Consider the following 52,401-nt stretch of genomic DNA (forward strand, 5'->3'; position numbering starts at 1 on the left):
GTCTGTGGGGACACAGTCCAATGGGGTGATAAAGTTCCAAACCCCCGAAGGTTTATTTTGGATAAAAGCAATTACCCTTTCTGCCCTCGCCTAAATTTTGATTTGAGACCTTCGTTTATTATCTTGTGTTCAAATAAACCCAAGATTATGGCAGGTGGAACATCAGGATTGAACATGATTCAATCCAGCAAAGACAACAGAAGTATACTGAATGTTAGAAGCAAAATGGCTGATAGCCCTTATGCTAAACAGCATGTTGGGATTGAAAATAGAAATCCCGAGCTGTATTCTGAATTGATAGAAGAGCGCTTTGATAGGAAATCCCAGAGCCACAGAATGTCCGTGATCATCCATATTGTATTGACCTTATTGATCAGTGTTTTCTTTTACTTTTTGATTGTTGGATAAAAAAATACCAATTTATTAAATCCCCCCTATTACAAACACAAGCCACTTTTTTTTTTATCTCTGGAAATATAATCGTAGATTATATATAGAATTTGGGTCTTAAGTCTGAAACGATCCCAGATTCGGAGATCATATCGATATATTCAAAATAAAAGAAAAAATTATTATTCATAGACGCAACGTCTGGACGGTCCAGGTTGTATAGGCTATTACAAGGCTTGATGTAAGTGGATTCAGAACCAAACCCTACCATATTAGATGGCTCTATCCGAAAGGACAGGAGAAGTCAGGAAATGCTCTACAGGCAATTTCACGGCTATGGTATGAGTATAAGCCTACGCTATACCTCAACAAGGGAGGAAGCCGTAGAGGTTCTCAACGACGGTTTTGTAAAGGTCTTTGACAATTTGCAACAATTTGATAGAGAGAAGCCCTTTAAAAGCTGGTTTCGGAGAATTCTTATAAACACAGCCATCAACCACACAAAAAAGTACGGAAAATTCAAAAATGAGACAGATCTAGAACATTTGACTGAATTGACCGAAAACGGAAGCAACGTGTTGGATGATCTTTCATATCAAGACACCATCAAGTTGATACAATCCCTCAGTCCTGCATATCGGACTATATTCAACCTTTATGTAATAGAAGGATACTCGCATGACGAAATCGCCGAGACACTCCAAATTTCTGTAGGGGCATCAAAGTCCGGACTTTCGAGAGCTAGGGAAAACCTCAGGAATCTCATCAAAAAAAACCATGAAGAAGAAGTTGGACAACTTAACAAACAATGAGCTGGATAATATTCTTCGGAACGCTTTGGACAAGTACGATATCCCGTACCAAGAAGATGACTGGAAGAAAATGCAATCCAAACTGGACGCGCCTCCCCCTACCGGGTTAGGCAAATCCGCTGGCTTAGCCAAGTACATGCTCTTTCTGGGAGGTGTAACTGTGCTGTTGCTCTCCATATGGTGGTGGGTCAAAAGCCCCGGGGAGATTTCCAATTCAGACCAATATAATATTGCAACGGTAACCCAGAAACAGAATACTCCAAAGGAAAGTAGTGGAACATCTGCCAGCGATAATACGGATAGACAGCATGACAATGATTCTCCGAATATCGATTATCAGAATACGCTGGAGAAAAACCAAAAACAGCTTCCAAATGGACTCCTTTCTACAATATCTGGCCAAAAGGAACAGCAATCGACAGGTCTTCCGATAACAACTACCTTGACAAAGCCTGACATAAAAGCCTTTATGGATTTGGATACTAAGTTCAACTCCATTATGGAGAAATCAGCAGTCCAAATTCCCGAGAAAGAAGTGGAACTCGCCCAAGATACCAAGGTCAAAAAACCTGTAGATTATGCCAGGTTCTCTACTACGTTGATCCTATCTCCAGATGTCAGTGCCGTGAATATCCTTGATATCCATGGAGTGGGAAGCAACATCGGTGTCAATTTCGAATATTTCGTCCGGGAAAAAATCAGCATCAACGCAGGCTTACTCTATGCCTTCAAAACCTATAAAGCAGACTACCAAACAAATACCGGAGGATACCAGCCCAGCACCAATGCAATAAGGGGAGATTGCTATATCCTTGACATTCCCATCGCTGTCAGATACTACCTTAACAGCCATGAAAGTTTGCAAAGGTGGTATATCAGTTCTGGACTGTCTTCCTATCTAATGCTAACTGAAAAATATCAGATAGAACCGGAAATGAATTCGGGAGTCCCACCCTACAGCAACAGGGTGGACAACAAAAACAACCACTACTTAGGTGTATTGAATCTCAGTGCTGGCTATCAGCGACAACTAACAGAAAAATTGGCCATCCAGATAGAACCTTATGTCAAGCTGCCCATCACTGGAGTGGGTGAATACAATGTAAACCTAAAAAGCACCGGAATCTGGATAGGTATGAAATACAATTGGTAGCAATTTAGGGACAAGTTCCCTTTACGAATCAACTTCTTCAAGCAAAAACCAATATTATCGGCAGGACCAATATCCATGCCTTCGGGAAAACTATTGCCTGATTTAAACGAAATCATCTTTAACCATATAAACTAAAAAAAATGAAAAACTACAGCGTAATCTTCTTGACAATCCTTGCAATAGCCGTGGCTATTGGATGTAGCAGTGATGATCCTGAGCCTGATCCAATCGGAAACGGCGGGTCCAATGAAAGATGTGAAGACAATCCGGCAACATTATCCGGGAGTGTATTAGCTATCATCAATGCAAACTGTGCCATATCCGGCTGTCATGTATCCGGTGGGCAATTTCCCAACTTTACCATCAAAGCCAACATTATCCAAAATGCAAACTCAATAAGAGCGCAAACGGAAAGTGGCAACATGCCAAAAGCATCCTCCGGACTCACACTAAGTGCCAAACAAAAAGACGATATCTTTTGCTGGGTTGCCAACGGGGCTCAAGACAACTAAAACACACAACAATGAAAATCTATCTTATAGCCTTATCCTTGACTTTACTTTCGGCTTCTCCCCTTTTGGCGCAGCAGTACAAAGCAGCACAAAGTAGCACCACTTTCTACTCCAGCACCCCATTGGAAGATATCAAAGCCACAAACAAGCAGGGAACAGCACTCTTCAATGGAGAGACTGGAGCATTGGCATTCCGGATACCCATCAAGGGATTTTCTTTCCGAAAATCCCTTATGCAACAACACTTCAATGAAAATTATATGGAGTCTGACAAGTATCCAAACGCCACTTTCGAAGGGAAATTGACCGGATACGATCTGGGTAGCCAAGGAACACATGATGTGGAAGCCGATGGACATCTGACCATCCACGGTGTAACCCAACGGGTAAAAATCCCCGGGAAACTCATATTAGACAACCAAGGTGTCACCATGACCTCCAAGTTCAAGGTAAAGTTGGAAGATTACGACATTTCCATTCCCAAGGTAGTATTCCTCAATATAGCTGAGGTTATAGATGTTGATTTGAATTACCAATTCAAAGAAATGTGATTTCCAATGAGAGTGCTTCATAATCCCATCAGGGAAATTGCTATTAAATATTGAACATTACCTTGGTCTGTGTCCCCACAGACCAAAATAGGTCAACCTAGAATGAGGAATCTCTTATTCGAAGATTCTTGAAAGCGATTTCCCTGTCCCAACCATTAGTTTCAAATACAAACATAACAACCATATGAAAACAATTCTATTTTGCTTGCTCGCTACCTTTCTATGGTTTCCCATAGAAAGTTTTGGTCAAAATGATCTCTTGGATCAGCTCCTAACCGAAGATGATACTGCTCCCCAAAATGTAACCGGAACATTCAAGGGCACTCGAATCATCAACGGACATGCTGTTGAAACAAGGGAAAAAGGTGTTCTGGACTTTATCATTTCCCATAGATTCGGAAGGATCAATGGCGGAGCATACCAATTCTTCGGCTTAGACCAATCCAGCGTTAGATTAGGATTGGAGTATGGAGTACTTGATCGCCTGAATGTAGGGATAGGGAGGAGTTCTTTCCAAAAAGTATTCGACGGATATATCAAATACCGATTGCTCACACAAAAAGCACCAGGAGGCGCTATGCCTGTCTCTGTCGTTTGGTTTTCAAATATCGCAATCAACAGCCTCAAAATACCCGGAGTTGAAAGGGACTTTAGTGACCGGCTTGCATCTACCAGCCAACTACTCATCGCACGGAAGTTCAACGAAAACCTGTCTCTACAGATCAGTCCAACTTATGTTCGAAGAAATTCCCCACCACTAGCGTCTGAACTCCAGAATACCTTCGCCCTCGGATTTGGAGGAAGACATAAAATCACCCCCAGGACTTCCATCAACATGGAATACTTCCACCGCTTCGACACCCCATCCAACAATATCTATCACAACAGCCTATCATTGGGTGTGGATATAGAAACAGGTGGACATGTATTCCAACTCCACCTGACCAACTCCCAAGCGATGACCGAGACGATGTTTATCCCGGAAACCACCGGCAACTTCTTTGGTGGAGATATCCATTTTGGATTCAATGTTTCCAGAACATTCCAGGTCCGTCGACACTAGTTTACAAGACAGCCTACGTTTATCAGAAAATCCAATGCAAGATCAAAATACTATTGTTAGAAAATCAGAAATGAACTGAGTATCTTGGAAGCCAAACCGACATTCCAATGTTCTTCTATTTATCCCAGTTTCTTTCCATTCTTCTCATGCCATTGAGCATTTGTCTTGTACTTATCTTGTATGGTTTTATCAGGTTGAAAAAGAATAAAGGAAATGGAATCCTGATTTCGGGAATCTTATTTCTTTTACTATTCAGCAACCAATTTCTCAGCAATCTTGCAATGAATACTTGGGAACCAGAATTCAAGGAGCTCACTTCCCTACCCAAGTATGAAATAGGAATCGTGCTTACCGGAGTAACCAACCTGAACAAAACCACCAATGACCGTACCTTCTTCAACAAAGGGGCAGATAGGGCTACGCATGCAGTCCAGCTTTACAAATTGGGGAAAATCAAAAAGATATTGATAACTGGTGGACAGGGTCTAAACCCTACCAATCCGAATACAGAAGCTGCACTTTTGAGGGATTTTATGGTGATGTCAGGAGTAGCAGAAGAAGATGTAATCTTGGAAGACCAAGCCAAAAACACCCATCAAAACGCTGCCTTTACGAAAGAAATACTGAATCAAATAGGCATTCCCGAAAACCAGAAACACCTGTTGATTACCTCTGCATTTCACATGTACAGATCCAAAGGATGTTTTGATAAAGCAGGGCTAAATACGGACACTTTTCCGGTTGACTACTATTCAAATGATAGCAAGTTCGACCTGCCTACCTTATTGTATCCTGACCCCTATTCCATCTATATTTGGCAAAAGCTATTCAAAGAATGGCTGGGCATAGTGATGTATAAGGTTGCTGGGTATGTCTGAATCTATTTTTTCAACAACAACCTAAACTGCAACTTATCCTCATCCAAGTCAGGGTTGTCTGGATGGTCTGTAGAAAACCAGATACCTTCTTTCGTATCAAAAATATAATTTCCATTGGTTTCTTTTTCAGGGAGGTTTAACTCCCCTACTTTCTTGAATTGCTCGTCAAGGAATACAAGTGCCCATTTTGAAGGCATAAAAGTCCCCATAAAATCATCTCCCTCAGGTGCTTCCTCAAACTTGGCTGTTCGAATATAGATATTGTGATGGGGATAGAAGGCAAAATTAAGGTAATTATCTGTATGATTCATCAGCCTCATAATTTCATCCATTTCTTCAAACATATCCTTTTGGGACACTGGAGGGTCTGGAGAAAACCCGGTAAGGGAAGCCTCCACATTTATGACCTCTCCTTTGTGATATACAAAAATATCTTTGTAATTGTGGTTGATGATCATTTCACCATTTTTCCCTATCCCCAAGGTTGGCATGATAAATTTATTCAGGTTATTGCCTAAATAGGTCCTGTCAAAAAAACTCAATTTTTCATAAGAATGATCTTCAAGATTGTAGACAATCAGATTGGGTAAGGCTGCAAGTTCATCTACAGAAAGGTCTGTCCATTTGAAGATCATTGGAAATGCAGGAAAATAGAGTAGATTTTCTATTTTTTGAAAATTGTTTGGCAAAATGGCAATGTTGTTATCGACCAACTCTGATGTTTGTAAAGAAACCTTTTCCACCAATTCGCCATGTGGGTTCATTTTGTACAACTTGTCATTAGATGCATAAAACAAAATATTCCCTTCATCGTCGATCTGAAAATCAATCACCTGACCATCTACCCCATTCGGACCTTCTTTTTCAAATTCCGTAAGAAAAATCATCTCTTGGGATTCTTTATCAAAGGCTGCCACAGAAAATTTTCTGTGATTGAAAAAATAAATTCTATCCTTGACATTTTGGAAACCCAAATAGAAATGTCCCCAACCTTCCGGCATATCAAAAGCCTTTACCCTCGAATCAAGTTCAAAACTTAGATCTGATAGTTCTTCTTTCTGGATTTTTGGTGAACTACAGGAGAATATTGTCAATATTAAAAATCCTAAGTATAAGCAAGTTTTCATAATTGGTAAGTTTTTTGATTTGAAAGAATCACCAATTTATAAAAACTTATTCTTAAGTTAATATAATCAACTAATTTTTATTTCTTCCTTTGATGCTCCGTTTTCTATTTCCTCTACCAATTCACCATACCAATCTTCGCCGAATTTTCTGATCAGCGCATCTTTGAGAAACTTATAGATTGGTACACCGAGTTTTGAACCCAATACACAGGCAGCACTGCAAATGTCCCAACGGTCGTAATTCAAAGCTTCAAAATCATCATATTTCTTCACCCTGATTGGGTATAGATGACATGAAATAGGTTTTTTATAAGCAATTTTCCCATCCAGATAAGCTTGCTCGATGCCACATTTCAAGATGCCTTTTTCATCATACAGTGCGTAGGCGCATTCTCTATTGTCACCGATTGTTGGTGTACCTTTGTCCCCATCTTTATCTATCACCCAAGTCCCCTGTTTTGAGATGGCCTCTCTTCCTTCTTGGGTGATGTAATCTTTGACAACGGGGTAAATATCTTCTATGATCTGGATCTCTTCATCTTCCAATGGAGCTCCTGCATCACCTTCTACACAACAAGCTCCCTTGCATTTTTCAAGATCACAAACAAAAAACTGTTCTTTGATATCATCACTGATAACCGCATTGCCTACTAATATCATCTTTTATCCTTATTAGGGTGCAAAGCTACAAAAAAGAACCGTTCCGAAAAATCGGAACGGTTCAACCCAGCACTATGAAGAAAAGCTATTTAAAGCCTTACATGTTATGAAACAGTACTGATCAGAGATTGTTTGAAAGAGTTTTAAAAAAACCTTATTTTCCTTAGAATTTAAACTCATAGCCCGCAGTGATAAATCTCGGCAATCCAACCCTTATCCCCTGTGGTCTTCTATTGGCAATATATCTTGCGTCAGTTATATTTTTGACACTTACATTGAATCTTGAGTTCCATTTTTTTACGTCATAGCTAATCATTGCATCGGCTACTGTATAAGCATCAATCTTACCATTCCTGCCATCTAATGTCGGCAACTCTCTATTGAGTTCATCTGTGTATTGTTCTCCGACATAATTCAGGGAAACCCTTGCACCCAATCCAGAGTTGGTCTCCAATGTCAGCGCAGAATTGACAAACCAATTGGGAGCATAAGGAGTTCTGTTTCCATTGACATTGACATCATCAATAAACCTATCGGCAGCGTATGTGGACATCGCATAAGTAGCATTGACATCATAAGTCAATCTTGTTTTGGAAAAACCAAACAGATTGCTCAAATCAAAAACCAATGCAGATTCCACACCTCGGTGCTTGGTAGCGCCTGCATTCACCACACCGAACCCCTCACCACCAGACGATTCAGACACATCGATAATCTGATTGCTGAAATCCATATAAAACCCTGTCATTTCCATGAAAACCCAATTGGAAAGCTCTGTCCTAAAACCAAATTCATAATTCCAACTTTCTTCTGCATCCAAATCAAGGACATCACCGACTGCAGTAATCGCATCTTTTGTTCGAGGTGGGGCGTAGCCTTTATGAACCCCTCCAAAGAAATTCAATGCCTGGACAGGTCTATAGTTGAAACCCATCCCTGGAATGATTTCATGGATTACATTATTTGCTACCAAAACCGTGTCCCTTACAACATTGGCAAATCTCCTTCTTCTGATATCCCTTTCATAATTGAAATTCTCATACCTCACGCCCACATTGAAATCCACTTTTTCGGAAAGCGCAATTTTATTTTGTACATAAGCCGCAAATGCCTTGCCTGTCCTAATTTCATCTTCTACCAAGTTTCCACTTTTTACTCCCGCTTTGGTTCCATTGATTCTTTGTTCGTTGGCTTGCTCCCAAAGCAATCTCGTCCCTACTGTCAATTCATTTTTCAAATTGAAAAGCTGATGATCTACTTCTAATCTAGGCTCAATGCCTCCTACAGCAAACTGTCTATTTCTGTTGCCTGTACCATTACTCATAAAAATCGCCCCACCGGGGATATCTCTATCTCCCCACACCACACCAGTCCAGTTTGAAGGAGCTGTATTGGTATTATTAATGGTGAAATCCTGTCTGTTCCAGTTTCTCGTGGTAGTATAGCCATAAGCTATTGTATTCAACCTCACATTTTCACTGAATCTATACTTATGGCTAAAACTGATGGAGTATCTTGACACATCAAGTTGATCATCGGGCGCAAGTCTTGTAAAATCTTGTCCTCCTTGGTCATACATCACTTGGTTCAAGCCAATATATGTTGAATTCGAAACCTCATTATATACACCCAATTTCAATCCCAACTCAGATTTCTCATTGATATTGAACAAGAATTTCGTATTGAAATCAGTGATATCAAAACTGGTAGGACCTACATTATCAGCTCTTTTCTTCAACAGATTGACTTGCATACCTGTGTTTCCAAAAGTATTCCCGTAATTCACAAGCCCAGAAAAATAACCACCCTGGCCACCTTGGATTCTAACTGATCCTTCCTGCTCCTTTGGTGGATTTCGGGAAATATAATTCACGACTCCCCCTATAGTCTGTGGACCATACAGAATCTGCCCTGATCCTTTTAGTATTTCTACCCCTGCCATTCTGTCTATCGCTGGAGAATAATACAACTCAGGTTCCCCATATGGAGAAAGTGCTACAGGAACCCCATCTTCAAGGACAAGGACTGATTTGCTCCTATCAGGATCCAAGCCCCTGATACCAATGTTGACTCTCATCCCAACACCTTCTTCGTCCACTACATGGACCCCTGGGGATCTTCTCAAGACTTCATTTCCACTGATTGGAGAAATTGCATCAATTTCACGCTGATCGATATATGTCACAGAACCCGGCACTTTACTGAAAACCCGGTCTTTTGAAGCAATGACAGTCATTTGGGGCATTTCAACATCACTTTCAAGAAACACCAAATCCAATTCACTGATCTGTCCACCCTTTACTGTCACTCCCCTGGTGAATGTTTTATAGCCTACCGCGGAAACTTTGATGATATAATCACCATCTTCCAAATCATATATCTGAAATGATCCATCCATTTTGGTGTGTGTACCTTTCACTGTCCCCAACACCAGGATATTGGCATAAGGAACTACTTCTCCATTGCCAGACTTGATCTTACCTGCTATCACCAAAGACTTTTCATCATTCGGATTTTTGGCTTCCAAATGACCTATACTGGCTATAAATAAGCCGATGACACATATTAAAGCGGTAAATCTTGCAAACATATCCTGATAATTAAATTATTCTTATTTAGATTTAGTATAATTAATGTCGCAAAAGTATATTCTATTTAAACTTAATCCAAATAAGAAGACAAATGTTTTTTGGCAAAACATCAACAAATTTGGAAGACCGTGATTTGCCTTTTACAGTTGAAATACGTGGAAAAGAAAGTCATCAGATTGATTATGGGAAAGAGAAGGGATTTCAAATACATATAGAATGAAATAAAATCCTTTTCTTTGTGTCGTACAAGCTGACTTGTCGCCGTCCCGGTCTACGGGAGGGAGGAAAGTCCGGGCAACATAGAGCGCCATACTTCCTAACGGGAAGGGGCCAAGTTGGTGACGACTTGGTCACAGACAGTGCCACAGAAAATATACCGCCCCGATCTTGATCGGGGTAAGGGTGAAATGGTGGGGTAAGAGCCCACCGTCCCGATGGTGACATCGGGAGCAGGGTAAACCTTATGGGTTGAAAGACCAAATAGGCTCCGATCTAAGGGCTGCTCGTCCAAATTTCTCTTCTCGGAGAGAAATCATCGGAGTGGGTAGGTTGATTGAGTCTGTCCGTGAGGGCAGATCTAGATAAATGACAAGTACTCCTACTGCCTGGCAGGAAGAGAACAGAACCCGGCTTACAGGCTTGTACATTTTTTTCCAATGTAAAAAACAAACAAAACCATATGCCAAAAATTCTAATTATCGATGATGAAAGGGTTATCAGAGCCACTTTGAAAGAAATTTTAGAATATGAAAAGTACGATATTTCCGAGGCACAAGACGGTGAAGAAGGTTGGAAAAAAATCCAGGAAGAGGATTTTGACTTAGTCCTATGTGACATCAAAATGCCCAAAATGGACGGGATTGAAGTCTTGGACAAAGTAGCTACTTTGGAAAAACAACCTCAGTTCATCATGATTTCGGCACATGGCAGCATCGAGACTGCTGTCGAGGCTACCAAAAAAGGTGCTTTTGACTTTGTACCCAAGCCACCTGACCTCAACAGACTCCTCCTGACTGTCCGCAATGCCTTGGACAAAAAGGTACTAGTCACTGAGACCAAGGTTTTGAAAAAGAAATTGTCCAAAAAACTAGATATGGTCGGTGAATCAGAACCTATCAAGCTTGTCAAGGATACCATTGAAAAAGTAGCTCCAACCGATGCTCGGGTACTTATCACCGGACCAAACGGGACTGGGAAAGAGTTGGTGGCACATTGGTTGCATGAAAAGAGCAACCGTTCTGCAGCTCCATTCATTGCTGTAAACTGTGCCGCAATTCCAGCTGAATTGATCGAAAGTGAGCTGTTTGGACATGAAAAAGGGGCTTTTACCTCTGCCAACAAGCAGAGACAAGGAAAGTTTGAGCAGGCTGATGGCGGCACTTTATTCCTGGATGAGATTGGCGACATGAGTCTTTCAGCGCAAGCTAAAGTACTGCGGGCGCTTCAGGAACATAAAGTGACACGGGTAGGTGGTGACAAAGATATCCGGGTGGATGTTCGCGTACTAGCAGCCACCAACAAGGATCTCAAAAAAGAAATTGAAGAAGGTAAATTCAGGGAAGATCTATACCATAGACTGAGTGTAATCCTGATCCAAGTACCAGCATTGAAAGAGAGAAAAGAAGACATCCCATTGTTGGTAGAGAAGTTCTTGGAGGATATTTCCAAAGAGTACGGTACTGCTAAAAAAGACATTGAAAAGTCGGCATTATCAAAACTTCAAGAATTTCCTTGGACAGGAAACATCAGGGAATTGAGGAATGTCGTGGAAAGATTGGTGATATTGGGCGAAAAATCCATTTGCCTAAATGACATAAAAAAATATGCTGACTATTGATAGTCAGCATATTTTTTTATCCTTTAATCTCTTTTGCGTCCAAAGCTTTTGCATAAGCAGGACAGGGTCTATTTGATGCACATGAGCTCAATGCCAATATACCCACGGTGACAAGCGCTATCAATATCCTTTTCATAATTCTACTTTTTAATAAAGACCAAATATGTTTAATTCCCGGAGGAATACAAAATTAATTCACCATTAAGTTACAGCCCCTCACTTCACTGTTGTCAAATCTGCCTAAAATCTCCAAATTTCCCTCAGTATCATAACGTCCCAAATCTTGGGTTTCTATAAAGGCACAAGAATGGAAATTTGCCAAATCTATGATATTAATCCCACCTTGACTTCTCTGCGACTGTGAAAATGGATCATTGACATCCCTTATCAAAACGTGCATGGTACTTGGTAAAGTATATTTCCCTTCACCTTTCGAATAAGCTTGGGACATCAATTCGGTCATGCCATATTCTGAATGAATAGCATCCTGATGAAATGCCTCTTTCAAAATATCATGTACTTCCTCCCTGATCATCTCCTTTCTCCTACCCTTCATCCCCCCAGTCTCCATGACGATCAAATTCCCCATTTCGGGAAATTCCATCCCCCCCTCTGCCAAATCCAACAAAGCAAATGTCACCCCCAGCAAAAGTACTTTCTTTGCACTGCTTTTTAGATCATGAAGCTTCTCAATTAGCTCTCCATGGTTGTAGAGGTAAGTTCCTGAGTGGGGTGATCCGGATTTTTGGATAAAAAACTGAGCCATACTGACCAACGAACTCCCCGGTCTCTCCATATAGGCAGGCAAGAGCGCCAACACATGAAAATCTGTTATTTTTCCATATTCCCTCTCAAACTGACTGAGTGCATGGGCCAAATAAAATGCTTCGGACCATATATAATGCTTACTGGTGATCATACCAGTGGTTCCACTACTGGAATAATACCTTTCATAATCAGCAATTTCTCCAGTAACTACCTGATGATCCTTAAAAAAACGAATGGGTAGAAATGGAATCCTATCAATGCTCTCTACTGTTTCGGGATTAATCCTTCTTGCTGCTAGATAAGTTTGATAAATTTTATTGTTTTGAGACTGGAATCTAAAAAGTTCCAAAGCCTTTTCTTCAAAATTTGTGATTTTGGAATAAAGGATATCTTCAGAAAAACTTTTGAAATAATTCATCGTTTTATAATTTGTCTTGTCAAAATTAAGCAATTTTACCTCAAAGACTTTACTGAAATTAATCTTGGAACATGAATCGTGTTAAAAACTTCCTCCACACATTATTGTTTGCGGCACTTTTGGGTGCATGTATAAGTCCTCCAGACAATTTCCCCTCAGTTCCTGAAATCTCCTTTGAGGGCTTGTCATTCATCAATACATCAGAAGCTGATTCCTTGAAGGTGAAGATCAGGTTTAAAGATGCAGAAGGAGACTTGGGCTTGAATGCTACAGATCTCAATCCTCCATTCAACGAATTGAATTTTATCCGAGATAATGCTGGAGCTTTGATAACATATGGTACCCGACCTTCCAACGCACCAACCTATAACCCAATAGATTGGGCCATCAATCCCCGTGTAAACAATACAGTAGTCAACGATACGATTTGGGTCGAGCAAAACCCAAACCACTATAATATTTTTGTGAAATTTTTTATCAAGAGGAATGGGGTGTTCAATGAATACAGATGGGAAGACCCTCCATTCTATACCACTTTCAATGGAAGGTTCCCGAGAGTTCTTACCGACAATCAAAGTAAAGCCGTAGAAGGTACAATAGAATATGCCATGTTATCTTTTGGTTGGGAATCAGTATTCAGGACAGACACATTGAGGATAGATGTCCAGATACAGGACAGGGCTCTGAACCGAAGCAATACTGTATCCAGCCCCGAGTCAACCCTTGCCCAAATCATGGGGAATTGACAGTCTTGTCTTAGTTTAGCACAACATTTTCTAAAGAATTATTCTTTTTGGAAAGGTTTTTGTGAAATATATTTAATAATATTATTTCTTACAATTTTATTATTTGAAAATAAAATCTAACCCAAATCAAATTAACAACCACATGAAAAAATCACTGTATCTTACACTCGTTATAGTTTTGGTAGGTTTCACAGAAACTTACGCCCAAGGCTTGAATTTTGGCCTAAAAGGTGGTGCAAACTTCTCCAATTTTGAAGGAACCAGCGCTAATTTTGATTCAGAAAGTATTACCAGCTATCATGCAGGTGCATTTGTAGAACTTGGACTGTCCAGCAGATTGTCTATCCAGCCTGAGCTATTGTACTCCACCATGGGAGCAAATGTATCTTCTTTTAACTCAGCTGCTGATGATTTCAAAAATGAATTGGGATATATTTCCGTGCCTTTATTAGCTAGGATATACCTTATACCCAACAGATTGAGTATAGACTTAGGCCCCCAAGTTTCATTTTTGATGAGTGAAAAAGAGCATGTAGACCTAGATAAATCAAACACCTTTGATTTTGCCCTGGCAGGAGGTGTTACCCTTCAGGTATTTGGCCCTTTGTTTATCCAAGGGAGATACAATTTGGGTCTGACTGATGTTAAACCCGACGCTGATGTGACGAATAGGGTTTTACAACTTTCGGCGGGTATTAGATTCTAAACCAACCACTATCCAAACCAAAAAAAGTTCCCAAGGGAACTTTTTTTGGTTTAAGTGAAAGTAGAATTCTTGAAATCATTTTCAACGAATATCAGTTCTATATTCAATCATGAAGTTTTTTTCTAACCACAAACCATATTATGAAAGCATCAGACCTTTTTGTCAAAGCATTGGAAAATGAAGGAGTCGAATATATCTTCGCAGTACCTGGAGAAGAGAATTTGGACTTGTTACAATCACTCAAAAAATCCTCTATCAAACTCATTCTCAATCGTCACGAACAGGGAGCGGGTTTTATGGCAGCAACTTACGGACGGCTCACAGGCAAACCCGGCGTTTGCATGGCTACCCTGGGACCTGGAGCCACCAATTTGGTCACTCCAGCGGCATATGCCCAGCTTGGTGGCATGCCCATGATGATGATTACCGGCCAAAAACCGATCAAAAAAAGCAAACAAGCGAGATTTCAGATCATTGATGTGGTGGACATGATGCGTCCCATTACCAAATACACCAAGCAAATCGTCAACAGTAACAATATTGCTTCCCAAATCAGGGAAGTCTTCCGTATTGCCATTGAAGAAAAACCCGGTGCGGTACATTTGGAATTCCCGGAAGACATTGCACAGGAAGACTGTGAAGACATGGTTTTCGAAGTAACCGGCCACATCATTCCCAACCCTGATGAACAAGCCATTGACCAAGCTGTAAAATTGGTCCAAGATGCAAAAATGCCATTACTTCTCATTGGTGCAGGAGCCAACAGAAAAGTGACATGTGATGCCTTGAAGGCTTTTGTAGACCATACAGGCATTTTCTTTTTCAATACCCAAATGGGTAAAGGGGTCATTGACGAAAGACACCCCCAATATTTGGGAACAGCAGCCCTTTCAAGCAACGATTTTTTGCACGCAGCAATCGACGCTTCAGATTTGATCATCAATGTAGGACATGATGTGATCGAAAAACCTCCTTTCTTTATGAAACAAGGAGGAAAAAAAGTGATCCATATCAACTTCTCCCCTGCTGAAGTAGACCCAGTATATTTTCCGCAACTCAATGTGGTCGGTGACATCACCAATGCGGTAAGAAAGATCACTTCGAAAATACAAAAGCAAGGTCATTGGGAATTCAGTTTCTTTGAAAAAGTCAAAAATGAAGTTGCGAGCCATTTGGGCAAATATTTTGAAGATGAAAGGTTCCCCACCCTCCCGCAAAGATTGGTAAATCTTCTCCGCAAAAAATTGGCTTCCGAAGACATCATCACCCTTGACAATGGTGTATACAAGATATGGTTTGCCAGAAATTACACCTGTCATCAGCCCAATACCCTATTGCTTGACAATGCCTTGGCATCCATGGGAGCAGGTTTGCCATCCGCTATGATGGTCAAAATGCTTAATCCCAACAAAAGAGTAGTCTCCGTCTGTGGAGATGGGGGCTTTATGATGAATTCCCAAGAGATGGAGACAGCTGTCAGGTTAAATCTCAACCTCACTGTGATCATTTTGAATGATTCTGCCTATGGGATGATCAAGTGGAAACAGGAAGACATGGGCTTTGAAGATTTTGGATTAGATTATAAAAATCCTGATTTTGTAAAATATGCCGAGAGCTATGGAGCCAATGGTTACAGACCAAGCAGTGACGGGGATTTCCAAAAAATCCTAGACCATTGTCTCAACACCGATGGGGTTCATTTGATAGATCTTCCTGTAGACTACTCTCTGAACCACCCAATTTTGAATGTCATGTTAAAAGAAAAAGTAGATAAGCTATGAGTGATCAAAAAACATTGAAAATATACAATCCATTTAACCAAGAACTGATCAAGGAAATCCCAATGATGGGTAAAAAAGAGGTGATGGATTCTCTGGAAACCGCCTACAGTCTTTTTCAAGATCGGAACAATTGGCTTCCTGCTTTCAAAAGAATAGCGATTTTGGAAAAAGTGCAGGAAATCATGAAGGGCAAAATTGAAGAGTTGACCAAAACCGCTGCCGAAGAGGGTGGCAAACCTTATCAAGATTCCAAAGTGGAAGTAACACGTGCCATCAATGGTGTAAAAATAGCCTCTGAGGAAATTGGAAGATTGACAGGTGAGCAGATTCCTATGGGACTGACGGAAGCTTCTGTGGGAAGGATTGCCTTTACCACCAGGGAACCTATAGGTGTGGTTGCCTCCATTTCGGCTTTCAACCACCCTTTGAACCTAATCATCCATCAGACTGTCACGGCATTTGCAGCAGGATGCCCAGTGATCGTAAAACCCGCCTCTACTACCCCCCTATCATGTTTTGCATTTTTGGAAATACTCAAAGAAGCAGGAGTTCCAGAAGGCTGGGTACAAATCATCATCACTGACAATGATATTGCAGAGTCTTTGGTAACAGATCAAAGGGTAAATTACCTTTCTTTTATCGGCTCTGCCAAGGTAGGTTGGTATCTGAAATCTAAGCTTGCTCCCGGAACACGCTGTGCCTTGGAGCATGGCGGTGCTGCTCCGGTCATTGTAGAGAAAGATGCAAATATTGAGGAAATGATCCCTGCATTAGCCAAAGGTGGATTTTATCATGCAGGCCAAGTCTGTGTATCTGTCCAAAAGGTATTTGTCCATGAATCTATAGCCCGTAAGGTAGCTGGGAAGATTGCAGCAGCTGGAGAAAAAATGATCGTCGGTGATCCATTGGATAAGAAAACAGAGGTAGGACCATTGATCACGCCGAAAGAAGTCGATCGGGTAGAGGAATGGGTGGACGAAGCTGTAAAAAATGGTGCAGAGGCAATCTGTGGTGGAAAAAGAATTTCCGATACCTGCTATGAACCTACTGTCCTGTGGAATCCATCTCAGGACATGAAAGTTTCCAAAGAGGAAATTTTCGGACCGGTAGTCTGTGTCTATCCTTTCACAGACAGAGAAAAAGCGGTAGAAATTGCAAACTCCCTTCAATACCACTTCCAGGCGGCTGTATTTACCCAGAATTTAGACATTGCGCTAGATACTGTTCAGAAATTGAATGCTACAGCTGTCATGGTCAATGACCATACTGCATTTAGGGTCGATTGGATGCCATTTGGAGGCAGGGATGCTTCTGGAGAAGGTTTGGGAGGGATTCCATATTCCATGCATGAAATGACCCGGGAAAAATTGATGGTAATCAAAAGTAAACTTCTATAAATATGATCTCTGTAACACAGCAAAATTCGGAAAACAAAGGCCAATTCACCTTGCTTGATGACGGCAAGCAGATTGGTCTAATGACTTACTCCAAGGCGGGAAAAGACAAAATAATCATTGACCATACAGAAGTAGACCCTGCCTATAAAGGTCAGGGGATGGGTGAAAAACTGGTCTATGCTGGGGTCGAATACGCAAGAAATGAAAATCTTAAAATTCTACCTCTTTGCCCATTTGCAAAAATTATTTTTGCAAAAAACAAGGAAATCCAAGATGTAAGAGTTTAATTAAAGGTATGAAATCAAGACTGCCTGAAGCAGGCAGACATGGCGAGCACCTCACACACTGGGATGATTGTAAGACTTGCGAAGATTCCATAGCCTGTCCCGGTCAACCGGGGTGACCATTAAAAGACAAATTATAAACACATGAAAGAATATAGCAATGGTGAGGTTACCATCACTTGGGAACCAGAAAAATGCATCCATTCCGGAGCCTGTGTCAAGGGGCTTGGGGAAGTTTTCCAACCCAAAGAAAAGCCATGGATCAAAATCGATGCAGCTTCAAGTGGACAAATGATAGACCAAGTGAAAAAATGTCCTTCCGCAGCTTTGGGTTATTACATGACCGATAAAGGCAAGGAAGTTGAGTCCAGTTCAGAAGAGCAAATTGTGGAAGTTGTTGCCAATGGCCCTCTGATGGTCTATGGGAATATTGCAGTCAAGTTCAAAGATGGCCACACAGAGAGAAAAAGCAAAGTTTCGGCATTCTGTAGATGTGGTTCATCCCAAAACAAACCCTTTTGTGATGGTGCCCATAAAAAAATAGGTTTCGAAGGATAAATGAAGAGAACTTTACTTTTTCCTTTTACAATTTCTATAAACGCCATGCTAGTTTGCGGATAATGCAATAAACCTGAAATTGGCAGAAAAACAAACACCCAATCACATGAATAGCAATGAAACATGGACACAGGAGCTGAACCTACTCAAGGAAATCATCCATAAAACAGAGTTGGAACATGCCATCAAATGGGGAATTGATGTCTATACTTATGAAGGCCACAATGTGATTGGAATCTGTGGATTCAAGTCATATTTTGGGATTTGGTTTTATAACGGGGTATTTATCAATGACCACATGAATGTTTTTGTCAATGCACAAGAAGGAAAAACCAAGGCAATGAGACAGTGGAGGATGAACTCCATTGAAGATATAGACGAAAGCACATTGATTTCATACATCCAAGAAGCGATCGCAAACGAGAAAACAGGAAAGCGCTGGGTTGCCGAAAAATCCGGGAAACTTGAAATCACAGGATTATTGGCGGAAGCTCTCGAACAAGACCAACAATTCAAATTGAGTTTTGAAGCCCTAAGCCCTGGCAAACAAAAAGAGTACTTCGAGCATATACAATCTGCAAAACGAGCAGAAACACAACAGGCTAGGTTAGAAAAAATCAAGCCAATGGTCTTGGAAGGAAAAGGGCTCAATGATAAATATAAAAAGTAGAACCTAACGATGGTTTTCACAGTTTAACTGCTAATGAAATCCAAATACCTTTTTGTACTCCTTGTCCCAGCCTTGCTGATCTATATGATAACTGATCCCGCAAAAAACACCTCCCCTAGTTACCTTTCAAATCCCGAACTCGATACCACCCCACCAAATCCCGATTGGAAAGGATCTCCATTGGACGAAAATGGGAAATTTACAAATCTTTACCATCCGTTTGAATCATCCCTGAAAGATGTTCTGAAATGGAAATTGAGCAAAAATCCCCAAAAAAAGGAAAAGAAGGAGGATAAACGGGAATTACCGAAAACAGACCAAACATTTGACTTCAGTACCCAAGAAGATTATTTGATTTGGCTAGGCCATGCCACTTATCTCATCAGGATAGATGGCATCACATTCATTACAGATCCATTGTTGATTGATAATTTTTTCCTGAAAAGAAAAAGTGAACTGCCTTTTCCCATTGAATCATTTCCGAAAATTGATTATCTCTTGCTTTCCCATAACCACAGGGATCATTGTGACGAAACGAGTATCAAGTGGATCGTAGAACAAAACCCAAACATAAAAATATTGACTGGGTTGGAAATGGGGAAAGTGATTTCATCTTGGATAGGCGAACAGGAAGTCCAAGAAGCGGGATGGTACCAATCATATAAGCTGAATCAAGAAAATCTATCTATCCATTATGTTCCAAGCCGTCATTGGGCAAAAAGATCGCTAAACGATGATAACGAAAGCCTTTGGGGTGGTTTTTATATCCAAAACCAAAAAAAATCCATCTATTTCATGGGAGATAGTGGCCGGGGAATGCACTTTGAGGATATCAAAAACACATTTGGGTCTCCTGAATATTGCTTGATGGGAATCGGTGCCTACAAACCAGAGTGGTTTATGCACCAAGCCCATATCAGCCCTACCGACGCCATTGATGCCTTCAATACACTGGGGGGAAAATATTTCATCCCAATGCACTACGGCACATTTGACCTATCGGACGAACCAATCATGGAACCTTGGGATATCATCGAAGCCAAACAAGATTTAATTGATGGAAAATTGATAGAACCATTTCTCGGTAAAAACCTCTTCATCAATTAAACAAATCAAGGTACTATTTGATTTTGTTTTGGAAGGTGAGGGCACAGTCCGGGGGTGATTATTTTAGATATAGCTAACTTTTTACATCAAAAAACCATTTTCTACAGGATAAGGAGCAGGAGTGTTTTTTTCCTCCAACATTTCGAGCAAGTCAATCTCCACCGCCCTTGCAATGGAAGAAATGGGTACATCATTGTAGGCTGCTTCAAAAGGATTCTCTGAATAATCACCGATTTTGTCCATCAAAAAGAAAACCCAAATGATCAACCCAGAAAATGGGATGGTCAACCAAACATCCAACACGTCAGACCGTTCGAAAATATTGAGCAATCCAAATGGAATAAGTGCGCAAAAAACATAATTGATCCAAAGCGCCGTTGAAGCATATTGTCTGGGCAGGGGAAAATTTTTGATCCTTTCGCACATCCCTTGGTTATCGTACAGGTTACTGATGATCTGATGAAGCCAAACTTGCTTATAGTCAGAAATGAGCCCCTCATTCTTCATCTTCTCTATTTCCTCACTTTGTTTTTTGAGGATATGGGAAGGAATGTTTCCCTTGGTTTTAAGATACGTGAATTCAGTTTCGGAAAGGTATTTGCTTACTTCGGCATCTAGCCCTCCAATATATTCTTCACAGAATCCCGGTGCAAATTTCAATTTCATAGGATCTTCATTGTGTTCCCATGATTTTTTGACCCGCAAAACATGCTTTAAGGAGAGCATCCAAGCGAGATGTCTATAGATCATTTCTTTCTTTAAATCCTGATGGGCTTGCCCTTCTTTGGATTCCAGCAGGGTCAAAATTGCAGTTGCGAATTTGCGGCTATCATTGACGATCGCTCCCCATATCTTCCGCGCCTCCCATGTCCTGTCATAAGAGCTGTTGTTTTTGAACCCAAGATAAAATGCCACTGCTATACCTATCACACTGATAGGCTCCCAGGCCAAAGTGAAAGGGACTTCGGACATCCTATAAAAAACTATAATAATGGCAGAGTAGAGTATCCCATAGATCAAGGGTTTACTAGACCACCGTAGCGTCATCCATAAACTGTAATGCCTTTTTACATACATGTTGTTCTTTTTAAAAATTCCAAAAGTCAAATTAAGGAACTTTATTGAAAAACCTGCCTATCACTGTTCTAAATTAATTTATCTTATCTTTGTATCACTTTGTAAAAAGACCGGCAAGTTGTAAGCCGCTTTTAATTAATATTTCTGCTGATTCAGATCATACAACGTCTTTTCCAGCCCAAATTTCATTCAGCCACATGGCATTCAAAAACCTAGCATTAATTGACCCCATCCTCAAGGCACTGGCCGAGGAAGGTTACACCACTCCAACACCTATACAGCAAAAAGCCATTCCTTTGGTTTTGGAACAAAGAGACCTTTTGGGCTGCGCCCAGACAGGCACAGGGAAAACAGCTGCCTTTTCCATACCAATCATCCAGCTATTGGCTTTGCAAAAACAAAGAAGGCCAGGAATAAAAGCATTGATCCTCACCCCTACCAGGGAATTGGCTATACAGATCGACGAAAGCATTGCCGCCTATGGTAGGTTTACAGACATCAAACACACCGTGATCTTTGGTGGGGTTTCCCAACTGCACCAAACCAACGCACTCAAAAGAGGCATCGATATCCTTGTCGCTACACCGGGAAGATTACTGGATCTCATCAACCAAAAGTTTATCGATCTCAAGCAATTGCAATTCTTTGTTTTGGATGAAGCAGACAGAATGCTTGACATGGGTTTTATCCATGATGTAAGGAAAATAATCGCCCTGCTTCCAGCAAAAAGACAAACCTTGTTTTTCTCGGCAACCATGCCACCTGAAATCCAGAAGTTGGCAGATGTATTGTTGAAAAACCCTTCAAAAGTAGAGGTTACGCCTCCATCATCTACGGTTGACAAAATAGACCAAAAGCTCTATTTCACCAACAAGAGTGACAAACCGAAACTACTCCAACACCTATTGGATGAATATAAAATCAGAACTGCATTGGTATTCACAAGAACCAAACATGGTGCTGATAAGGTTGTTAAATTCTTGGCCAGAGATGGTGTAAGGGCTGCTGCAATTCATGGAAACAAAAGCCAGAATGCAAGACAAAATGCCTTGAAAGATTTCAAATCCGGAAAACTGCAGGTTCTTGTGGCAACAGATATCGCTGCAAGAGGTATTGATATCGATGAATTGGCGCACGTTTTCAACTATGATCTACCAAACGTATCGGAAACATATGTACACCGAATCGGGAGAACGGGTAGAGCCGGAAATACAGGAATTGCCATTTCGATTTGTGATGAAGAGCAAAGAAAAGAATTGAAGGATATTGAAAAATTGATTGGAAAAGATATTCCGGTGATCCTAGACCACCCATATCCTTCCAGCATGCCTGCTGGCTCTGGACTCTTACAGAAAGTAAAAGCCAAGTCCCAATCCCAAGGGAGAAGACCTCAGGGCAAACCCCATCATAAAAGAAGGGATTAAAAAAAAAGCTGCCAGGTGATTCCTGGCAGCTTTTGTTATTCATAAAATTGTTGGGTGGAGTCCGGGTTTCAGTAAATAGTTGTCGCTAAATGATTCCCATCTAACCAAATAAATTTTAACCATTTAGGTTACCCAAAAAGTTATGTGATGTAACATTCATCACCAAACCATTGGGAAATTATTTCGATTTTTGTGTCATTGATTGGGTTTGGATGATTCCTAACCTAATTTTTACTAATTTCAAGCATAGAAATCCGCAATGCAGCATAAAATCAAAAACACAGTAATGGGCTATCTTCCCATCTTGGAATGGTTGCCTAATTATAAAAAAAATGACTTACAGGGAGACTTGTCTGCAGGCTTGACCGTGGGAATCATGTTGATTCCACAAGGAATGGCCTACGCCATGCTCGCTGGCTTGGAGCCAATCCATGGATTGTATGCGGTGACTGTTCCTTTATTGCTTTATGCCATATTTGGTACTTCCAGGCAATTGGCCGTTGGTCCAGTGGCAATGGTATCCCTTTTGACAGCTGCAGGTATTGCGGGTTTGAATGCGGAATCCCCAGAACAATACCTCGTCTATGCACTTTCCTTGGCGTTTTTGGTAGGATTGATCCAATTTGGCATGGGACTGTTCAAGCTTGGATTTGTGGTCAACTTCCTTTCCCATCCAGTCATCAATGGTTTCACATCAGCAGCTGCCATCATCATTGGGCTCAGTCAAATCAAACACCTCTTCAGAATAGACCTCCCAAATTCAGAGCATATCCAAGAAATGGCAATCGCCATCTTCCAACACATTGGTGATATCCATTGGATCACCTTTGGGATCGGCGTGATTGGAATCATCATCATCAAGTATGGTAAAATAATCCACAAAAGCTTTCCTGCCCCTCTCGTGGCTGTAGTGTTTGGGATTCTGTTGGTCTGGGGATTTGACCTTACCGAACATGGAGTCAAGATCGTCGGCAGTGTCCCTAGCGGACTTCCTACACTTTCATCTCCCTCTTTCGATTTGGCAACATTAAAGATTCTTTTCCCAATAGCTTTGACCATCTCTTTGGTGGGTTTCGCAGAAAGCTTTGCTGTAGCCAAAACAATACAAACCAAGCACAAAGATTACAGACTCAATGCCAACCAAGAATTGATTGCATTGGGAATGGCTAATTTTGGTGCAGCATTTTTCAAAGGATATCCTGTAACGGGGGGATTTTCAAGGACTGCTGTTAATAATGATGCCGGAGCAAAAACGAACCTATCTTCGATCATCAGTGCCTTATTGATTGTTTTGACATTGCTTTTCTTTACCGATTTGTTTTACAATCTGCCAAGCACCATCTTGGCAGCAGTTGTTTTGGTGGCAGTTTCGGGCTTAATCGACTTCAAGGAGCCTGTACACTTATGGAAAAAAGACAAGGTGGACTTCTCCATGTTGATCGCCACATTTGTCATCACGCTGACTTTGGGTATAGAAACAGGGATTATCTCTGGTATGATTCTCTCTTTGGTCGTAGTTATATACCGAGCTTCCCGTCCCCATATTGCGCAACTGGGGCGTGTGCCTGGCAGCAATGTTTTCCGGAATATCAACAGATTTGACAATCTGGATGTAAAAGACGACCTGATGATCGTCAGAATCGACGGTCCCATCTATTTTGCCAATGTAGAGTTTATCAAAGAAAAGCTGGACAAATGGATCTTGGAACGGCCTACGAAAGTCAACATGATCATTTTCAATATGGAATCCGTAACCAATATCGACAGCACAGGAGCACATGAACTGGACGAATGGATCAACAACTGGAGAAAAATAGGTACAGACATCTGCATGACGAGCATCAAAGGTCCTGTCCGAGATGTATTGAACAGATGGGCAATTTTGGAATGTGTAGGTGCTGACCATGTCTTTTTAGATGACAATACAGCTGTATCCGCCTTTGACCACTCCATAGATACGGCTACACTTGAAAAATACACCCCCTACGCCATACAGTCTAACCTTAAGAAGTAATGTATCTGATTGTCTGTGGGGTTACTCTCAATTCATCAAAAAGTCTATCAATCTTCTATAAAATCTTTTTATGTCTTTCAATATGGATTTAATTAACGATTTTTTCAGCTGAAATTATTACTACTTGATCAAAATTACTTACTGGATTTCCAAAAGGCCAAGTTCCCCAACTACATAAATAAGTTATTATTTCATCTTCGTTGGCCAATTTGTATCTAAACCTAACTTCTAAATCTTGATTATCAATCCCCCCTAACCAACTATCAAAAAAACCATCAGGAAATTCCACAATGTTTTCAGGAAAATTATAAGTGAGTAAAGTATCAGTAGAAGTAGCGATCAAAAGACCTTCCCCAATTTCATATGATTCTATTGTAAGGCATGGATCATAACCCGTTATATAGCCGGTGGTTTCAAGTATTCTTTGGTCCTCCTCTTCATCCCCACATCCAACACCTATCACTATTGTAAGCAAAACCAGTATTTTAACAGCTAACTTCAACATATTATATTCTACATAAAACTAAAATCTCAGGAACTATTATTTACCTCAAGACGCATTATATAGTCTATATGTCTCAATTATACAAAAGATCTTAAAAATCAATTCCAAATTTTAGTCCCAAACAAGACCTTCAACTCAACTCTATTCTGCAAGTAATCACTGAACTTATCAGAATCATTAAAGTCAATTCGGGTGCCGTCACAGTGAAATTGCGTTTGATTGGTAGAACTTCTTATAGCCTCCTGCAATTCAATGACTTCTCTGCCTTCATATTTATACAAGACAATGCCATTGGTTTCAGGGCTGCTATTCATTCTGTCAGCTTCGATATTTAGCCATTCTATCTTTTCTATCATATTGCCATCGACTCCGCAATTCAAGACATCTTCTGCATCCTCCGAACAGCCCAGAAGCGCAAATCCCATCAAAACAAAAATTAGATTTCTCATTTTCATAATAATTTCAAGTGAATAAAAGGAAACATTCACACTACGCACTATTATTAAGTTATTCAACCCTAACCAAATAAGACACAACCTCATTAAGGTGTAATATCAAAGGACTAATTTGGTAATAATAATAATAATAATAATAATAATAATAATAATAATACTCTTGGGTTATTGTATTATTTAAGTAAAAGAACGATATAAATATTTTTCATATTTATTAAGCATTAATTTTTAAATTGAACATCAAATTCCACTGGAAGAGCATTGTGTTTTTTTTCGATCACAGTTGAATAAAATACAGCTATAGGTGCTTGACAAATTTGTTCAAGCATTCTGACCTTATAAACAATTCTATTATTACACAACAGCACTTGCTGACTATCAAATTCCGCACATTGCTGGTGCCTATACATGCCAGCCAGAATGAAATACTCATCAAAGTCGATGGTTAGTTGTTCCGAGCAGGTAAAATATTTTTCAAAATCCGCTTGAGTGGTTATCACAAGATTCGTTTCCTTTTCATTGCCCCCAATATTTTGAAGCCCGCAGGATGCGCTTTCAAATTCATCAATATAAAATGATTCAACCTGGTGTGCATTATCTCCTTCACAGTCTGGATTTATTTCATTCTGACAACTGCCAATTAGCACTGTCAATAAAAACAAACCTGACATGGTTTTAAATATGGTCTTCATAATTTCTACAGTTTTTATGGCTTTCAAACCTGACTCAAGTAATCTAATCCTTGATAAAGTAAAGACGGATCCAAAACCTAATATGCTACAATTTAAAGTAAATCACTTTTAAAAAACCAAAGAACTAGTTGAAAAACCACTAAGAAATCAAGCATAAATGATATGGATATCAGTAGATAGGCAACATACTGTAATACTGTATACTATTCCATTCCCATTCCAAAATGGAACCATAAGCCGTCGGTTTTGGGAATGGGCAGAAGATGTACCTTGTCCAAAACTTCGACCTTAGAAACACATGCTATAGGAATTGGAATTATTGTCCTAAAAAGTGATCTGTGCAGATGTTTGACAGCGGGAATTCCTTGAAGGCAATGCTGTGGGTATGATCCCCCTATTCTTTGATCAATTTCAAATTGGCTTCGATTTGAAGATTTTTTGGGGTTGATTAATTTTGGCTAAAGCCCGAAAAAACAGGGATCTACTGTAACCGTCCAGCTAAAGCAGGACGCAATTCTGTATCACATCTCATGTCTCATTTCCCAAGTTTTGTCTTGTGTCTCAAATCCCACATCCCCTCTCCACCTATCTTTCAACCCTGATCTGTCTGCGTATGACTGCTTCTTTGTACCTGATATGGAGGTAATAAAAACCACTTTTGAGGTTTCGGGTATCCAAGGTTGCCCTTTTCCTCAGTCCGGTAAGATTATACAATACCTTGCCCCAGCTATCATATAGATGCACATCAAATAGAACATCGTCAAATTGTTGTCCCCCATCAAGTGGATCCAGGACCAAATTCACCTCTTCATCAGCAGGATTGGGATACACCATCAGCTCTATGGGTATTCCCCCACAGTTGTTTACATATGCCGAAACTTGCCTTGTGCCTCCCCCACAGTCACCGGTTACCTGTAGATTGAAAGAAATAAAATTATAACCAATGTGCGGGTTGTTGTCCACAAGAACCGTTACTTCGGCTGTACCCTGGCCCGCCACAATAGTCCCTCCCAATACAGTCCAGTCATAGGAGAGATACCCGAATTCCGAACTCAGGTAGATATACCCATTGTCACAGATAATGTCGTTTTGGGAAATCCCATGGATACTGGTAAGGGGCCCCACTTGAATACTGTTAGTACGTGTAATTGTCCTACAGTCTGTACTGATTTGGAAAGTCAGGGCGGCTGTCCCTGAAATAAAACTGCCTGTTGGCCGGCTGAGATTGGCGGTTGTCCCTGAACCCGAAGTAGGTCCGGAGAATAAATAAGCAGGAAAAACAGACCATGAGACCGTACTTCCAGCAGGTGGGTTCTGAATAGAATAGGTTGAGGAGGAGCAGAGGAAGTCGGGGCCGGAGATGGTGGGTAAAGGAGTTGTATTGGTGGCCATTGCATTGGTGTTGTTAGGATCCAACCATGGGGCCAAACTATTTGCCGCATTTCTTCCAGGAAGAAAATCCCCATTATTATCCCTTCCCCACGAAATGTCAAAACGACCATAAAACCCATCTCTGACCATACATCGTCCCTCAAATGGAAAGAAAGGATTTACATTAATCCCATGTAGTTGTCCTATAATCCTTCTGTTTTGGTCAAGTAAAGGTGAGCCTGAAGACCCTCTTTCAACTGTACCAAAATTAAAATCTACTTCCCAGTGAGTATTGGCAGGGGTTCCCAAAAAATTACCGGGGAAAAAATTAGGAGCTTCTTCATCAACACTGATTTTCATCAGATCTCCACGTGGATGATGTATACCCGCGGTATTTGAAATATCTTGAGTATTCCTTGTCCACCCCAAAAAAGAAACATTTTCATGGTTTGGTCTGGTGTCCATCTCCAAAAGCCCAAAGTCTGTATCTTCATTACGAGCTCTAACTTGTGCACCATTGTAGAAAATATTAATAAAAGAATTGCCCCCTCCTCCCAGTCCATCGCATCTTGGGCTAGGGCTGCGATACTGGAACCTGAAGACATATGCACCGGGGTTGCCAGCCAAGCAATGGTCTGCGGTAAGCAAAAAAGGATTTAAATCAGTACAAGTTGTATTTACCAATGCCCCGGAACAGAAACTTGTACCGTTTGCTACCAAGAGTCTGGAAACCGAATAGGATTCAAGTTCAAAAGGCTGACCGATCGGGCAATCGATATCAATATTACACGGTGCCGATTGCCCAAAACCGGAAGAAAAAGTATTGACGAAACCGTGAATGACTTTGGAAATAATCAGATGCGAAACAGGGTTTTCGTTTGGTTCATACAACTCTATCGTAATTGAAGAACCTTTTATCAAATCAGTAATAAAATCGCCCTGTGCTGTATGGACGTTGTTATGGTCAAATGGTCCCATCATCATATCCCGATCATCATTGTAAATATACATACGTGCTCCTTCTGACAAATGTAGCCTGCTGAAAACCAAATTGAGGGAAAAGGCATTTTTGGAAGAAATCCTGAGTTTCCAGATTTTCCCTTCATGAAAGTCATACCATTTACCATCCTCCAATGAAAGATTCAAATCGAATTCCTTTCCGAACTGAAAAGGCTCATTAGGAGACGCTTTCAAACTTTTTTCCCTTAGTTCAGAAAAATCAAATTCCGGCAGATTGATGCGGGGATAATCCAATTTGGAATGATATACACCACTTTCCTCCACTAATTTTCTATCTACACTATACTCTACCCTTATTTGGCTAAAAACTTGGCAGACGATTATAAAATTTAAAACAAATAAAACTAAATGTTTTTTCATAATCATCTTTATTTTACCCTACTTCAAAATCAATTCTGAACTTCCCATAAAATGGATTAAAATTTGCTAAATTAATCTTTTGTTCGAATTCCGTAAAATACTTCCCGGGAGGTAGTGCATTTCTTTCATCATGGTAAAAAATAGACCATTTATCAAACATATACGTATTTTCACTATCTCCGAACCAAGATAATATTACCTTCATTTCACCATTTTCCGGTAAAACTCTACCTAGTCTAGCATCCCTTATCAATTTCCCTGTTTGTGGAGCACCTATTTTGACAACTCCCCCATTGGGCATTTCCGGGTTTGGAGCTACTTCCTTATAAACTGTAAACATCCCTTGGAAATTAAACAGACTGTCAAAATACCAAGTGAGCGTCTCATCCGTCAGGTTTTTTATGGAGTATTCGAATAGGATGTCTTCCCCTTCCTGAAAAACCCAAGTGGGTTCGCCGTCTGTATTTGTGAGCTGAACCTCCACTTCTACTGGAGGATTAGGCATACCATCTTCTGTACAGGACACTAATATCATCAAAATCAAAGTCATTAAGTTAATTAATCGTTTCATAACAGATTTTTTTCTATGGAGTATCACTTTCGATATTAAGACGTATCCAAAAAACAAAATGTCTTCAATTTAATAAATAGTTTTCAATAAACAAGAATTATCTAACAACACAAAACGCAGTACATCAAACAATTACATTAAATTATCCATTTTACTATCGAAATAATCAAAAAACACTTCTTAAAAATCAATTCCAAATTTTAGTCCCAAACAAGACCTTCAGCTCAACTCTATTCTGCAAGTAATCACTGAACTTATCAGAATCAATAAATTCCTCAGCCATGACGTAGTCAAAACAGATTATGCTACAAGTTAAACTCGAATCTTATCCCATATCTCTGTCACTTCCTGAAATTATTTGACACTTTTTCTTATTGTTTTCAATCCTCTTAAATGCCTGTCACGTCCTGAAAATAGTTGACCCTTTTTTCTTTTAAATGAAGAAGTTCAACCCACTTCGGGGTTGTTGTTTCCTATATCATCATTATTCCCCGGGTCGTAACCCGGGGTTAATCAAAGTTTAACCCTGCCTGCAGCAGGCAGGCACTTCGTGGTTTTTATCTCATTACTTGCCTCTTTTTTCTTGTGTCAGGAATCTTCTACCTCTTAAATCTTACTTCTAGTTTCTCGCTTCTCATCTCTTTGTACATTGTACTTGGTACTTCGTACTTGATCCTCTCAAAAAACCTCAGCGTATCTCTGCACCTCTGCGCCCTCTGCGGGAACCTTTCTCCCTCATCCAACCAACTCCTCAAAATCATCCCTTACATAAATCATATTTCTGCCCAACTCTATCCACTTTTTCTTCTCCAACTGCTTGAGCAAGCGGGAGATTACTTCTCTGGAAGTTCCCAGTTCGTTGGCTATCTCTTGATGCGTAATAGCCAATTCATTTGTCTTGAACTGCTTCATTTTGGTGACGATATAGCGCATCAACCTTTCATCCATTCTCTTGAATGCTACCGCATCAAGCGCTACGAGCAACTCCTGAAACCTACTTTGATAAGTACTCGAAACAAAATCCTTCCATTGCTTGAACTTGTCCATCCACTGCTCATGAAGACTCACCGGGACTCCCAGTATTTTTGTATTATCTTCTGCCACAGCCTTGATTTCAGATGGCTTGGACGCTGAGCAACAAGTGAGTGACAAGGCACAGGTTTCTCCCGGATCTAGGTAGTACAAGAACAATTCCTTCCCATCTTCATCGGTGCGGAGGATTTTTATCGCTCCTTCCAAGACAATTGGTACCATTTTGACAAACTGCCCCGCTTCTGTGATGGTTTTTCCCTGATCAAAAGTATGGACAGTCCCATGATCCAATAATTCCTGTAACAAAAATGGATCTGTGATGTTAGTTAATATTTGCCTTAGTGTACTCAATTCCATTCTTATAGTTATTTAACATGACTACTTTTTGCTACATCCACACATTTTTATCGCTAAATATTCTCCCGATAAAAATAAAAACTAAAGCAACTATTAACAATCATTTAAAATAGTGATAAATATCACAAAGAAAAAGGGCTGGAAAACAATCCCAGCCCTTTTGGAGAAATAATAAACCAACACACTCACTTAAACCGTAAACCCACCATCAATCGCATAAGTCGCCCCAGTGATAAACTTACTTTCATCTGAAGCTAAGAACACGACCAAATTGGCTATATCTTCATTGACTGCATACCTTCCAAGTGGGATCATTTGCTCAAAGCCTTTTTTGACTTCAGATCCTGCACCTGGAGCAAATCCCTCTTCTAAAGAACGCATCATCCTATTGTCCACTGGGGAGGGATGGATGGTATTCACCCGGATATTTTGTGGCGCACCTTCCAGTGCAGCAACCCGCATCACACCAATGGTTCCGTGCTTGCTCGCTGTATAAGCCATTACCTTGGCAGTCCCCCGCAATCCTGCTACCGAAGAGGTGATAATCACAGAACCACCTTGCTTCATCAGAGGAAATGCGTACTTCATTCCTAACCAAACACCTTTGACATTGACTGAAAGTACTTTGTCAAACACATCTTCGGGGTATTCTGTCAATGGCATCACAACACCTTCTATCCCTGCATTGAGAAATAGGATATCAACCTTCCCCATGATTTCGAAGGCCTTTCGTGTATAGTTTTCTACATCATAGGATTTGCTTACATCTGCTGCATAAGTAAATACGTACTCGCTATCAAGGGAGTCTTTTGCTTTTTGAAGCTCATCTTCCCTAAGATCCACCAACATAAGACCTGTCACTCCCAACTCCAGAAATCTCTTGGCTGTTGCCAAACCAATCCCACCTGATCCGCCTGTAATTATTGCTGTTTTTCCATGTAGTGTCATCGTTTTTCCTATTTGTTTGAGACTTCAAGGTACATATGCCAATATCATCTTAACCTATAAATAATCAGTACATTAACTGACTTTTGTCATAAAATAGCCAATATATTTTGTCGAATTTTGGGTTAGAAAACAAATAACCTAGCCATGAAAAGAATAATCGTACCGATCGATTTCTCGAGTTATTCAGAAAATGCATTTCTGAGTGCATTGAAAATAGCATCGAAAGGGAACAGCAGTATCACGTGCATCAACGTAGTGGCTACACCCCTCAATTGGGAAAAACTCCCCAAAGCTGAAAAAGAAAAACACCAAGACATATTGGACCTGGAAGCTGAAAGCAAGGATAAACTCCAAGCATTTATCCTAGACCACCGTACACCTGGCATTCCTATCGAAGGGATCATCGAGATCGGAATACCACACGAAGCCATCATCTCCCTGTCCCAAAAGCAAGCTGCAGATTTGATAGTAATCGGTGCTTATGGAAAAGGGCATGATAAGGGAAAATCCATTGGCTCAACCCTTCAGAAAGTCCTACGCCTTGCAAATTGCCCCGTATTGGCTGTCAAAAAAGTCCTTAACGGAAATGACTTGAGAAAAATGGCTTTTGCCTCACTTTTCAATGAAGAGTCCAAGCCGGCTTTTACCAGGATGAAGCCATTGATCAAGCATCTCCGGTGTGCCGTACATTTTCTTTTCATCAATACTCCCGAAAAATTTGTCAGCTCAAAAGAGTCCGAGCATAAGATGCAAAAATATGCGATAGGGCAAGAGGAATTGATTATCCATAAACATATCTACAACCACCTGGAAGCAGAGAATGGCATCATTGAATTTGCTACCAGAAATAATATTGGCTTTGTAGCTTTGGCTTCCAACAACAGAAAATCCGCAAAAACCTACATGATTGGTACTACCGAAACAGTTTTATTCAAGTCTGACATTCCTGTATTGAGTGTGAAATTTGAGTGAAAAACCGGACAGCAATCAACAGAAATAAAACGCATACTCTGAAGTTTTGACTTTTGCCAAAATCCATTCTAAAAAGTAACGTCTTTATGATGGAACGCTGAAAACGCTGATTTGGCTGATGGTCACTGATTTTTGTAACTAAACTACTATCGGAAAGACCGATAGCTTTGGTTTCGCCTAAAGGCGACTAAAGTGCACCCGAGACTTAGTGTCCTTTGTGAAAAACTTTGTGACCTTAGTGGTTATAATTTTTACCACAATAATCACAAAACAAAAACACCAAGTTCACAAACAAAAAAAACACTAAAATCTTCGTCTAAAGGCGATGGATTTTCCCCCAGTGTGAGGCATTAAAGCCATTGAATCAGTTTAAATCCGCTCAATCTGCGTCATCCTGAGACTCGGGACAGGTTCCGTGTTCGATCCTTAGATTTGATGGAACACAGAATAGGCTGATTTGGCTGATGGTCACTGATTTTTGTAATTAAAACCATTAAATCAGTGCAAACCCGTTATATCTGCGTCATCAGTGTTCCATCCTTCATTTGGTTCAATATCAATCACCGACTTTTCCAAATGCTTCCAATGGATGACAGCATTGCCAAAATTATCCAATCCAGACATTACCTGTTTGATCACATTCGTCAAGGTAGACATGGGGAAATCAATTGGCTTTTTTTGTGCGGCATGATATAAATCCCCAATCATGGCATGATATTGCCTATCATGATTTTGGTTCCAGTCTGGAGCCGCAGACACCTCACCCTGTTCACTGTATTTTCTTATTTTATCCAATTCCTCAAATGTATAGCCCCTTAAGGATTTATACAATGCACTGACATATTGATCCTCTGAATCTTCCATCTCAAGAATATTGTGCAACACATCTTTGAAATCTTTGGCTGCATAGACAGATGTCCTCAATGCCAACATCAAAGAAGTGGTTTTGTTGGCGAGAAAAATATCCAAATTCTCTTCCTGCATGGTGAGATGATAAGCCGTCAGTTCATCTTCCAAAATTTTTATTTCTTTGTATTGGGTCATCAAATCATAGGGCTGTCTGATTATTTTCTTCCAAAGGGTATTTTGCTTGTTTTCTTCGACCCTGAGTTCCCAAATCTTCACTATAAAACCTGAAACCAACTCTATTGCCAATTTGATATCCTTTTCCAATGCTGCCACAGCGGCTTCAGGAACGTCGGTATTTACTTTATTTATATAGACAGATATACTTTTTTCATCCTCTCTCTCAAATTTAGTGTTCAGCCAAGCCTCTAGTTTGGATATGAATGGGTAGAAAATCAAAATCCCAAACAAATTAATGATCGTATTGAGTAAAACCAATTCCATCAATGGATCTTGAATCGAGAAAATCGACATGGTGTAGAGAATAATCCAATCAATGAAAACAAATACGATCAAGCCTGTCACGGCATTGAAAAGAAAATGTGCCAAAGCCAAACGCTTCTTATCCGCAGTACCTTTGAGCGAACCAATACCTACGGTCACGGTAGTACCAATGTTGGCACCAATGATAAGGACAGCTCCTTCCGTTAACCCAATCACTCCCGAACTTATGGCAGAAAGAACGATAACGACCATGGCAGAACTTGACTGTATCAATGCCGTGATTACAATCCCCACAACCAAATAGATCCATAACCCATAAGCACTGAAGTCACTCAGGTCTATTTGGTCAGCTACTGCTTCAATGGCAGATTTCATAAAGTCCAAACCCAAAAAAAGCAATCCAAAGCCAACCGCAAATGCACCTACATTTTTCAAAACAGGCCTATTTGCAAAAAAAAGAAACATCAAACTCCCAATACCCAAAAAGGGCATAGAAAAAGCTGCTACGCTCAATTTAAAGCCCAAGGTAGCGACTATCCAAGCAGTCACAGTAGTACCAAGATTGGCACCAAGGATCACACCGATGGCATTTCTCAGACTGATCACGCCTGCACCCAAAAATGCCAAAACCATCAACGTCACCAAAGAGCTACTCTGAAGGACAGCTGTGATTGAAGCACCGATAAGAACCCCCTTCCATGCAGTATCAGTCGACTTTTGGAGAAGATTTCGAAATGACTTCCCAGCCATGTCCTTGATGGACACTTCCAACTGGTTCATTCCCCAAAGAAACAAACCTATGCCGGCCACAAATTTCCAAGTATCGAATATTTCCTGATCCATCTAGTAGCTAATTAGGATAATTAGTCATTTTCAAATTAAGCATAAGAAACTTATCCATTTATGATGGAACGCTGAAATCATTGACTTCGTTGACGACCATTGATTTTCGTAGTAAAACAATTGAATCAGTGAAAATCCGCTCTATTTGTATTATCCAGAGATTCGGACAGGTTCCGTACTCTTCCCTTTTAGACTTTTCTGTATCTAACATCAGGCAAAGACTACATTCGCTATTTTCATTGCCTCGTTGAATTCAGTCTTATTGATTTCAAAGGGTTGGCTACACTTTTCCAGCACTTTGATTAAGGACTCTGTAGCTATATTGCCCACCAAATCATCATTGGCCATGGGACAACCACCATAGCCTTTAAGTGCAGCATCAAATCTTGTACAACCTGCTTTGAGCGCAGCTTTTACCTTGAGTTCCAACTCTGCCGGTTTGCTATGCAAATGAGCACCAAATTCGATATGCGGAAAAGCCTGGATATTGACCTCAAAAAGTTCCTGGATCAATGAAGCATCAGCCGACCCCACTGTATCTGCAAAAGAGATTATTTTGATACCTATTCCATCCAGTTTTTCCACAAACCCAGCCACCAACTCAGGTGAATAAGAGTCCCCATAAGGATTTCCAAACCCCATGCTCAAGTAAGTAACGAGCGTCTTCCCTTTGATTTCAGCCATATTTTGGATTTCCTCCACCGTCTGAAGGGCCTCTTGGATAGACTTGTTGGTATTCCGTTGCTGAAAAGTCTCGGAAAGTGAAAGAGGAAAACCGAGATAATCTATCTGCTCAAAAACCAAGGCATCCTCTGCCCCACGGGTATTCGCTATGATAGCCAAAAGCTTAGACTTACTTTCAAAAAGGTCGAGCAGATCCAATACATCTGCTGTATCTCTCATCTGGGGGATGGCTTTGGGACTCACAAAACTTCCAAAATCAATAGTATCGAAACCCACCTGCAGCAATTGATTGATATAGGCTGCTTTGATGGCTGTATCGATAAAGTCTGGAAGTCCTTGCATGGCATCCCGAGGGCATTCGATCAATTTTATCATACCATGAATATAGACTTGTGACTTTGGAGGCACAAGTTTTTTGTAAAAAATTCTAGCCATTGAGTACGCCGAGACGTACTCAATGGCTTTCCTTTAAAACACTTCTGTTGCTATTTTATACGTAGCATCTGCCTTACTCATGGTGTAGTAGTGGAGACATGGAGTTCCTGCAGCTATCAACTCTTTGCTTTGTTGGATAGCCCATTCGATGCCTACTTGTTTGACATCGGCATTGGTGCTACATTTCTCCAACTCGTCCATCAAGGCATCCGGAAGGTCTAGGAAGAATGTTCTTGGCAACATGGTGATTTGTCCCAAAGTAGTGATTGGCTTGAGTCCCGGAATGATCGGAATGGTAATTCCTGCTTCCCTCACTTTCTTGACAAATTCGAAATACTTCTGGTTATCGAAGAACATTTGGGTAACGATGTACTCTGCACCGGCATCTACCTTGGCTTTGAGATGCTTCAGGTCAAACTTCAAACTTGGAGCTTCGAAATGCTTCTCCGGATAACCGGCTACCCCCACACAGAAATCCGTATGGAATCCAGTCTCAGTCTCCTCATGCAAATACCTCCCTTTGTTCATCCCAACTATCTGGGAAACCAAATCTTTGGTATAGGAATGCCCATCCGGCTCAGGCACAAATTTATTTTCACTTTTGGGCGCATCTCCCCTCAAAGCCAACACATTCTGAACCCCTATAAAATTGAGGTCGATCAAGGCATTCTCAGTTTCCTCTCTTGAAAATCCCCCACACAGCAAGTGTGGCACAGCATCCACCTGGAACCTATTCATGATCGCTGCGCAAATCCCAACCGTCCCCGGTCTTTTTTTGGTACTTACTTTTTCCAGGAGACCGTTTGGATGTTTTTTGTATATAAACTCTTCCCTATGGTAGGTCACATCTACAAAAGGCGGATTGAACTCCATCAAAGGTTCTATTCCTTCACAAAGGTCTTTTAGACTTTGCCCCTTCAATGGAGGGAGTATCTCAAATGAAAAGAGGGTTTTCTCAGCTTGAGAGATAAATTCTGTAATTTTCATGTTTATGACTTTTGAACATTTAATGAAGGTGAATAAGCTAGGTTTGGTGAAAGCCATTTTTCGGCCTGTTCCATACTCACCCCTTTTCTTCTTGCATAATCTTTGACTTGGTCTTCACCTATTTTCCCCAATCCGAAATATTTGCTTTCGGGATGGCCGAAATAGAAACCACTCACTGAAGAGGTAGGATACATCGCATAGCTATCGGTCAGGGTGATCCCTATATTTTTCTCTACCTCCAGTAGGTCAAATAAAGTTCTCTTCTCCGAATGCTCTGGGCAAGCAGGATATCCCGGTGCCGGACGTATCCCCTGATATTCTTCTTTGATCAACGAGTCGTTTTCGAGGCTCTCATTCTCGGCATACCCCCAAAGCTCCTTTCTCACCAGTACATGGAGGTATTCCGCACCTGCCTCCGCCAATCTGTCAGCGAGGGCTTTGAGCATGATATCGTTGTAATCATCACCCGACTGCTTGAATTCATCCAATTTGTCTTCTATCCCCCAGCCTGCAGTCACTGCAAACCCTCCCAAATAGTCAATCTGATCAGGATGAATATAATCTGCCAAGGACCTGTTGGGCACTCCTTTTCCTTTTTTGCCTTGTTGACGCAAAAAATGGAAGCTCAGACCATTTTCAGGCAAGACCAAATCATCCTCAACCCGCTGCACTGGATAAAGTCCAACAACAGCCTTAGCCTTCAACCATTTCTCCTCGATAATCTTATCCAGCATTTGGTTGGCTTCATCAAAGAGCTTTTGGGCCTCATTCCCAACTACTTTGTCTTGTAGGATTTTGGGGTATTTACCGGAAAGCATCCAGGTACTGAAGAAAGGTGTCCAATCAATATATCCCCTCAAAACAGACAAATCCAATTCCTTATAGACTGTAGTGCCAAGTTTTTTTGGAACAAATGGCACATAATGGTCCCAATCAATAAAGGTAGGATTGGCTTTGGCTTCAGAATAGGTCGCCATTTGCTTTACTTGCTGTTTGGCTTCATGCTCTATCCGCAGTTGCCTATAGGTTTCTTTGATTTGCTTATGGTAGGCATCTCTTGTTTCTTCGGAAATAGACTCTCCAGCTATCGGCACTGACTTGGAAGCATCGGTCACATGAATGACAGTTCCGCTGTAGACTGGATCTACCTTGACAGCCGTATGAATCCTGGATGTGGTAGCCCCTCCGATCAACAATGGAATGGTCAATCCCTGTCTTTCCATTTCGGAAGCGACATAGACCATTTCATCAAGTGAAGGGGTAATCAGGCCACTCAAACCAATGATGTCGACTTTGTTTTTAATGGCTTCGTCGATGATTTTCTGGGCATCCACCATCACCCCCAAATCTATGATATGGTAACTGTTGCATGCCAATACAACACCTACAATGTTTTTCCCAATATCGTGTACATCACCCTTTACTGTAGCCAAAAGGATCTTTTTGATACTGCTCTGCTCTTCATTGTAATCCAAATCACCTACTTTCGGCATGAAGGGTTCCAGATAGGCAACCGCCTTTTTCATCACCCTGGCAGACTTCACTACTTGGGGCAAGAACATCTTCCCTTCCCCAAACAAGTCACCTACCACATTCATCCCATCCATCAAAGGTCCTTCTATTACTTTTAGGGGATTCTTCAGGAGCACTCTTGCTTCTTCTGTATCATCAAGGATATGGTCAATAATCCCTTTCACCAAAGCATGTTCAATCCTCTTTTGAACTGGACTTTCCCTCCAAGCTTCAGTGGCTACTTCTTTTTTATCCGAGGCTTTGACCGTCTCAGCAAATTCCAATAAAGTTTCCGTGGCCTCTTCTTTTCTATCAAAGAGCACATCTTCCACTTTTTCCAAAAGATCCTTCGGGATGTCATCATAGATTTCCAACATGGTGGGATTGACTATCCCCATATCCATTCCATGTCGGATGGCATGGTACAGAAAAGAGGCATGCATGGCTTCCCTCACAGGATTGTTTCCCCTAAAAGAGAAACTCACATTACTCACCCCTCCACTTACTTTGGCGCCAGGCAGGTTCTGTTTGATCCATTGGGTTGCGTGGAAGAAGTCGATGGCGTTTTTCCTGTGCTCATCCATCCCTGTAGCCACAGGGAAAATATTGGGGTCAAAAATGATGTCCTGATGGTTGAATTTGACTACATCGACCAAAACATCATAACTCCGCTTACAGATATCGATCCTCCTTTGGTAGGTATCTGCCTGCCCATCCTCATCAAATGCCATAACGACTACTGCCGCCCCAAATTTCTTGATGGTTTTGGCTTGGTGAATAAACTCAGCCTCCCCATTTTTCAAGCTGATGGAATTGACAATTCCTTTCCCTTGGACACACTTAAGTCCTGCCAAGATTATCTCCCAACGGGAGCTGTCAATCATGATCGGTATCCTGCTAATCTCAGGTTCTGATGCTATCAGATGTAGAAATCGCTGCATGGCAGCTACCCCATCCAACATCCCTTCGTCCATACATACATCCAAGACCTGTGCCCCACCTCTCACCTGATCCAAAGCTACTTCAAGCGCTTCATCAAATTGACCGTTGAGAATCAGTCGGGCAAATTTCTTGGACCCCGTCACATTGGTCCTTTCACCAATATTGACAAAATTGATTTCGGGAGTAAATACCAAAGGTTCCAACCCCGAAAGCTTCATCGCGTCTTTGTATTGTCTTTTACTCATCTGATTCGTTTACCAATTCTAATTCCCTTGGACTGTATTTGGCAGCAATCTCTGCCAATGCAGCAATATGCTCAGGAGTTGTGCCACAGCATCCTCCCAATATGTTGATCATTCCATTCTTCAGAAAATCCTCTACCTGATCTGCCATTTCAACCGAATCCTGGTCATATTGCCCAAATTCATTCGGCAGTCCTGCATTCGGATAAGCGCTTACATAGAAAGGTGCCTTATCTGCTAATATTTTAAGGTAAGGCCTAAGCTCTTTTGCCCCCAATGCACAGTTCAGGCCAACGCTGAACAATGGCACATGAGATATCGATATCAAAAATGCTTCTGTAGTCTGTCCGGAAAGTGTCCGTCCGGAAGCATCCGTAATTGTCCCCGAGATCATCACTGGAATACCTCCCTCTTCAGGCTCCAAAGGCAGATTCCTTTCTTCAAACACCTCTTGTATGGCATACAAGGCCGCTTTGGCATTCAGGGTGTCAAAAATTGTCTCAACCAACAGAATATCCGAACCTCCATCCAACAATCCATGGATCTGTTCTTTGTACGCATCTGCCAATTGGTCAAAAGTCACCGCCCTATAACCGGGGTCGTTTACATCTGGAGAAATCGAGGCTGTCCTATTGGTTGGCCCAATGGCTCCAGCGACAAATCTAGGTTTGTCAGGTGTTTTGGCAGAATATTCCATTACTACTTCTTTGGCTATTACTGCCGACTGGTAGTTGATTTCATAAGCCAAATGTTCCAATCCGTAGTCTGCTTGTGCTATTGTGGTCCCACTGAAGGTATTGGTCTCGATGATATCGGCACCTACTTCAAGGTAAGCAGCATGGATTGCCTTGATGATATCAGGCCTGCTCAGAGAAAGTAAATCATTATTCCCCTTGAGTGGCTTCGGGTGATTGCTCAATGCAGGGGTTCTAAAATCCTCTTCGGAGAGTTTATACCGCTGAATCATAGTACCCATAGCACCATCTAGGATCAAAATCTGTTTTTTGGCTTGTGCTAATAATAATTCCGTTCTAATCATGTCGCTCTGATTCAATATAAAAACTTATGCGAGCAAGAACCGGGAGAAAAAAGACTTTTTAATCTACCGCTCATCTTTTTCCGACAAATTTCGGAATGGGAGTTAGCACCTTGTTAAGTCAGGTTGCTAAGACGTCGTAGGGCCCTTCCCTCGGTCTTTCTCGATAAGCAAGTTCAAAGGTAAGCCGTATAATTGAATTATATCGCTTTTTTCAAAAAATGTTTGACCAAAAGTTCAAATCAATAGGAAAACTTATGGTCTGATGCCAATTGAAAAATGCAAATACGGATTGGCCATGTACTTATACATGGACAAATTTTGCAATCTGTATCTGCTCAATGGTGTTTCGTAGCCAGCGTGAACCCCCAATATGAGATTGAATGCATTCTCAGAGGTGAAAGGTATGGCATAGGCGGCATAGATTTCGGGTTTGGCCATAAGTCCGGAGTTTCTTATGTACCCATCGTGATCCGGCTCTTCAAAGAGCAATGGAAAATCAGGTTTGTAATTGCTTGAAAGAGTATATCGAATATTTGCAAATCCCAAGCCCGCAAGCCCACCAAATTCAAGGTTTTTCCTTTCAAAAAACTTAACCCCAGAATTCGCATAAACCCTCACACTGTTGAGGGTGTGGTTTTGACCTGCACGTGCTGATCCTTTCAGTGCCACATTATATACATCTACCCCATAAAGCCAACCTTTACTCTCCCCCAATACTTTTACGCCCCAATTGTTCGGCCTTCCATCAAAGGGTTCATAACCATTTTCCACCAAAATCTTGTTAAATTCAGTCGCCTTTGTCATCTGCAAACCCGTCAGCAAGTGAATCCCCAAGGATGCATCTTTATAGAAAAAATTATGATCAGGCAATGAAATCCCTACACCAGCACGGATAAAAGCCCCACTTTGTGCACCACTAAACTGAATCCCATTCATTTTCCAAGAATTTTCAAATGGGCTAAATGCATACCCGAATTTGGTCATCACTTCCAAGACTTCTTCCCTGCCGGGAATGGGCAGATCATAACTTGCCTGAAACCCTATCTCCGTAAGCAAACCGGAAAAAAAACGACTTCCTTTGTGAATATTGCCATCCCTCAATACAAAACCATGCTCCGGGTTTTGGAGAAATTCATTGATATTCTGATTTGGCCTATCTCTGAGCATTTGGAAATTCAAAAAACCAGACCCGATAGACATGTAGTGGATAAATTGGAAACTCCCCTCTTCGGTGAGTGCATAACCGACATTGAGCAATACCCTGCTGGTCCTATAGTCAATATTGTAACCATTGAAATCAGAGCTCAATCCGGAATTTTGATAAAGTTCAAACCCCAAAATAAAATCATTGTATCTGGTCTGGTATCCTAGCCCAAGGTTGGTATAGCCCTTTCGCATGGGGGAAAGGCCCTTGTTCTCTAGCATCTCATTGAACAAGCGCAAATTGGCACCGGTAGTGCCATAAGTTACATATAGTGTCGATCTATTTTCCTTATTTGATTGGGCATATGAAATGGCTGAAAATAGAAAAAGGAAAAGAATGGAAGTTGCTCTCATTTCTGGTGTTTATGCATCAAAATTAATTGAAATACCTTAAATAAACATTGTTTTGCATATCATACACTGATGTATTTGATGATTTTCGCATATAGATCATCTGGGTTGAATGGTTTTGGGATGTAATCATTCATCCCGACTGCTTCAAGTTGCTCTTTTACCTCAATCAAAGAAGATGCCGTCAATGCTATAATAGGAAGAGAGCTAATCTTCTCGTTTTTATGGCTGCGGATATACTCGCCAACTTCAAACCCATCTTTTTCAGGCATTTGAAGATCCAAAAGTATCAAGTCGAAATTTTGTCTGTCAATCGCCTCTATAGCCTCATTGCCATCATTGGTCATCACCACTTCTTTTACCCCCCATTTGTTCAGGAATTTTTTGATCATGATCTGATTCACCAAATTGTCCTCGGCGACTAAAATGGAGGCGTGTGACAGGTTTTTTTCAATATTTACTTGATCTTCCTTACTTTCTGGTGTATTTCCTTCCTGTTTTGCAAAATCCAATTCAAAACTAAACTTGGTCCCTCCATGAGGCATGCTTGTCACCTTGATATCCCCACCAAACAGCTCAACAAGTTTCTTGACAATTGTAAGCCCTAAGCCAGTACCACCATATTTTCTTGTTGTTTCTGTGCTGGCCTGTGTAAACGCCTCAAATATTGCCTGTATTTTTTCATCCGGTATCCCAATACCACTGTCTTCAAAATCAAACCTTATCTTCAAAGATCGGCGACTTTCAGATACTCTTTTCAGGCTGATTTTCACAAACCCTTTTTCGGTAAACTTGATTGCGTTGGAGATGAGGTTATTGGCAACTTGGGCCAACCTTACAGGATCTCCCATCAATACTTTGGGGATGCTGCCGTCGATTTCAAAACTGACATCCAAACTTTTTTCTCTCGCTTGATAGGTATAAGAGTGGATGATTCTGTTGAATACCACATTGATGTCAAATGCCACATTCTCCAATTCAACCTTTCCTGATTCTATCTTATTGAAATCCAGGATATCGTTAATCAACCCCAAAAGGTTCTCTGCAGAAAACTGCAAAGTTTTCAGATTCTCCAATTGATCGGGCCTAGGGTTGTCTTCGATCAAAAGATGGGCCATTCCGATGACTGCATTCATTGGGGTCCTGATTTCATGGCTCATGATGGACAAAAATTGCGATTTGATATTTGAAGCTTGTTCCGCTTTTTCTTTGGCGTAGAAAAGTTCTCGCTGGGCTTCTTTTAGCTTTGTAATATCCCTGGCAATTCCGGTATAGTGCCGTACATTGCCCCATTCATCTTTAATCAACTTCCCATTGGAGCTAAACACTCTATACTCCCCATTCTTATGCCTCAACCTAAATTCCAGGTATTGGTGGTTTTCGAAAATAGCTGAAATAGAATTATTCAACATCCCCGAAAAAACAGTTAAATCATCCGGGTGTAAATATCCAGTCAATCTTGTCTTTGTCACTTCATGAATCTCATAGCCCAAAAACTGCTTGACGTTAGGCGATACGTAGGTAAGTTCCAAATCAAGGGAGAGTGAAAATATTATCTCGGTGGACTCTTCTACCAAGGTCCTGTACTTCTCTTCACTTGCCTTCAGGTTTTCCTTGGCCACGTATTCTTCATTGATATCCCGTACTATGCCAAGTGCATACTCCACTTCCCCCTGATAGACAATAGGTCTAACAGTCATTTCATATACCCTTTTTCTATATTTCAGGATTTTTTGGACAAACTCCCTGTTTTCCAATGACCTGATTACAGAAGGCTTGATTTCATGGAGATTGCTTTTGTGGATCTCTTCCAAGGTTTTTCCTTCAAAATCCGCCGAAGTCATCCCCCAATTCTGAAAATTAGTCCCCTCGGCAACGATATAGCGTAAGTCTTTGTTAATCAGAAAAACATTTGTCAAAGGGATATTGGCAGCTAAAACCCTGTATCTTTTATTGGATCTAATGATCTCTTCCCTGTCTTTTTTCCTCTCTGTGATATCCTGGATCAACCCTTCATGAAGTTTAATCTCCCCATTTGGTCCCAGTACTTCTTGGGTTTTGTCTTCAACCCAACAATATGTCCCATCACTCTTCCTAAGCCTGTATTCCCCCGAAAAAGAAGGGATTCCATTTTCATTCTTTTTTGAATAATGGAATTTCAGGATATCCTTGGCATCTTCTGGATGTATAATATCCAAAATACTTATTCCCGAATTGATCAGGAAATCAGCTTTGTACCCAAACTGCTTAATATTCTCAGTAATGTAGACTATTCTAAAATTATCTTTTGGGTCAACCGTAAACAAAACCGCGGAGCTGTTTTCAACTATCAACTTGGCTTTTTTTGCCAAAGCTTCCTGCTTAAACTGCTGGGAAAGGTTTCTAACCAAAAATGAATATCCGAGTTTTTCTCCCAAATCATTTGAAAATACCTGAACAGATAACTCATATGGTTCAAAAACACCTTTTGTGGTCTTCACATAGATCTCCTGTCTATATTCGTCCCCTTCTTTCAATTCGCCCAACAACTGATAAAAATCCCTGTTACCCGAAAATTGAAACTCAAACAAATCTGTTATTTTCCGGTTTGACTTCCTTTTCTTTCCAACATTCACTTCTTTTGAGGCGGCCTTGTTCATATAAATCACCTTCAGAAGATTGTCTGTCACAAAAATAGGGTCATTTACTTGGGCCAGGATTTGGGATTGTAACTTCAGGTATTTCTCAGCATCCCTTTTGTCGGTAATATCTGTACAATACCCAAAAATCTCCAGATTCGAAAAGCCAGGCACTTTTCTTATTTCTATGGTATAGCTCAAATACTTGTCTCCCCGCTCATTGGTCAAGCTAAATTCCCCTGAGGTTGTTCTTTGAAGATTGATCGCTCTATTCACATTTGTCAAAAGGGAATACCTATCCTTTTTTTTGATTTTTTTCAAAAGATCGGTAACAGTTGCAGAAGACATCTTTTCATCCAATCCAAATATCTTGTTGAGTCCCCTTGAAAAAAACAATTTGTTTTTGGTATTGCTGAACCTCCAAGAGCCTGATTTGGCCAAAATCTCAGTTGAGGCCAAAAGGTTTTCATTTCTTTCCAATCTTTTCTTGATGGAACGGTTGATAAATGTACCTGCATAGATATCCCCAAGCTGGCTAAGAACATACTCATCCTTTTCGTGCCAAGCCCTCGGTTCTCCTACAGCATCCAATCCAAAGAACCCAATCAACTTATTTTCTGAGAAAATAGGGATCAAGATCACTGAGGCAATATCCTGTTGAAGATAAATATCCCGCTCATAGGTATACATTTCGTCCATTTGAGCCACATCAGGAATAATGAAGATATTCCCTTCTTTGAGAGACTTGATAGTGAGCAAATCATCAGTGATGGAAATACTCTTCATATAGTCCATCTGTGGATCTACACCTTCTGCCGTCCACTCATAAGCGTATTCAATTTCACTTTTGGATTCATGAAACAAAAAAATGTAAGCCCGATCCGCTTTTTCAAACTCTCCAAGTATCCTCAACGAATCATTGAATACTTTATCCACTTGGTCGAGCGTAGTATTCACAAATTTCTTTGAGATCAAATTGATGAGTTTCTCAAGCTCATATCGTTTCTGAAGAGATTTTTCCGCTCTTTTATACGAAGTTATGTCCCTTGCACTTATCAATATGCCCTGTACTTGGGGATCATGGATCAGGTTTTTCCCATAACTTTCGATATAAATCTTGTCCTTTCCAGGTATTTCAACCCACATCCCAATCTTCTCCTCCTCCAAAGATCCCAATAACTTTCCAAAATCCCCCTCCACTATATCCAAAATCCCCCTGTCCACAAACTCCATGTAAGACTTGCCTATAATGCTGCCTGGAGCTACACCGATTTTATCAACAACTGATTCGCTGACAAATTTATACACTCCATTGGAATCCATAATCGCTACCATGTCATGGATGTATCTCAAGACCTTGTTGATGAAATTCTGATTCCTACCTTTATTCCCAAAATTTATCGGATAGATAGTTGGGGCATCCGGAATCAAAAGCTTGCCTTTCACTATCAGAATTTGGTCTTGGGTAGAAGTAGAAAACCTGATCAAATCCCAATGAAACTCCATCATTTCCCCAAATTTATTCCGCTTGGATTGGATAAATTCTATATGCGGTAATTCGACTTTCTCGAAAAAGTCGTTAATTACTTCCTGAATTTGTATTTCCGAAAAAAATTGATCCCAACGGTTGGGCAAAACGTCAAAATTATCTTTACAAAAATTATTGAAATATCGTAAATTCTCCTGATCGAAGGCGATCACGGGTGCTGGTATATCATCAAAAAAACCAAAGATATCAAGACTTGGAGTAGGATTCATTTAAAACTGAGGGTTATTGCTATTTATTCAAATTCATTAATTCTCCTGAACTTCTAAACTACAACAAATTCTCTTAAAACATATTTCCAATTTAAATAAAGACTATGTTACAAAAAACTAAATCCATTATTCTCTTCTCCTTTTTTCTTTGGAATTACGCCATCGCCCAAAATAGTGAGTTGATACAATTGACAGACCTCACCAAAATCGTCACTACATCTTCCCACCAAATCACACCTGATGGAAAAAAAGTGGTATTCGTAAAAAATTTTGTCGAAGACAAGGGTAAGGAACAATATAGCTACCGAAGCCAGGCATGGATCACAGACCTATCTGACAACCCAAAAAGTCACCCACTTACTTCCGGGGAATACAATGTCTCTTCAGTTTCCCTTTCACCCGATGGTTCAAAAATAGCATTCTCCAGACCCAAAGATGGGAAATCACAGATTTGGATATTGCCCTTGACAGGAGGTGAAAGCCAAGTCTATACGGCAGAAAAATATGGTGCCAGCAATCCACAATGGTCCCCGGATAGTAAAAAAATCCTGTACAGCACCACTTTCCCTATTTGGGCTATAGATGGCAAGCCTGACTGGGAAAACCAAAGACCTGGAAGGGAATATGGCGATGAGCCAAATTACAAAGCCATCAATGCTGGCATAGGAATGGAAGAAATCAAGCCAAACCCTGATGGCACCTTAGAAGAACTGCGTGCCTGGTTGGCAAAGAATGCAGCCAAAAATGACCCAAAGGTCGTTGATAGATTGAATTTCTTGGGAGAAAGGGATCTAAGTCCCGATTTGTATTTTTCCCACCTTGGAGTATTGGATATAGAAACCGGCAAAACAGAATTGTTGACACAGGGATTTCAGAGTTATTTTGGAGCTACCTGGTCTCCCGAAGCAAATTATATCTTGACTTCATCACTCAAAAACGAAGAACACCCTGATTTCACAAACCATACTGAAATTTGGAGAATAGACCTGAAGACAAAAGCATCTGAAGTGTTTTTCAAACTGGAAGGGTATAGGGTTGGCAACCCCAATTTTTCTCCTGACGGAAAGTCAATCCTATTCAATGGACAAAACATCGATGAACCAAGCTACAACATGGGAATGCTCGGTTTGCTCAATGCCGATGGCACAGGCTTCAAATGGCTGACAGAATCATTGGACAGAAGTCTTTCAAGCGGACACTGGACAGATGATAGTCAGTCCATATATTTCACAGGTGCCAATGAAGGTGGGAGTTCCTTATGGAAAGTCAATGTAAACAACAGTAAAATCGAGCCAATTATCACAGGACCAGTCGGTGTGGGAAACCTGAACATTACTGGCCAAAAAATGGTCTACAGCCTAATCCAAATAGAAAACCCTTCAGAGTTCTATGTCTCGGATCTAGAAAACAAAAACCCCAAGCAAATAAGCAACTTTAACCAAACCTGGCTGGAAGGCAAAAAAATATCGAAACCCATCGCACATAAGCTCAAGACAGAGGATGGATTTACTGTTGACTATTGGGTGATGGAGCCTATAAATAAAGTAGCTGGAAAAAAATATCCAACTGTACTCCAAATGCATGGTGGCCCTTCTGCTATGTGGGGCCCAGGAGAGGGCTCGATGTGGCATGAATTCCAGGTAATGGCAGCTATGGGCTATGGTGTGGTGTACGCCAACCCTAGGGGAAGTGGTGGCTATGGAAAAGAGTTCCAAAAGGGGAATTTCCAAAATTGGGGAGATGGTCCATCCTCAGATGTATTGGGTGCGCTTGATGAAGCCACCTCCAAATATACTTGGATAGACAAAGACCAATACTTCCTCACAGGTGGGTCTTACGCCGGCTATCTTACTGCATGGATTGTAAGCCATGACCACCGGTTCAAAGCGGCATTTTCCCAAAGGGGAGTATATGAACTGACCTTTTTCTTAGGTGAAGGAAATGCATGGAGACTGGTACCCAACCACTTTGGGTATCCATGGGAAGATGGCGTAAAAGAGATCTTGGATTACAACAGTCCGCAAACCTATGTCCAAAACATCAAAACTCCCCTACTCATCAAGCATGGAGATGTAGATTACAGAACAGGTGTAAGGCAATCAGAACTCCTCTACAAAAGCCTAAAAATACTTGGCAGGCCTGTAGAATATGTAAGATATCCAGAGGAAGGCCATGAAATGTCAAGATCAGGTGCCATCCACAGAAGAATCGATAGGATGGGAAGGATTATGGAGTTTTTTGAAAGGTATGTAAGCCATCCGTAACAAGACAAGCATTCAGAAATTGACCCAGTATAAATCAATAATATCCAATAAATATGAAAAAACAACTAATCTATTCACTCTTGGCGTTCCTGTTGATTTTCAACAGCTATGCACAAGATTCCAAAGATCCAAAACCCATGGGATGGCAAGATATCCCTTCGTGGAAATCTATCTCAACATACAGTGTAAAAATCTCTCCTGATGGGAAATGGATTGCTTATGCCATGCTTCCTGTGGAGGGGGATGGAGAACTCATCATCCAAAAGACTGGTGACATTACCAGCAAAAAATCATACTCCATAGGGTCTACCAATACCCCTAATGCTGTCTTTTCTGAAAATAGCCAATGGATAGCTTTCAAAGAATACCCAAAGGAAAAAGAGAAAAAAGCAAACGAAAAAGGTGGCAAGCCATTGCCTGAAAAAGTTATCCTTATCGAACTCGACACTGAAAAGAAAACGACTTTTGAGAAAGTATCCAGTTTTTCTTTCAATGGTGAATCCTCCACACATTTGGCCCTAAACCTAAGCAAAGAAGGGTCAAATGGGGATGCCAAAGGTTCTGATTTACTTTTGGTACAACTCAAATCTGGCAAAAACCAAAACCTAGGCAATGTCCTTGAGTTTTCTTTCAACAAAGCAGGTTCATACATGGTCTATACCATCGATGCTGCCAATCAATCTGGAAATGGGATCTACCTGATGGATGTGTCCAATGGCAAAACCCAAGTATTGGAAAGTGATGCCGCTTCTTACAAATCCATCAACTGGACAGAAAAAGGAGATGCTTTTGCGCTCTTGAAAATGGTCAAGGACAAAAAGTACAAGCAAGACCATGGGAAATTGATTGGAGTAAAAAATCTGGGCAACCCGCAATTGACAATCTATGATCCGGCGAAAGATTCCGTCAACTTCCCTAAAGACTACACCATCAGCCCCAACAGAAGGGCACAATGGTCTGAAGATCAAAACAGATTGTTTTACGGAATCCATCCGTTGGTTTTAGCCAAAAAAGAAGAAAAAAAGGATGAGGAAAAAGAAGATAAAGAAGCAAGCCAGAAAGCTGATTCCGAAAAACTATCCCTAATCCTTGCTGATTCGACAATCAAATCCATAGCTGACCTCCAAAAAGCAATTGCAAAGGCTGACAGCTCTAAAACAAAAACACCAAGCACTTCTAAAGATGACCATAAAAAACCAGATCTGACTATCTGGCATTGGCAAGACAGCAGGCTCCAATCCAGACAACAAGTCTTGGAAAACCAAGATAAAAATTTCAGTTTTTGGTCAATGTATGACCTCAAGTCGAGCAAGCACATCACACTTCAAGACAGTAGCATGAAGGGCTTGACATTGTTGCCTAAGGAGCGATATGCCCTTGGTACAGACCAACGTGCCTATGAACTGGATGTGAACCTCAATGGCCAAAACTATCAGGACATCTACCTGGTTGACCTCACCAATGGCGATCGCAAACTGCTGTTCGAAAACCTCTACCTACCATCTTATTCCTCCTATCCACGGCCTTCTCCAGATGGGACGAAGCTGATCTACGGACATGACGGACACTTCTATATCTATGATATGCTTACCGGAACGAAAAACAATATTACAGAAGCCTTGCCGGTTTCATTTGTCAATGTTGAGGATGACCACAATGTCACCAAACCACTTCATGGAGCCCTTGGTTGGAGCAGTGACAGCAGATATGTACTGCTCAGAGATGGCTGGGATATTTGGCAAGTACCATTAAACAATCGTGAAAAAGCCATCAATCTCACACAGAATGGCCGAAAAGATAAAATCCGCTATCAAAACAGATTTGTTTTGGACGAAGAAGAGAAGGGTTATGATTGGAAAAAAGCCCAGTATTTTAGATCATATGGTGAAAAATCCAAAAAAAGTGGAATTGTAAAAGTTGAACCAAGTAAAGCTGGATTGCAGGCAGGCGCAAAATCTTTGCTATGGGAAGACGCTAATATCAATAGGTTTTCAAAGGCAAAATCCTCAGATGTATATTTCTTCACCAAAGAAAAATTTAATCTCCCTACTGAATTTTACCTAACAGATGCGCAGATCAGTTCCCAAACCAAATTGACCGAAAACACACCTGATGCCGACAAGTATCTTTGGTCTAGTGGTGCGAAGTTGATAGATTATGTTTCTGACAAAGGCGACACTTTACAAGGTGCATTATTTCTTCCAGCAAACTACCAAGAAGGAACCAAATACCCTACAATCATATACTATTACGAAAAACTTTCCCAGACACTTCACAATTATGCAGCACCAGGGTTTAGCGGAACAGGCTGGAATCCCAACATCTACACAAGTAATGGTTACGCTGTATTTATCCCAGATATTGTCTATACGATGGATGACCCAGGCATGTCTGCTGTATGGTGTGTTCTTCCCGGTGTCAAAGAAGCCATCAAAACCGGAGTAATTGACGAAAAAAGAATGGGCCTTCATGGACATTCTTGGGGAGGATATCAGACTTCTTTCCTGATCACCCAGACAGATATGTTCAAGGCAGCAGCAGCGGGCGCACCTTTGACCAATATGATATCCATGTATGACTTGATATATTGGAATTCGGGTGGTGGTAATATGTCTATTTTCGAAGCTTCACAAGGTAGGTTCAAGGGTGCTCCTTGGGAAAACTGGGAATCTTACCAAAGGAATTCACCAGTGTACCATGTGAAAAATGTAAACACGCCACTACTCATGTTGCATAATGACAAGGATGGGGCTGTGGATTTCACACAGGGAATAGAATACTACAATGCCTTGCGAAGGTTGAAAAAACCTGTAATAATGGTTCAGTACAAAGGTGAAAACCATGGGCTTTCAAAACTCGAAAACAGAAAAGATTACAGTGTCCGGATGATGGAGTTCTTTGATCACCATCTCAAGGGTGACTCGGCAGCCGATTGGATAAAAGAAGGGGTGGAAAAACTTAAACTTGAAGAGCACTTGGAGTCCAGAACCTTTGGGAACAACTAAATATTAACTAGGTTTTTATAAAATAACTATACATAAATATAATTATTTGACTAAAAATTCATAAAAAATACCTACAAGTAGGTATTTTTTATGAATTAATTATTCAAGATATTTGGAGAGCTTTTAGATTTTATCTTAAAGGTGTTTAAGTTTTATGTGGGATTACATTTCCAGTTACACAAAAGTCTCCGTCCATGACGGAGACTTTTTTTATTGATTATAAAACCTAAACTTCAATTAGAAATAACCTGAGTTCAATTGTTATCACAAAGTCAAAATCAATAAAAATATCCAGTTACAAGGCAAATTTTTGAGGGATAGCCTAAGCTATCGCTCAAAAATTTAACGCAGTAAATGGGTG

40 protein-coding genes, 1 other RNA gene and 1 riboswitch are annotated in these 52,401 nt (G+C 40.7%); of the genes, 22 read left to right on the forward strand and 19 right to left on the reverse strand.

What is annotated here, in order from left to right; genetic code table 11:
- Nucleotides 1-147: 147 nt before the first annotated feature.
- The 7 genes from ACFSKL_RS18990 (at nt 148) to ACFSKL_RS19020 (ending at nt 5,359) form a co-directional block, all read left to right on the forward strand.
- Nucleotides 148-408 (forward strand): hypothetical protein, encoded by a 261-nt coding sequence (locus ACFSKL_RS18990; protein WP_376888370.1) that lies wholly within the window; start codon nt 148-150, stop codon nt 406-408.
- A gap of 227 nt (nt 409-635) precedes the next feature.
- Nucleotides 636-1,202: an RNA polymerase sigma factor gene (locus ACFSKL_RS18995; protein WP_376888371.1), complete on the forward strand. Its 567-nt coding sequence runs from the start codon at nt 636-638 to the stop codon at nt 1,200-1,202.
- On the forward strand, nt 1,168-2,355 hold the full coding sequence (locus ACFSKL_RS19000; protein ID WP_376888372.1) for an outer membrane beta-barrel protein: 1,188 nt from the start codon (nt 1,168-1,170) through the stop codon (nt 2,353-2,355). The genes ACFSKL_RS18995 and ACFSKL_RS19000 overlap by 35 nt, the downstream gene beginning before the upstream one ends.
- A 140-nt stretch (nt 2,356-2,495) precedes the next feature.
- Entirely contained in the window at nt 2,496-2,867 is a 372-nt protein-coding gene (locus ACFSKL_RS19005) for a 2-polyprenyl-6-methoxyphenol hydroxylase (RefSeq protein WP_376888373.1), read from the forward strand.
- A gap of 11 nt (nt 2,868-2,878) precedes the next feature.
- Complete coding sequence (locus ACFSKL_RS19010) at nt 2,879-3,418, forward strand: YceI family protein (protein WP_376888375.1); 540 nt, start codon at nt 2,879-2,881, stop codon at nt 3,416-3,418.
- A gap of 184 nt (nt 3,419-3,602) precedes the next feature.
- Nucleotides 3,603-4,481: a DUF5777 family beta-barrel protein gene (locus ACFSKL_RS19015; RefSeq protein WP_376888377.1), complete on the forward strand. Its 879-nt coding sequence runs from the start codon at nt 3,603-3,605 to the stop codon at nt 4,479-4,481.
- Nucleotides 4,482-4,588: 107 nt separating this feature from the next.
- Nucleotides 4,589-5,359, forward strand: coding sequence for a YdcF family protein (locus ACFSKL_RS19020; protein ID WP_376888378.1), 771 nt, complete (start codon nt 4,589-4,591; stop codon nt 5,357-5,359).
- A 2-nt stretch (nt 5,360-5,361) separates the two neighbouring features.
- Here the strand turns inward: ACFSKL_RS19020 and ACFSKL_RS19025 are convergent, their stop codons facing one another.
- The 3 genes from ACFSKL_RS19025 to ACFSKL_RS19035 all read right to left on the reverse strand — a co-directional run bounded on the left by ACFSKL_RS19025 (nt 5,362) and on the right by ACFSKL_RS19035 (nt 9,736).
- Entirely contained in the window at nt 5,362-6,486 is a 1,125-nt protein-coding gene (locus tag ACFSKL_RS19025; RefSeq protein ID WP_376888380.1) for a DUF4221 family protein, read from the reverse strand.
- Between the two features lie 66 nt (nt 6,487-6,552).
- Nucleotides 6,553-7,146 (reverse strand): DUF3109 family protein, encoded by a 594-nt coding sequence (locus tag ACFSKL_RS19030; RefSeq protein ID WP_376888382.1) that lies wholly within the window; start codon nt 7,144-7,146, stop codon nt 6,553-6,555.
- A gap of 163 nt (nt 7,147-7,309) precedes the next feature.
- Nucleotides 7,310-9,736 carry a TonB-dependent receptor domain-containing protein gene (locus tag ACFSKL_RS19035; protein ID WP_376888383.1) on the reverse strand — a complete coding sequence of 809 codons (2,427 nt, stop codon included), beginning with the start codon at nt 9,734-9,736 and terminating at the stop codon, nt 7,310-7,312.
- Nucleotides 9,737-9,979: 243 nt separating this feature from the next.
- On the opposite strand from ACFSKL_RS19035, the gene rnpB reads away from it, so the two are divergent.
- Nucleotides 9,980-10,387: RNase P RNA component class A (rnpB, locus tag ACFSKL_RS19040), an RNA gene on the forward strand.
- A 29-nt stretch (nt 10,388-10,416) separates the two neighbouring features.
- The gene (locus ACFSKL_RS19045) at nt 10,417-11,574 is read left to right on the forward strand and encodes a sigma-54-dependent transcriptional regulator (protein WP_376888385.1); all 1,158 of its coding nucleotides are present in this window, start codon (nt 10,417-10,419) and stop codon (nt 11,572-11,574) included.
- A 190-nt stretch (nt 11,575-11,764) separates the two neighbouring features.
- Here the strand turns inward: ACFSKL_RS19045 and ACFSKL_RS19050 are convergent, their stop codons facing one another.
- Nucleotides 11,765-12,760 (reverse strand): long-chain-fatty-acid--protein ligase, encoded by a 996-nt coding sequence (locus ACFSKL_RS19050; RefSeq protein WP_376888387.1) that lies wholly within the window; start codon nt 12,758-12,760, stop codon nt 11,765-11,767.
- Nucleotides 12,761-12,831: 71 nt separating this feature from the next.
- Between ACFSKL_RS19050 and ACFSKL_RS19055 the strand changes: the two genes are divergently transcribed.
- From ACFSKL_RS19055 to ACFSKL_RS19090, 8 genes are all read left to right on the forward strand, one after another.
- The gene (locus ACFSKL_RS19055) at nt 12,832-13,506 is read left to right on the forward strand and encodes a hypothetical protein (RefSeq protein WP_376888389.1); all 675 of its coding nucleotides are present in this window, start codon (nt 12,832-12,834) and stop codon (nt 13,504-13,506) included.
- Between the two features lie 142 nt (nt 13,507-13,648).
- On the forward strand, nt 13,649-14,212 hold the full coding sequence (locus ACFSKL_RS19060) for a porin family protein (protein WP_376888390.1): 564 nt from the start codon (nt 13,649-13,651) through the stop codon (nt 14,210-14,212).
- A gap of 140 nt (nt 14,213-14,352) precedes the next feature.
- Nucleotides 14,353-15,993 carry an acetolactate synthase large subunit gene (locus tag ACFSKL_RS19065; RefSeq protein WP_376888392.1) on the forward strand — a complete coding sequence of 547 codons (1,641 nt, stop codon included), beginning with the start codon at nt 14,353-14,355 and terminating at the stop codon, nt 15,991-15,993.
- On the forward strand, nt 15,990-17,390 hold the full coding sequence (locus tag ACFSKL_RS19070) for an aldehyde dehydrogenase family protein (protein ID WP_376888394.1): 1,401 nt from the start codon (nt 15,990-15,992) through the stop codon (nt 17,388-17,390). The genes ACFSKL_RS19065 and ACFSKL_RS19070 overlap by 4 nt, the downstream gene beginning before the upstream one ends.
- A 2-nt stretch (nt 17,391-17,392) precedes the next feature.
- The gene (locus ACFSKL_RS19075; protein ID WP_376888396.1) at nt 17,393-17,677 is read left to right on the forward strand and encodes a GNAT family N-acetyltransferase; all 285 of its coding nucleotides are present in this window, start codon (nt 17,393-17,395) and stop codon (nt 17,675-17,677) included.
- 141 nt (nt 17,678-17,818) lie between these two features.
- Nucleotides 17,819-18,232: a (4Fe-4S)-binding protein gene (locus tag ACFSKL_RS19080; RefSeq protein ID WP_376888397.1), complete on the forward strand. Its 414-nt coding sequence runs from the start codon at nt 17,819-17,821 to the stop codon at nt 18,230-18,232.
- Between the two features lie 106 nt (nt 18,233-18,338).
- Nucleotides 18,339-18,902, forward strand: a complete 564-nt coding sequence (locus ACFSKL_RS19085; RefSeq protein WP_376888399.1) for a YdeI/OmpD-associated family protein — start codon at nt 18,339-18,341, stop codon at nt 18,900-18,902.
- A 33-nt stretch (nt 18,903-18,935) separates the two neighbouring features.
- Nucleotides 18,936-20,009: an MBL fold metallo-hydrolase gene (locus tag ACFSKL_RS19090; RefSeq protein ID WP_376888401.1), complete on the forward strand. Its 1,074-nt coding sequence runs from the start codon at nt 18,936-18,938 to the stop codon at nt 20,007-20,009.
- An 81-nt stretch (nt 20,010-20,090) separates the two neighbouring features.
- Here the strand turns inward: ACFSKL_RS19090 and ACFSKL_RS19095 are convergent, their stop codons facing one another.
- The gene (locus ACFSKL_RS19095; protein WP_376888403.1) at nt 20,091-21,086 is read right to left on the reverse strand and encodes a bestrophin family protein; all 996 of its coding nucleotides are present in this window, start codon (nt 21,084-21,086) and stop codon (nt 20,091-20,093) included.
- A gap of 197 nt (nt 21,087-21,283) precedes the next feature.
- Here ACFSKL_RS19095 and ACFSKL_RS19100 point away from each other — a divergent pair, with 197 nt between their 5' ends.
- Both ACFSKL_RS19100 and ACFSKL_RS19105 read left to right on the forward strand, forming a co-directional pair.
- Nucleotides 21,284-22,510, forward strand: a complete 1,227-nt coding sequence (locus tag ACFSKL_RS19100; RefSeq protein ID WP_376888405.1) for a DEAD/DEAH box helicase — start codon at nt 21,284-21,286, stop codon at nt 22,508-22,510.
- Nucleotides 22,511-22,769: 259 nt separating this feature from the next.
- On the forward strand, nt 22,770-24,524 hold the full coding sequence (locus tag ACFSKL_RS19105; RefSeq protein WP_376888407.1) for a SulP family inorganic anion transporter: 1,755 nt from the start codon (nt 22,770-22,772) through the stop codon (nt 24,522-24,524).
- A gap of 88 nt (nt 24,525-24,612) precedes the next feature.
- Here ACFSKL_RS19105 and ACFSKL_RS19110 read toward each other — a convergent pair whose 3' ends face one another.
- The 7 genes from ACFSKL_RS19110 to ACFSKL_RS19140 all read right to left on the reverse strand — a co-directional run bounded on the left by ACFSKL_RS19110 (nt 24,613) and on the right by ACFSKL_RS19140 (nt 31,835).
- On the reverse strand, nt 24,613-25,029 hold the full coding sequence (locus ACFSKL_RS19110) for a hypothetical protein (RefSeq protein ID WP_376888409.1): 417 nt from the start codon (nt 25,027-25,029) through the stop codon (nt 24,613-24,615).
- 98 nt (nt 25,030-25,127) lie between these two features.
- Nucleotides 25,128-25,478, reverse strand: coding sequence for a hypothetical protein (locus ACFSKL_RS19115; protein WP_376888411.1), 351 nt, complete (start codon nt 25,476-25,478; stop codon nt 25,128-25,130).
- A gap of 227 nt (nt 25,479-25,705) precedes the next feature.
- On the reverse strand, nt 25,706-26,176 hold the full coding sequence (locus ACFSKL_RS19120; protein WP_376888413.1) for a hypothetical protein: 471 nt from the start codon (nt 26,174-26,176) through the stop codon (nt 25,706-25,708).
- A 585-nt stretch (nt 26,177-26,761) separates the two neighbouring features.
- Nucleotides 26,762-28,927, reverse strand: a complete 2,166-nt coding sequence (locus ACFSKL_RS19125) for a T9SS type A sorting domain-containing protein (RefSeq protein WP_376888414.1) — start codon at nt 28,925-28,927, stop codon at nt 26,762-26,764.
- A gap of 13 nt (nt 28,928-28,940) precedes the next feature.
- On the reverse strand, nt 28,941-29,498 hold the full coding sequence (locus tag ACFSKL_RS19130) for a hypothetical protein (RefSeq protein ID WP_376888416.1): 558 nt from the start codon (nt 29,496-29,498) through the stop codon (nt 28,941-28,943).
- Nucleotides 29,499-30,233: 735 nt separating this feature from the next.
- Complete coding sequence (locus ACFSKL_RS19135) at nt 30,234-30,887, reverse strand: Crp/Fnr family transcriptional regulator (protein ID WP_376888418.1); 654 nt, start codon at nt 30,885-30,887, stop codon at nt 30,234-30,236.
- A 189-nt stretch (nt 30,888-31,076) separates the two neighbouring features.
- The gene (locus ACFSKL_RS19140) at nt 31,077-31,835 is read right to left on the reverse strand and encodes an SDR family NAD(P)-dependent oxidoreductase (RefSeq protein ID WP_376888419.1); all 759 of its coding nucleotides are present in this window, start codon (nt 31,833-31,835) and stop codon (nt 31,077-31,079) included.
- 144 nt (nt 31,836-31,979) lie between these two features.
- Between ACFSKL_RS19140 and ACFSKL_RS19145 the strand changes: the two genes are divergently transcribed.
- Nucleotides 31,980-32,807: a universal stress protein gene (locus tag ACFSKL_RS19145; RefSeq protein WP_376888421.1), complete on the forward strand. Its 828-nt coding sequence runs from the start codon at nt 31,980-31,982 to the stop codon at nt 32,805-32,807.
- A 498-nt stretch (nt 32,808-33,305) separates the two neighbouring features.
- Here the strand turns inward: ACFSKL_RS19145 and ACFSKL_RS19150 are convergent, their stop codons facing one another.
- From ACFSKL_RS19150 to ACFSKL_RS19180, 7 genes are all read right to left on the reverse strand, one after another.
- Nucleotides 33,306-35,000, reverse strand: a complete 1,695-nt coding sequence (locus tag ACFSKL_RS19150; protein ID WP_376888423.1) for a Na/Pi cotransporter family protein — start codon at nt 34,998-35,000, stop codon at nt 33,306-33,308.
- A gap of 210 nt (nt 35,001-35,210) precedes the next feature.
- Nucleotides 35,211-36,059: a hydroxymethylglutaryl-CoA lyase gene (locus tag ACFSKL_RS19155; RefSeq protein WP_376888425.1), complete on the reverse strand. Its 849-nt coding sequence runs from the start codon at nt 36,057-36,059 to the stop codon at nt 35,211-35,213.
- 93 nt (nt 36,060-36,152) lie between these two features.
- Nucleotides 36,153-37,106, reverse strand: coding sequence for a methylenetetrahydrofolate reductase [NAD(P)H] (metF, locus tag ACFSKL_RS19160; protein ID WP_376888427.1), 954 nt, complete (start codon nt 37,104-37,106; stop codon nt 36,153-36,155).
- 2 nt (nt 37,107-37,108) lie between these two features.
- Entirely contained in the window at nt 37,109-39,805 is a 2,697-nt protein-coding gene (gene metH / locus ACFSKL_RS19165; protein WP_376888429.1) for a methionine synthase, read from the reverse strand.
- A complete protein-coding gene (locus ACFSKL_RS19170) occupies nt 39,798-40,841 on the reverse strand; it encodes a homocysteine S-methyltransferase family protein (protein WP_376888431.1) in 1,044 nt (347 codons plus the stop codon). Before ACFSKL_RS19170 ends, metH begins: the two co-directional genes overlap by 8 nt.
- Before the next feature lie 67 nt (nt 40,842-40,908).
- Nucleotides 40,909-41,011, reverse strand: a riboswitch (SAM riboswitch).
- A gap of 82 nt (nt 41,012-41,093) precedes the next feature.
- On the reverse strand, nt 41,094-42,398 hold the full coding sequence (locus tag ACFSKL_RS19175) for a hypothetical protein (protein ID WP_376888433.1): 1,305 nt from the start codon (nt 42,396-42,398) through the stop codon (nt 41,094-41,096).
- 59 nt (nt 42,399-42,457) lie between these two features.
- On the reverse strand, nt 42,458-46,771 hold the full coding sequence (locus ACFSKL_RS19180; RefSeq protein ID WP_376888434.1) for a PAS domain S-box protein: 4,314 nt from the start codon (nt 46,769-46,771) through the stop codon (nt 42,458-42,460).
- Nucleotides 46,772-46,875: 104 nt separating this feature from the next.
- Between ACFSKL_RS19180 and ACFSKL_RS19185 the strand changes: the two genes are divergently transcribed.
- Nucleotides 46,876-49,035, forward strand: a complete 2,160-nt coding sequence (locus tag ACFSKL_RS19185; protein ID WP_376888436.1) for a S9 family peptidase — start codon at nt 46,876-46,878, stop codon at nt 49,033-49,035.
- A 53-nt stretch (nt 49,036-49,088) separates the two neighbouring features.
- Entirely contained in the window at nt 49,089-52,040 is a 2,952-nt protein-coding gene (locus ACFSKL_RS19190) for a S9 family peptidase (RefSeq protein ID WP_376888437.1), read from the forward strand.
- Nucleotides 52,041-52,401 lie beyond the last annotated feature (361 nt).

The sequence above is a fragment of the Belliella marina genome, assembly GCF_042682445.1.
Classification (GTDB): domain Bacteria; phylum Bacteroidota; class Bacteroidia; order Cytophagales; family Cyclobacteriaceae; genus Belliella; species Belliella marina.

Coding starts and splice junctions, on each gene's coding strand:
- ACFSKL_RS18990 (WP_376888370.1), top strand. CDS start 148: ATGGCAGGTGGAACATCAGGATTGAACATGATTCAATCCAGCAAAGAC.
- ACFSKL_RS19000 (WP_376888372.1), top strand. CDS start 1,168: ATGAAGAAGAAGTTGGACAACTTAACAAACAATGAGCTGGATAATATT.
- ACFSKL_RS19005 (WP_376888373.1), top strand. CDS start 2,496: ATGAAAAACTACAGCGTAATCTTCTTGACAATCCTTGCAATAGCCGTG.
- ACFSKL_RS19010 (WP_376888375.1), top strand. CDS start 2,879: ATGAAAATCTATCTTATAGCCTTATCCTTGACTTTACTTTCGGCTTCT.
- ACFSKL_RS19015 (WP_376888377.1), top strand. CDS start 3,603: ATGAAAACAATTCTATTTTGCTTGCTCGCTACCTTTCTATGGTTTCCC.
- ACFSKL_RS19020 (WP_376888378.1), top strand. CDS start 4,589: ATGTTCTTCTATTTATCCCAGTTTCTTTCCATTCTTCTCATGCCATTG.
- ACFSKL_RS19025 (WP_376888380.1), bottom strand. CDS start 6,486: ATGAAAACTTGCTTATACTTAGGATTTTTAATATTGACAATATTCTCC.
- ACFSKL_RS19030 (WP_376888382.1), bottom strand. CDS start 7,146: ATGATATTAGTAGGCAATGCGGTTATCAGTGATGATATCAAAGAACAG.
- ACFSKL_RS19035 (WP_376888383.1), bottom strand. CDS start 9,736: ATGTTTGCAAGATTTACCGCTTTAATATGTGTCATCGGCTTATTTATA.
- ACFSKL_RS19045 (WP_376888385.1), top strand. CDS start 10,417: ATGCCAAAAATTCTAATTATCGATGATGAAAGGGTTATCAGAGCCACT.
- ACFSKL_RS19050 (WP_376888387.1), bottom strand. CDS start 12,760: ATGAATTATTTCAAAAGTTTTTCTGAAGATATCCTTTATTCCAAAATC.
- ACFSKL_RS19055 (WP_376888389.1), top strand. CDS start 12,832: ATGAATCGTGTTAAAAACTTCCTCCACACATTATTGTTTGCGGCACTT.
- ACFSKL_RS19060 (WP_376888390.1), top strand. CDS start 13,649: ATGAAAAAATCACTGTATCTTACACTCGTTATAGTTTTGGTAGGTTTC.
- ACFSKL_RS19065 (WP_376888392.1), top strand. CDS start 14,353: ATGAAAGCATCAGACCTTTTTGTCAAAGCATTGGAAAATGAAGGAGTC.
- ACFSKL_RS19070 (WP_376888394.1), top strand. CDS start 15,990: ATGAGTGATCAAAAAACATTGAAAATATACAATCCATTTAACCAAGAA.
- ACFSKL_RS19075 (WP_376888396.1), top strand. CDS start 17,393: ATGATCTCTGTAACACAGCAAAATTCGGAAAACAAAGGCCAATTCACC.
- ACFSKL_RS19080 (WP_376888397.1), top strand. CDS start 17,819: ATGAAAGAATATAGCAATGGTGAGGTTACCATCACTTGGGAACCAGAA.
- ACFSKL_RS19085 (WP_376888399.1), top strand. CDS start 18,339: ATGAATAGCAATGAAACATGGACACAGGAGCTGAACCTACTCAAGGAA.
- ACFSKL_RS19090 (WP_376888401.1), top strand. CDS start 18,936: ATGAAATCCAAATACCTTTTTGTACTCCTTGTCCCAGCCTTGCTGATC.
- ACFSKL_RS19095 (WP_376888403.1), bottom strand. CDS start 21,086: ATGTATGTAAAAAGGCATTACAGTTTATGGATGACGCTACGGTGGTCT.
- ACFSKL_RS19100 (WP_376888405.1), top strand. CDS start 21,284: ATGGCATTCAAAAACCTAGCATTAATTGACCCCATCCTCAAGGCACTG.
- ACFSKL_RS19105 (WP_376888407.1), top strand. CDS start 22,770: ATGCAGCATAAAATCAAAAACACAGTAATGGGCTATCTTCCCATCTTG.
- ACFSKL_RS19110 (WP_376888409.1), bottom strand. CDS start 25,029: ATGTTGAAGTTAGCTGTTAAAATACTGGTTTTGCTTACAATAGTGATA.
- ACFSKL_RS19115 (WP_376888411.1), bottom strand. CDS start 25,478: ATGAGAAATCTAATTTTTGTTTTGATGGGATTTGCGCTTCTGGGCTGT.
- ACFSKL_RS19120 (WP_376888413.1), bottom strand. CDS start 26,176: ATGAAGACCATATTTAAAACCATGTCAGGTTTGTTTTTATTGACAGTG.
- ACFSKL_RS19125 (WP_376888414.1), bottom strand. CDS start 28,927: ATGAAAAAACATTTAGTTTTATTTGTTTTAAATTTTATAATCGTCTGC.
- ACFSKL_RS19130 (WP_376888416.1), bottom strand. CDS start 29,498: ATGAAACGATTAATTAACTTAATGACTTTGATTTTGATGATATTAGTG.
- ACFSKL_RS19135 (WP_376888418.1), bottom strand. CDS start 30,887: ATGGAATTGAGTACACTAAGGCAAATATTAACTAACATCACAGATCCA.
- ACFSKL_RS19140 (WP_376888419.1), bottom strand. CDS start 31,835: ATGACACTACATGGAAAAACAGCAATAATTACAGGCGGATCAGGTGGG.
- ACFSKL_RS19145 (WP_376888421.1), top strand. CDS start 31,980: ATGAAAAGAATAATCGTACCGATCGATTTCTCGAGTTATTCAGAAAAT.
- ACFSKL_RS19150 (WP_376888423.1), bottom strand. CDS start 35,000: ATGGATCAGGAAATATTCGATACTTGGAAATTTGTGGCCGGCATAGGT.
- ACFSKL_RS19155 (WP_376888425.1), bottom strand. CDS start 36,059: ATGATAAAATTGATCGAATGCCCTCGGGATGCCATGCAAGGACTTCCA.
- metF (WP_376888427.1), bottom strand. CDS start 37,106: ATGAAAATTACAGAATTTATCTCTCAAGCTGAGAAAACCCTCTTTTCA.
- metH (WP_376888429.1), bottom strand. CDS start 39,805: ATGAGTAAAAGACAATACAAAGACGCGATGAAGCTTTCGGGGTTGGAA.
- ACFSKL_RS19170 (WP_376888431.1), bottom strand. CDS start 40,841: ATGATTAGAACGGAATTATTATTAGCACAAGCCAAAAAACAGATTTTG.
- ACFSKL_RS19175 (WP_376888433.1), bottom strand. CDS start 42,398: ATGAGAGCAACTTCCATTCTTTTCCTTTTTCTATTTTCAGCCATTTCA.
- ACFSKL_RS19180 (WP_376888434.1), bottom strand. CDS start 46,771: ATGAATCCTACTCCAAGTCTTGATATCTTTGGTTTTTTTGATGATATA.
- ACFSKL_RS19185 (WP_376888436.1), top strand. CDS start 46,876: ATGTTACAAAAAACTAAATCCATTATTCTCTTCTCCTTTTTTCTTTGG.
- ACFSKL_RS19190 (WP_376888437.1), top strand. CDS start 49,089: ATGAAAAAACAACTAATCTATTCACTCTTGGCGTTCCTGTTGATTTTC.